This window comes from Methanothrix sp. (assembly GCF_024518575.1).
Lineage (GTDB): Archaea > Halobacteriota > Methanosarcinia > Methanotrichales > Methanotrichaceae > Methanothrix_B.
Genome location: NZ_JANIHG010000001.1, coordinates 1 through 54,953, shown reverse-complemented (window position 1 = coordinate 54,953; position 54,953 = coordinate 1). Strand labels below are relative to the sequence as shown.

General features: G+C 55.7%; 70 protein-coding genes and 2 tRNA genes (1 of these 72 running past the window's edge). 48 read left to right on the top strand and 24 right to left on the bottom strand.

Features of this window, described 5'->3' with window-relative positions; translation table 11 throughout:
- The 5 genes from NQU42_RS00360 to NQU42_RS00340 form a co-directional block, all read left to right on the top strand.
- Positions 1 to 590, top strand: the end of a protein-coding gene (locus tag NQU42_RS00360; RefSeq protein ID WP_296608090.1) for an agmatine deiminase family protein. Its footprint begins 1,285 nt before the window's first position; the window shows 590 of its 1,875 coding nt (coding positions 1,286-1,875); its start codon lies off the left edge, out of view; the stop codon is at positions 588 to 590.
- A 181-nt stretch (positions 591 to 771) separates the two neighbouring features.
- Positions 772 to 2,991, top strand: a complete 2,220-nt coding sequence (locus NQU42_RS00355) for a CDC48 family AAA ATPase (protein WP_296608089.1) — start codon at positions 772 to 774, stop codon at positions 2,989 to 2,991.
- A gap of 53 nt (positions 2,992 to 3,044) precedes the next feature.
- Positions 3,045 to 3,317 (top strand): PRC-barrel domain-containing protein, encoded by a 273-nt coding sequence (locus NQU42_RS00350; protein ID WP_296608087.1) that lies wholly within the window; start codon positions 3,045 to 3,047, stop codon positions 3,315 to 3,317.
- Between the two features lie 31 nt (positions 3,318 to 3,348).
- Positions 3,349 to 3,771: a hypothetical protein gene (locus NQU42_RS00345; protein ID WP_296608085.1), complete on the top strand. Its 423-nt coding sequence runs from the start codon at positions 3,349 to 3,351 to the stop codon at positions 3,769 to 3,771.
- An 11-nt stretch (positions 3,772 to 3,782) separates the two neighbouring features.
- Positions 3,783 to 4,622, top strand: a complete 840-nt coding sequence (locus tag NQU42_RS00340) for a hypothetical protein (RefSeq protein WP_296608083.1) — start codon at positions 3,783 to 3,785, stop codon at positions 4,620 to 4,622.
- A gap of 254 nt (positions 4,623 to 4,876) precedes the next feature.
- Here the strand turns inward: NQU42_RS00340 and NQU42_RS00335 are convergent.
- The 17 genes from NQU42_RS00335 to gvpA (NQU42_RS00255) form a co-directional block, all read right to left on the bottom strand.
- Positions 4,877 to 4,949, bottom strand: a tRNA-Ala gene (locus tag NQU42_RS00335).
- A gap of 343 nt (positions 4,950 to 5,292) precedes the next feature.
- Positions 5,293 to 6,339, bottom strand: coding sequence for a GvpL/GvpF family gas vesicle protein (locus tag NQU42_RS00330; RefSeq protein WP_296608082.1), 1,047 nt, complete (start codon positions 6,337 to 6,339; stop codon positions 5,293 to 5,295).
- Positions 6,329 to 6,649, bottom strand: a complete 321-nt coding sequence (locus NQU42_RS00325) for a gas vesicle protein K (RefSeq protein WP_296608080.1) — start codon at positions 6,647 to 6,649, stop codon at positions 6,329 to 6,331. The genes NQU42_RS00330 and NQU42_RS00325 overlap by 11 nt, the downstream gene beginning before the upstream one ends.
- A gap of 17 nt (positions 6,650 to 6,666) precedes the next feature.
- The gene (locus NQU42_RS00320) at positions 6,667 to 7,326 is read right to left on the bottom strand and encodes a gas vesicle protein (RefSeq protein ID WP_296608079.1); all 660 of its coding nucleotides are present in this window, start codon (positions 7,324 to 7,326) and stop codon (positions 6,667 to 6,669) included.
- Positions 7,316 to 7,696, bottom strand: a complete 381-nt coding sequence (locus NQU42_RS00315; protein WP_296608077.1) for a gas vesicle protein — start codon at positions 7,694 to 7,696, stop codon at positions 7,316 to 7,318. Before NQU42_RS00315 ends, NQU42_RS00320 begins: the two co-directional genes overlap by 11 nt.
- A 62-nt stretch (positions 7,697 to 7,758) precedes the next feature.
- Positions 7,759 to 8,007 (bottom strand): gas vesicle protein GvpG, encoded by a 249-nt coding sequence (locus NQU42_RS00310; RefSeq protein WP_296608076.1) that lies wholly within the window; start codon positions 8,005 to 8,007, stop codon positions 7,759 to 7,761.
- Positions 8,008 to 8,214: 207 nt separating this feature from the next.
- A complete protein-coding gene (locus NQU42_RS00305) occupies positions 8,215 to 8,892 on the bottom strand; it encodes an ATPase domain-containing protein (protein WP_296608074.1) in 678 nt (225 codons plus the stop codon).
- The gene (locus tag NQU42_RS00300) at positions 8,889 to 9,266 is read right to left on the bottom strand and encodes a PadR family transcriptional regulator (RefSeq protein WP_296608072.1); all 378 of its coding nucleotides are present in this window, start codon (positions 9,264 to 9,266) and stop codon (positions 8,889 to 8,891) included. Before NQU42_RS00300 ends, NQU42_RS00305 begins: the two co-directional genes overlap by 4 nt.
- A 359-nt stretch (positions 9,267 to 9,625) precedes the next feature.
- Positions 9,626 to 10,243 (bottom strand): Hsp20/alpha crystallin family protein, encoded by a 618-nt coding sequence (locus tag NQU42_RS00295; protein WP_296608071.1) that lies wholly within the window; start codon positions 10,241 to 10,243, stop codon positions 9,626 to 9,628.
- Between the two features lie 109 nt (positions 10,244 to 10,352).
- A complete protein-coding gene (locus NQU42_RS00290; RefSeq protein WP_296608070.1) occupies positions 10,353 to 10,634 on the bottom strand; it encodes a hypothetical protein in 282 nt (93 codons plus the stop codon).
- 172 nt (positions 10,635 to 10,806) lie between these two features.
- Positions 10,807 to 11,439: a GvpL/GvpF family gas vesicle protein gene (locus tag NQU42_RS00285; protein WP_296608162.1), complete on the bottom strand. Its 633-nt coding sequence runs from the start codon at positions 11,437 to 11,439 to the stop codon at positions 10,807 to 10,809.
- 18 nt (positions 11,440 to 11,457) lie between these two features.
- On the bottom strand, positions 11,458 to 11,736 hold the full coding sequence (locus NQU42_RS00280; protein WP_296608068.1) for a gas vesicle protein: 279 nt from the start codon (positions 11,734 to 11,736) through the stop codon (positions 11,458 to 11,460).
- 10 nt (positions 11,737 to 11,746) lie between these two features.
- The gene (locus NQU42_RS00275; protein ID WP_296608067.1) at positions 11,747 to 12,100 is read right to left on the bottom strand and encodes a hypothetical protein; all 354 of its coding nucleotides are present in this window, start codon (positions 12,098 to 12,100) and stop codon (positions 11,747 to 11,749) included.
- A complete protein-coding gene (gene gvpN, locus NQU42_RS00270; RefSeq protein WP_296608066.1) occupies positions 12,093 to 13,148 on the bottom strand; it encodes a gas vesicle protein GvpN in 1,056 nt (351 codons plus the stop codon). Before gvpN ends, NQU42_RS00275 begins: the two co-directional genes overlap by 8 nt.
- Before the next feature lie 42 nt (positions 13,149 to 13,190).
- Complete coding sequence (locus tag NQU42_RS00265; RefSeq protein ID WP_296608065.1) at positions 13,191 to 14,093, bottom strand: hypothetical protein; 903 nt, start codon at positions 14,091 to 14,093, stop codon at positions 13,191 to 13,193.
- A 38-nt stretch (positions 14,094 to 14,131) separates the two neighbouring features.
- A complete protein-coding gene (gvpA, locus tag NQU42_RS00260) occupies positions 14,132 to 14,362 on the bottom strand; it encodes a gas vesicle protein GvpA (protein ID WP_011695263.1) in 231 nt (76 codons plus the stop codon).
- Between the two features lie 11 nt (positions 14,363 to 14,373).
- Positions 14,374 to 14,598 (bottom strand): gas vesicle protein GvpA, encoded by a 225-nt coding sequence (gene gvpA, locus NQU42_RS00255; protein ID WP_296608059.1) that lies wholly within the window; start codon positions 14,596 to 14,598, stop codon positions 14,374 to 14,376.
- A 361-nt stretch (positions 14,599 to 14,959) separates the two neighbouring features.
- On the opposite strand from gvpA (NQU42_RS00255), the gene NQU42_RS00250 reads away from it, so the two are divergent.
- The 3 genes from NQU42_RS00250 to NQU42_RS00240 are packed head-to-tail and all read left to right on the top strand — an operon-like array spanning position 14,960 to position 17,074.
- The gene (locus NQU42_RS00250) at positions 14,960 to 15,325 is read left to right on the top strand and encodes a response regulator (protein WP_296608058.1); all 366 of its coding nucleotides are present in this window, start codon (positions 14,960 to 14,962) and stop codon (positions 15,323 to 15,325) included.
- Positions 15,322 to 16,455, top strand: a complete 1,134-nt coding sequence (locus tag NQU42_RS00245) for an ATP-binding protein (protein ID WP_296608056.1) — start codon at positions 15,322 to 15,324, stop codon at positions 16,453 to 16,455. The genes NQU42_RS00250 and NQU42_RS00245 overlap by 4 nt, the downstream gene beginning before the upstream one ends.
- Entirely contained in the window at positions 16,430 to 17,074 is a 645-nt protein-coding gene (locus NQU42_RS00240) for a DUF835 domain-containing protein (RefSeq protein WP_296608054.1), read from the top strand. The genes NQU42_RS00245 and NQU42_RS00240 overlap by 26 nt, the downstream gene beginning before the upstream one ends.
- Before the next feature lie 76 nt (positions 17,075 to 17,150).
- Here NQU42_RS00240 and NQU42_RS00235 read toward each other — a convergent pair whose 3' ends face one another.
- Together NQU42_RS00235 and NQU42_RS00230 are read right to left on the bottom strand one after the other, a co-directional pair.
- On the bottom strand, positions 17,151 to 17,741 hold the full coding sequence (locus NQU42_RS00235) for a hypothetical protein (protein WP_296608053.1): 591 nt from the start codon (positions 17,739 to 17,741) through the stop codon (positions 17,151 to 17,153).
- Positions 17,742 to 17,786: 45 nt separating this feature from the next.
- A complete protein-coding gene (locus NQU42_RS00230; RefSeq protein ID WP_296608051.1) occupies positions 17,787 to 18,236 on the bottom strand; it encodes a hypothetical protein in 450 nt (149 codons plus the stop codon).
- A gap of 177 nt (positions 18,237 to 18,413) precedes the next feature.
- Between NQU42_RS00230 and oadA the strand changes: the two genes are divergently transcribed.
- Positions 18,414 to 20,117 (top strand): sodium-extruding oxaloacetate decarboxylase subunit alpha, encoded by a 1,704-nt coding sequence (gene oadA / locus NQU42_RS00225; protein ID WP_296608049.1) that lies wholly within the window; start codon positions 18,414 to 18,416, stop codon positions 20,115 to 20,117.
- 115 nt (positions 20,118 to 20,232) lie between these two features.
- Positions 20,233 to 21,102 carry an acetylglutamate kinase gene (argB, locus tag NQU42_RS00220; protein ID WP_296608048.1) on the top strand — a complete coding sequence of 290 codons (870 nt, stop codon included), beginning with the start codon at positions 20,233 to 20,235 and terminating at the stop codon, positions 21,100 to 21,102.
- 4 nt (positions 21,103 to 21,106) lie between these two features.
- Here the strand turns inward: argB and NQU42_RS00215 are convergent, their stop codons facing one another.
- Both NQU42_RS00215 and NQU42_RS00210 read right to left on the bottom strand, forming a co-directional pair.
- On the bottom strand, positions 21,107 to 22,372 hold the full coding sequence (locus NQU42_RS00215; protein ID WP_296608046.1) for a nodulation protein NfeD: 1,266 nt from the start codon (positions 22,370 to 22,372) through the stop codon (positions 21,107 to 21,109).
- 12 nt (positions 22,373 to 22,384) lie between these two features.
- A complete protein-coding gene (locus NQU42_RS00210; protein ID WP_296608044.1) occupies positions 22,385 to 23,179 on the bottom strand; it encodes a slipin family protein in 795 nt (264 codons plus the stop codon).
- 157 nt (positions 23,180 to 23,336) lie between these two features.
- Between NQU42_RS00210 and NQU42_RS00205 the strand changes: the two genes are divergently transcribed.
- The 31 genes from NQU42_RS00205 to NQU42_RS00055 all read left to right on the top strand — a co-directional run bounded on the left by NQU42_RS00205 (position 23,337) and on the right by NQU42_RS00055 (position 41,717).
- The gene (locus tag NQU42_RS00205) at positions 23,337 to 24,170 is read left to right on the top strand and encodes a putative RNA uridine N3 methyltransferase (protein WP_296608042.1); all 834 of its coding nucleotides are present in this window, start codon (positions 23,337 to 23,339) and stop codon (positions 24,168 to 24,170) included.
- Entirely contained in the window at positions 24,171 to 25,178 is a 1,008-nt protein-coding gene (locus NQU42_RS00200) for a 50S ribosomal protein L3 (protein WP_296608041.1), read from the top strand.
- Positions 25,179 to 25,190: 12 nt separating this feature from the next.
- The gene (gene rpl4p, locus NQU42_RS00195) at positions 25,191 to 25,946 is read left to right on the top strand and encodes a 50S ribosomal protein L4 (RefSeq protein ID WP_296608039.1); all 756 of its coding nucleotides are present in this window, start codon (positions 25,191 to 25,193) and stop codon (positions 25,944 to 25,946) included.
- On the top strand, positions 25,943 to 26,191 hold the full coding sequence (locus tag NQU42_RS00190; protein WP_296608037.1) for a 50S ribosomal protein L23: 249 nt from the start codon (positions 25,943 to 25,945) through the stop codon (positions 26,189 to 26,191). The genes rpl4p and NQU42_RS00190 overlap by 4 nt, the downstream gene beginning before the upstream one ends.
- A 10-nt stretch (positions 26,192 to 26,201) precedes the next feature.
- Positions 26,202 to 26,912, top strand: a complete 711-nt coding sequence (locus NQU42_RS00185) for a 50S ribosomal protein L2 (protein WP_296608036.1) — start codon at positions 26,202 to 26,204, stop codon at positions 26,910 to 26,912.
- A gap of 12 nt (positions 26,913 to 26,924) precedes the next feature.
- On the top strand, positions 26,925 to 27,335 hold the full coding sequence (locus tag NQU42_RS00180; protein WP_296608035.1) for a 30S ribosomal protein S19: 411 nt from the start codon (positions 26,925 to 26,927) through the stop codon (positions 27,333 to 27,335).
- 9 nt (positions 27,336 to 27,344) lie between these two features.
- Complete coding sequence (locus NQU42_RS00175) at positions 27,345 to 27,803, top strand: 50S ribosomal protein L22 (RefSeq protein WP_366069929.1); 459 nt, start codon at positions 27,345 to 27,347, stop codon at positions 27,801 to 27,803.
- A gap of 1 nt (position 27,804) precedes the next feature.
- Positions 27,805 to 28,617 (top strand): 30S ribosomal protein S3, encoded by an 813-nt coding sequence (locus NQU42_RS00170; RefSeq protein WP_366069907.1) that lies wholly within the window; start codon positions 27,805 to 27,807, stop codon positions 28,615 to 28,617.
- Positions 28,598 to 28,801, top strand: coding sequence for a 50S ribosomal protein L29 (gene rpmC, locus NQU42_RS00165; RefSeq protein ID WP_296608032.1), 204 nt, complete (start codon positions 28,598 to 28,600; stop codon positions 28,799 to 28,801). The genes NQU42_RS00170 and rpmC overlap by 20 nt, the downstream gene beginning before the upstream one ends.
- A complete protein-coding gene (rnp1, locus tag NQU42_RS00160; protein ID WP_296608030.1) occupies positions 28,801 to 29,091 on the top strand; it encodes a ribonuclease P protein component 1 in 291 nt (96 codons plus the stop codon). The genes rpmC and rnp1 overlap by 1 nt, the downstream gene beginning before the upstream one ends.
- Positions 29,088 to 29,408 carry a 30S ribosomal protein S17 gene (locus NQU42_RS00155; RefSeq protein WP_296608028.1) on the top strand — a complete coding sequence of 107 codons (321 nt, stop codon included), beginning with the start codon at positions 29,088 to 29,090 and terminating at the stop codon, positions 29,406 to 29,408. Before rnp1 ends, NQU42_RS00155 begins: the two co-directional genes overlap by 4 nt.
- Positions 29,405 to 29,803 (top strand): 50S ribosomal protein L14, encoded by a 399-nt coding sequence (gene rpl14p, locus NQU42_RS00150; protein ID WP_296608026.1) that lies wholly within the window; start codon positions 29,405 to 29,407, stop codon positions 29,801 to 29,803. Before NQU42_RS00155 ends, rpl14p begins: the two co-directional genes overlap by 4 nt.
- Before the next feature lie 5 nt (positions 29,804 to 29,808).
- Complete coding sequence (rplX, locus tag NQU42_RS00145; RefSeq protein WP_296608024.1) at positions 29,809 to 30,159, top strand: 50S ribosomal protein L24; 351 nt, start codon at positions 29,809 to 29,811, stop codon at positions 30,157 to 30,159.
- A 5-nt stretch (positions 30,160 to 30,164) separates the two neighbouring features.
- Complete coding sequence (locus tag NQU42_RS00140; protein ID WP_296608023.1) at positions 30,165 to 30,866, top strand: 30S ribosomal protein S4e; 702 nt, start codon at positions 30,165 to 30,167, stop codon at positions 30,864 to 30,866.
- Positions 30,863 to 31,372: a 50S ribosomal protein L5 gene (locus NQU42_RS00135; RefSeq protein ID WP_296608021.1), complete on the top strand. Its 510-nt coding sequence runs from the start codon at positions 30,863 to 30,865 to the stop codon at positions 31,370 to 31,372. The genes NQU42_RS00140 and NQU42_RS00135 overlap by 4 nt, the downstream gene beginning before the upstream one ends.
- The gene (locus NQU42_RS00130; RefSeq protein ID WP_296608018.1) at positions 31,369 to 31,512 is read left to right on the top strand and encodes a 30S ribosomal protein S14; all 144 of its coding nucleotides are present in this window, start codon (positions 31,369 to 31,371) and stop codon (positions 31,510 to 31,512) included. Before NQU42_RS00135 ends, NQU42_RS00130 begins: the two co-directional genes overlap by 4 nt.
- A 6-nt stretch (positions 31,513 to 31,518) precedes the next feature.
- Positions 31,519 to 31,911, top strand: a complete 393-nt coding sequence (locus NQU42_RS00125) for a 30S ribosomal protein S8 (RefSeq protein WP_342766359.1) — start codon at positions 31,519 to 31,521, stop codon at positions 31,909 to 31,911.
- Between the two features lie 10 nt (positions 31,912 to 31,921).
- Complete coding sequence (gene rpl6p, locus NQU42_RS00120; protein ID WP_296608015.1) at positions 31,922 to 32,452, top strand: 50S ribosomal protein L6; 531 nt, start codon at positions 31,922 to 31,924, stop codon at positions 32,450 to 32,452.
- Between the two features lie 6 nt (positions 32,453 to 32,458).
- On the top strand, positions 32,459 to 32,833 hold the full coding sequence (locus tag NQU42_RS00115; RefSeq protein WP_296608013.1) for a 50S ribosomal protein L32e: 375 nt from the start codon (positions 32,459 to 32,461) through the stop codon (positions 32,831 to 32,833).
- A 1-nt stretch (position 32,834) separates the two neighbouring features.
- Complete coding sequence (locus tag NQU42_RS00110; RefSeq protein WP_296608012.1) at positions 32,835 to 33,293, top strand: 50S ribosomal protein L19e; 459 nt, start codon at positions 32,835 to 32,837, stop codon at positions 33,291 to 33,293.
- 6 nt (positions 33,294 to 33,299) lie between these two features.
- Complete coding sequence (locus NQU42_RS00105; RefSeq protein WP_296608010.1) at positions 33,300 to 33,809, top strand: 50S ribosomal protein L18; 510 nt, start codon at positions 33,300 to 33,302, stop codon at positions 33,807 to 33,809.
- Positions 33,810 to 33,813: 4 nt separating this feature from the next.
- Positions 33,814 to 34,428, top strand: coding sequence for a 30S ribosomal protein S5 (locus NQU42_RS00100; RefSeq protein ID WP_296608009.1), 615 nt, complete (start codon positions 33,814 to 33,816; stop codon positions 34,426 to 34,428).
- 2 nt (positions 34,429 to 34,430) lie between these two features.
- Positions 34,431 to 34,886, top strand: coding sequence for a 50S ribosomal protein L30 (locus tag NQU42_RS00095; protein WP_296608008.1), 456 nt, complete (start codon positions 34,431 to 34,433; stop codon positions 34,884 to 34,886).
- A gap of 4 nt (positions 34,887 to 34,890) precedes the next feature.
- The gene (locus tag NQU42_RS00090; RefSeq protein ID WP_296608006.1) at positions 34,891 to 35,265 is read left to right on the top strand and encodes an uL15m family ribosomal protein; all 375 of its coding nucleotides are present in this window, start codon (positions 34,891 to 34,893) and stop codon (positions 35,263 to 35,265) included.
- Positions 35,262 to 36,875, top strand: a complete 1,614-nt coding sequence (gene secY / locus NQU42_RS00085; protein ID WP_296608005.1) for a preprotein translocase subunit SecY — start codon at positions 35,262 to 35,264, stop codon at positions 36,873 to 36,875. The genes NQU42_RS00090 and secY overlap by 4 nt, the downstream gene beginning before the upstream one ends.
- Entirely contained in the window at positions 36,872 to 37,477 is a 606-nt protein-coding gene (locus tag NQU42_RS00080) for an EMC3/TMCO1 family protein (protein WP_296608003.1), read from the top strand. Before secY ends, NQU42_RS00080 begins: the two co-directional genes overlap by 4 nt.
- A complete protein-coding gene (gene cmk / locus NQU42_RS00075) occupies positions 37,474 to 37,992 on the top strand; it encodes a (d)CMP kinase (protein ID WP_296608002.1) in 519 nt (172 codons plus the stop codon). Before NQU42_RS00080 ends, cmk begins: the two co-directional genes overlap by 4 nt.
- Positions 37,993 to 37,999: 7 nt before the next feature.
- Positions 38,000 to 39,010: an RNA-guided pseudouridylation complex pseudouridine synthase subunit Cbf5 gene (locus tag NQU42_RS00070; protein ID WP_366069927.1), complete on the top strand. Its 1,011-nt coding sequence runs from the start codon at positions 38,000 to 38,002 to the stop codon at positions 39,008 to 39,010.
- 6 nt (positions 39,011 to 39,016) lie between these two features.
- Positions 39,017 to 39,114 (top strand) — tRNA-Ser (locus NQU42_RS00065).
- Between the two features lie 149 nt (positions 39,115 to 39,263).
- On the top strand, positions 39,264 to 40,658 hold the full coding sequence (locus NQU42_RS00060) for a hypothetical protein (protein WP_296607999.1): 1,395 nt from the start codon (positions 39,264 to 39,266) through the stop codon (positions 40,656 to 40,658).
- Between the two features lie 153 nt (positions 40,659 to 40,811).
- Complete coding sequence (locus tag NQU42_RS00055) at positions 40,812 to 41,717, top strand: carboxypeptidase regulatory-like domain-containing protein (protein ID WP_296607997.1); 906 nt, start codon at positions 40,812 to 40,814, stop codon at positions 41,715 to 41,717.
- A 204-nt stretch (positions 41,718 to 41,921) separates the two neighbouring features.
- Here NQU42_RS00055 and NQU42_RS00050 read toward each other — a convergent pair whose 3' ends face one another.
- On the bottom strand, positions 41,922 to 42,554 hold the full coding sequence (locus NQU42_RS00050) for a protein-L-isoaspartate O-methyltransferase (protein ID WP_296607995.1): 633 nt from the start codon (positions 42,552 to 42,554) through the stop codon (positions 41,922 to 41,924).
- A complete protein-coding gene (locus NQU42_RS00045; RefSeq protein WP_296607994.1) occupies positions 42,551 to 43,111 on the bottom strand; it encodes an HVO_0476 family zinc finger protein in 561 nt (186 codons plus the stop codon). Before NQU42_RS00045 ends, NQU42_RS00050 begins: the two co-directional genes overlap by 4 nt.
- A 207-nt stretch (positions 43,112 to 43,318) precedes the next feature.
- Between NQU42_RS00045 and NQU42_RS00040 the strand changes: the two genes are divergently transcribed.
- The 7 genes from NQU42_RS00040 to NQU42_RS00010 all read left to right on the top strand — a co-directional run bounded on the left by NQU42_RS00040 (position 43,319) and on the right by NQU42_RS00010 (position 50,633).
- Positions 43,319 to 45,328, top strand: a complete 2,010-nt coding sequence (locus NQU42_RS00040; protein WP_296607992.1) for a thioredoxin domain-containing protein — start codon at positions 43,319 to 43,321, stop codon at positions 45,326 to 45,328.
- Positions 45,329 to 45,517: 189 nt separating this feature from the next.
- On the top strand, positions 45,518 to 46,126 hold the full coding sequence (locus NQU42_RS00035) for a RimK-like ATPgrasp N-terminal domain-containing protein (RefSeq protein WP_296607990.1): 609 nt from the start codon (positions 45,518 to 45,520) through the stop codon (positions 46,124 to 46,126).
- A complete protein-coding gene (locus tag NQU42_RS00030) occupies positions 46,123 to 47,130 on the top strand; it encodes a RimK family alpha-L-glutamate ligase (RefSeq protein ID WP_296607989.1) in 1,008 nt (335 codons plus the stop codon). Before NQU42_RS00035 ends, NQU42_RS00030 begins: the two co-directional genes overlap by 4 nt.
- Positions 47,131 to 47,140: 10 nt before the next feature.
- Entirely contained in the window at positions 47,141 to 47,629 is a 489-nt protein-coding gene (locus NQU42_RS00025; RefSeq protein ID WP_296607987.1) for a YkgJ family cysteine cluster protein, read from the top strand.
- A complete protein-coding gene (locus NQU42_RS00020; protein WP_296607986.1) occupies positions 47,610 to 48,716 on the top strand; it encodes a glutamate-cysteine ligase family protein in 1,107 nt (368 codons plus the stop codon). Before NQU42_RS00025 ends, NQU42_RS00020 begins: the two co-directional genes overlap by 20 nt.
- Positions 48,717 to 48,882: 166 nt before the next feature.
- Positions 48,883 to 49,941, top strand: a complete 1,059-nt coding sequence (locus NQU42_RS00015) for a lysylphosphatidylglycerol synthase transmembrane domain-containing protein (RefSeq protein ID WP_296607984.1) — start codon at positions 48,883 to 48,885, stop codon at positions 49,939 to 49,941.
- Positions 49,942 to 50,009: 68 nt separating this feature from the next.
- Positions 50,010 to 50,633: a gamma carbonic anhydrase family protein gene (locus NQU42_RS00010; RefSeq protein WP_296607983.1), complete on the top strand. Its 624-nt coding sequence runs from the start codon at positions 50,010 to 50,012 to the stop codon at positions 50,631 to 50,633.
- A 60-nt stretch (positions 50,634 to 50,693) separates the two neighbouring features.
- Here the strand turns inward: NQU42_RS00010 and NQU42_RS00005 are convergent, their stop codons facing one another.
- A complete protein-coding gene (locus tag NQU42_RS00005; RefSeq protein WP_296607981.1) occupies positions 50,694 to 54,926 on the bottom strand; it encodes an SdrD B-like domain-containing protein in 4,233 nt (1,410 codons plus the stop codon).
- Positions 54,927 to 54,953 lie beyond the last annotated feature (27 nt).

Sequence of the window (54,953 nt, the reverse complement as noted above, 5' to 3'; positions counted from 1 at the left end):
CGGGGGTCGTGCTTGAGGGCGGGTCGATAGACGTCAACGGCTCCGGAACGCTCCTTACCACAGAGCAGTGCCTTCTGAATCCGAACAGGAATCCTCACATGAGTAAATGGGACATAGAGTTCTGCCTGAGGGAGTATCTGGGGGTCAGAAAGATAATCTGGCTCAGGAGGGGAATAGCAGGCGATGACACCGATGGGCATATCGATGATGTGGCGAGATTTGTATCCCCCAGAAGGGTGGTCGTCGCATTCGAGGATGATGAAGATGATGAGAACCATGAGCCTTTGCGGGAGAACTGCGAGATTCTCAGACATGAGACAGACCAGGATGGAAACCCGCTTGAGGTGATCCGCCTGCCGATGCCTGGTTATGTTGGAGATGAGCAGAGGCTGCCCGCAAGCTACGCAAACTTCTACATCGGGAACAGAGCGGTGCTCGTCCCGGTATTCGGCCACAGGAACGACGAGAGGGCTCTGGGCATCATTGGTGCAATCTTTCCTGAGAGAGAGGTCGTGGGAATCGACGCGCGGGCAATGGTCTACGGCCTCGGCACAGTTCACTGCGTGACGCAGCAGCAGCCGGCGGTATAGCTCAGCACATCCTGGCTGGCGTGAAAGGCCGGGCGGTTTTTGCAGTCTGGAGGATAGCTGCGGATCGTTTTGCCGACAACCCCCTACACTGCAAAACTGACTGGCCTTAGCATCAGCCGACCTGCTGCTCCTCGCTCCTGCTAGATAAATCTAAATAATGTTAATCATATAATCACGTATCGTGTGGGAAGTCAAAGAACTTCAGCTCAAGGTGGCGAAGGCCTATCCGAACGACTCTGCCAGAGGCATAGCCAGGCTCGATCCGAGCGCGCTTCTTACCCTGCGCCTCTCCCCGGGAGATATCATAGAGATAGAGGGGAAGAAGATCACAGCAGCTAAGGTCTGGCGCGCGGACAGGCAGGACTGGATTCAAGATTATATAAGAATAGATGGCTTCATCAGGCAGAACGCGGGAGTTGGGATAAGCGATCGCGTGAAGGTGAGAAAGGCCAGATACAGCGACGCGACCAGGATAGTCCTGGCACCGCCCGCTGGCTCGCACATGCAGTTCGGCCCGGACGCGGTGGATATGATAAAGAGACAGACCCTCAAGCGTCCTGTGGTCGCGGGCGATATACTGCCGGTGATGAGCACATCCGGCCAGGCATTCCTGGGCAGGATGGAGGCTATCCCCCTCGTTGTGACAGCCACTGATCCCGGCGGGATCGTCGTGATAACAGACCGGACCGAGATACTCCTGATGGACAAGCCTGCGCGCGGCGTCGGCTCGATAAAGGCGACCGGAGTCACATACGAGAGCGTCGGAGGGCTGCGGGCCGAGGTCCAGCGGGTCAGGGAGATGATCGAGCTTCCCATGAAGCACCCGGAGGTCTTCAGAAAGCTGGGGATCGATCCGCCAAAGGGCGTTCTTCTCTACGGGCCGCCGGGCACAGGAAAGACCCTGATAGCGAAGGCAGTTGCCAATGAGAGCGGAGCCAGCTTCTTCAGCATCGCAGGACCAGAGATAATGTCCAAGTACTACGGAGAGAGCGAGCAGAGGCTCCGCGAGATATTCGAGGAGGCGAACAGCAACACGCCCTCCATAATATTCATAGACGAGCTTGATTCGATAGCTCCGAAGCGCAGCGAGGTCACTGGAGAGGTCGAGAGGAGGGTGGTGGCGCAGCTCCTTGCGATGATGGACGGGCTCAAGGAGCGCGGCCAGCTCGTGGTAATAGGTGCCACGAACCGGATAGACGCCATAGATCCAGCGCTGCGGCGGCCCGGCAGATTCGACAGGGAGATCGAGATCGGCGTTCCCGACAGGGACGATCGCGTGGAGATACTCCAGATCCACGTGAGGAACATGCCGCTTGCAGATGACGTGAACCTCGAGGAGCTGGCGAACCGGACTCACGGGTTCGTCGGGGCAGACATCGCCGCTCTCTGCAAGGAGGCCGCGATGAAGGCTCTCCGCAGGTACCTCCCGGACCTCGGAACAGAGGACGATATACCCCCTGAGATCGTGGAGAGCATGAAGGTTACCAGGGATGACTTTGAGATGGCGCTAAAGGAGATCGAGCCGAGCGCGATGAGGGAGGTTCTGGTGGAGCTTCCGAAGGTCACCTGGGAGAGCGTCGGCGGACTGGGGCAGATCAAGCAGGAGCTGATAGAGGCGATAGAGTGGCCTCTAAAGAGACCTGAGAGGTTTGAGCAGATGGGGATAAAGCCCCCGAAGGGCATACTGCTCTACGGCCCGCCGGGAACGGGCAAGACACTCATAGCGCAGGCGGTGGCAAACGAGACGAACGCGAACTTCATCTCCGTCAGAGGACCGCAGCTCCTCTCGAAGTGGGTGGGGGAGTCTGAGAGGGCGATAAGGGAGATATTCAGAAAGGCGAAGCAGGTCTCGCCCGCGATAATATTCTTCGATGAGCTCGATGCGATAGCGCCCATGAGAGGCATGGACGATGGGTCGCGTGTCACCGAGCGTGTCGTCAACCAGCTGCTGGCAGAGATGGACGGCCTGGAGGATCTGAAGAACGTGATCGTGATCGGAGCGACCAACAGGCCTGACATGATAGACCCGGCTCTTCTCCGCTCGGGACGGTTCGACAGGCTGATAATGATCGGCCCGCCGGATCGTGACGGCAGGCTGGAGATCCTCAGGATTCACACCTCCAGAATTCCAAACGCAGAGGATGTCAGCATTGAGGAGCTTGCGGATCTCACAGACGGATACGTCGGCGCAGATCTCGGCGCTCTGTGCAGAGAGGCTGTGCTGCTCGCGCTCAGAGAGAACGAGAACGCAAAGATCGTCGAGATGAGGCACTACCTTGAGGCCCTGAAGAGGGTCAGGCCGAGCGTGGAGGAGAGCATGATAAGCTACTACGAGAGGATAAGCGAGCGGTTCAGGGGCGGCGGCAGGGTCGAGTCGAGCTCGCTCATAGGTTACAGGTGATGGATTCGGATGCTTCTGGAGAGCCCCTGCAATCCCTGCACTCAGGAGGTATTATGAAGAAGATCTTCGCCTCGGATCTCGCCGGCAAGGAGATAGTCACAGTGGATGGCATCGTCCTGGGAGAGCTGGAGAACATAACCTTCAATCTGGATACAGGCGAGCTCGTGGATCTTGTTGTCAAACCTGACCGCAACCTGAGCCGCGTGAAGTACAGGGCGGACGGCAGATTTGTTCGAATCCCCTTCAGCGCGGTCTGTGCGATAAAGGATTACATAGTGGTCGATGAGGGGAAGTCGATCCTGTCCGGAGAGCAGGGGCGCGATTAGTATTTAATCGACGAATGTGTACCGTTAAAGCATGAAAGCATCGGCTCTGATTGCTCTGTGTGTGGTGTTCGTGGGCATCTCTTGCGCATTCCCTGTGCCGGTGAACTATGCGGCGGGCCAGGATCCGAGGTTCTCGGAGAGCCTGTTCATTGTGAGCGGCGGCTCGGCGCTCTCCGAGAGCTACACGAGTGTGGAGCGGCTGGAGAGGTTCACGGAGGTGAGAACCATCTCTGGCGGCACTGCCCAGCCTTCACAGAACGGCGTCCTCGAGGCGAACATCAGATCGAATGTGATCGGGAGCGCGCACATCGGATGGCTATCAGCCGATTCGAGAGGGGTGTACGGCCGCAGCATCGAGGATCTGACAGGGGTGTTCTCCATAGAGAAGTTCATCCAGCTCTGGAACAACAGCACAGCAGGGGAGATCAGCGTCGACTGGATGCCGTGCATCTGAGGATCGCAGCAATGCCACAGAGATCTGAGATCGTCACATATGAGTTTCTGCTGGATCTGAAGAGGCTCAGCGATGCCTGCAGGGGATTCGAGAGGAAGATATCCGCACTGGAGGCGCTGGCGATCGCCATCGCTCTTTACATCATCTTCATACCGATAGGCGTTGTGGCTTACTTCAGGTTCTACTGGAGCGGCACGCCGCTAGAGCATTCACCAGTCGTCGTATCGCTCGTAATTGGAACGATAATCTCGCACTTCATAAGAAGAAGGCGCAGGATCAGAGTCTTCGATCTCTTTGAGGAGGGACTCTCCGAGAAGCTGAAGGCAGCTTACGATAATAGATTTCATGACAGCATAGTGATGAGGAGCCTAGCGCAGGAGCTCAGGCACATACTTTCCGGGATATCAGATAGGGATATTCTCGACACCAGCAGGCTCCACAAGAGGTTGCTGCTGGTATTCGCCATGCTGACACTTGCGGTTGTGGTATCCAGCAGCATCTCGGAGGAGATCACGCCTGCGAATCTCGGAGTGGTTGGCGGGATAAGAGAGATCGCGGAAGACCTTCTCGGCTCAAAGCAGCCTGTGTCTGAGATAAGGGATAACGTCAGCATATACGGCAAACCCTCTCTTGCTGTGCTCTCTGAGACCAAACTGGAGCTTGAGCTCTATCCGGGATCAGGCGTTGGATCCAGGGCAAGGCCCACCGAGGCGACGGAGCGGCTTTTCAGAGCGGGCCCGCCGGGCCAGGGGGTCGCGGTCCCATCTGAGGTTTATATCGAGAGCCTGCCACCGAAGCACAGGGAGATAATCAGAAGATACTTCACGCTTCTGAGCGAGGCTCAGAGCTGATGGTTCTGAGGATCATCACCGGACTTGTGTCAAAGAGCCAGAAGCTATCGATGAAGCACATCAAAGCGCTCATCCTTTCGGCCTCTCCTGTCACATGGGTTGAGCACCCCCATCAGCCAGGAGAGGGCATAACGTTGAGCTGCCAGAAGCGCTCGACCAAATCACGTTGCTGATAAGACGCCGGCGAGCAAGTTGGGTTAACGGATGAGGAGAGACAATCCTCGCTTTGATTTTTCAAACAGAACTCGATGTAATGGACAGGTCGGGATTCGGACCCGAGGCCTCTACCATGCCAAGGTAGCGATCTTCCAGCTGATCTACCTGCCCTCAATGGGTAGAGAACAGAAGGGTCAGATAAACGTATCGGTCCTCGAAGATGATCGGGCCGTGGGCTCATCGGATCGCCTCCCGGGAATCGCTGCCAAAATGCACAATTCCTCATGAATTCTGTGAGGCTGCTGTGTTGAATAATGTTTGAGAACCCGATAGTAGAGGCGGGATTCATACGAATTGCAATTCTAGTAAAAATCGATAGCTCTCGACCTTAGAGCTCTTAATTATTCAACACAGCATGTGAGGCCAAATGCTGTTGATTTCAATAATACAAATACACAGCCGAATTCTCGAACACCTTCCCCCTGGAGCGCTTTCGGCAAAACAGAGTCGCCAGTCAGACGAAAGAATATGGCTGCCACGGCCCTGTGAAGCGAACCGAGATCCCCGGCTCTCCATCTATCTCATCAAGGACCTGGCCAAGGGCCTTCTCGTCGCTGGCGAGCACAGAGAGGTTCATCATCATGACCATCTCCCCATCGGTCTTCTTCACCTTCTCTACCTTGATATCATCGACCTTCCCGCTGATCATGTCGTAAAAATCCTTGAAGTACGCGCCCATCAGCTCATCCATCTTCCTTCTAACAGCGGTCTCGAGCTTCTGCCTGTACATGTATGCGATCCCGGGTGGTTTGGACGCTATCTCCTCCTTTATTCTCCGCACCTCCTCGCTCTCCTTCTCGATCCTCTCGCTGAAGACGGCTGGATCGTAGAATATCTGAATTCCGTACTCCCTCTTGCCCCGTATCCCATCCATCTTCCTCCTTATATCATCGAGCTCATCCGAGATCCATCTCTTCAGGACCTCCTCAGCTGTGAGGGTGTCCTTCGGCGCTATTATCGTGTCGAAGCCGAATGGCAGCACAGTTCCGAACCTATCGGCTGCGAGGTCTAAGACCTGCTGGTGCGTTTTAACCCATCTCTTTACAGTCTCATCATCATCGCTCTTGTATGGCTCTAATGGGCAGATATGAACTATCGCCGATATGCCCTCATGCGGGATTGTGTATACCTCACACCCCTCGATTCCTATTCTGCCAAGGCTCGTAGCTGTGCTCGCATCTGCAAGCCCGTAGAGGTAAAGCCCTGTCCCATCCGCAGGCCTCGCGATCTCAGCTGCCTCCGGCTCTGATCCTGTGGCTGATCGCCCTACGCCATTTGGAAGTGACAGATCGCTGCCCTTAGAGATATCACCCGATTCGACGCTAGATGCGGATGCATAGAGTTTCAGCTCTCTCGCTATCGCCTCTCTTATCGCAGCCCTGAGTGCAGGCATGAGCTCGGATCGAACGACCTCTGATATCACAGAAGCCATCTCCTCCCCTACCGACCTGATCTCCTCCCTGACAATACCAGCGATCGCCTCTCTGAGCTCATCGTTCATGCTCCACCTCCTCCCTCCACCTCTCCGGATTGATCATTCTGTCCAGGAGATCGTCCACGATCTCATCCAGGCCGTCACGGACCGCCTTTACGGATTCCGTTATCCCCTGCTCTCTTTTTATCTCCTCTATCGCGATGTCCAGCTCCATCAGAGCCTCCCCAAGCCTGTTCATCTCATCCTCGGTTAGAAGTCCCGACTCCATCCGCCTGATTGCCTGTATTCGAAGGGCATCTCTTATAACCTCGACGAGCGCTATGACGAGCCCGAGGAGGCCCTGCTTCAGGTTGTTCTCATCGATGGTTAGGGACATGTTATGCTCCAGGGATTTCAGAGCCTCAACAGAACTCTTTCCCTCTCGCAAACCGCATCGCTCATGTTCGGGATCTGGCTCCTCCCACCATACCCTTCCCGGAGCAATCCAAGGGCGCACATCTCACTTTCGGCAGCATCTTTGAGCGAATGAACGTCTTCTGAATGGAGCTTTGTCATCGTGCCATCCTTCAGGTGGATATGCAGGCACTCTGTCTCTCCATTTGCCATGATCTCTTCCCGTTCTACGGCAAACCCCTCTATATCCTCGTAGCATGCTGCGAAAAGTATCTCGAAGGGCTCCTTTCTGAACGCAAAAATTCGTCTGTTCGTGACACAGATCTCTCCGGGCCTCCAGGCCTGGTATATTCCAGTGGAGTGCCAGCACGTGCCGAAGGCCCTCAGGCGTATCTCCTCGCCTCCACTCAGAAGGTTCCTGGTGGGATCTCTCAGCTTTCGCCTCTCCGTCTCCCATGCTCTCTGGGCCGCATCCCAGTCCTCCCATATGCCGTACCTGAGCATGGTGTCCATACCTGCAAGCGCAGCCCTGAGGTTGAGGCCGATCAGTGGCACACCGGCGACTGATATGATCACATCCGCATTCAGCACGACCCCCTTGTCCAGTATCCTGTCGAGGAGATCGACAAGGCCTGCGTTTGTGCACCTCTCAGGTTCCATAGTCATCTTTTAAAACGAATGGCATCTTCAGCATCCTATCCCTGGCCAGCGCGCTCGTCCATCCACACCACGGGCAGCCCTCGTGCAGAAGCTCCTCGCGCTGCACCTTCTTTCCGCACTGCGGGCACTCCTCCTTGTCGAGCATCGCATCCCGCCACGCAGCGGTCGTGCAGCTGATCCCGGATGGAAACTCCAGGCCGTATTTTGCAGCCGTCTCGAATGATGCAAGCGCAGCCCTAACCTTTATTCCGAGCAGCTCGACTCCGGCCACGGAGACGGTGATGTCCGCATTTATCACCAGCCCCTTGTCGAGTATCCGGTCGATCGCGCCGGCCAGCCCGCGGTCCGAATCCTTCTCAGGAAGTACCATTACATTCTCCTCCAGAACGCTCTGATTGTGCACTCAGAGCATTGATCAGGCATCACTGCGGATCACCTCTGCAACTCCTCCGCTATCCTGAGCCTCTGCATCAGCTGCTCAGTCCTCTCCAAGTACTCCTCGTGGCTCAGCTCTCCGAACTCGTACAGCAGCCTTATCTCCTTTATCTGATTCCTGATCCGCTCAGGGTTGTACAGCTCGCGCTGGGCGTATCCTCTGATCTGCTCCAGCGTCCAGATCAGATCGAGGCCCGGGACGGAGATGCCGACGCTTCTCAGAAGAAGATCATCTATGACGAACAACCATCAGGACCTCCTGATGATATCTTTTAGCCTGAGAAAAAATACCTTGTCATCTGTCTGAAATAATTTCGTGTTATGTCTCATGAAATGTATCAAGATGATTCTCAAATCCTGAAAGAACTTGAGGTCGAATAGAGACCTGTAATCCACCTTGAGATGTTACGAATATCAGCTCTCAGAGATGCCCGATCGGAAACGTCTGCGCACTCATCCGTATATCGGGCCGAGAACCTCGAGGCCGCCTGGCTTCACCACGAGGTGGTGCTTCTCCATCTGATGTCTCGCTCCGCGCATCTTTCTGATCTGAAGATACCTCTTGACGCCCTCTGTGCTCTCGATCACGCCCACCTCTATTATGCCATCCGAGAGAAACTTCTCCCCACTGTTCCCCGCGCCCCCGTCCGTCTCTAGTATCAGAATGGATGTCAGGCCTCTGTCCTTGAGCTCTGTCAGGAAGTCATAGATATTTCTGCGAAGATCCGCCTTTGGAGATAATGTGTAAAGAGCATTGAGAGAGTCTATGGCGAAGATCATGAGATCACGATACTTCTCCAGGTATGTATCGAGGATATCCCTCGTCACCCTGAACATGTCAAGGCTTTGCTCCCTCCACTCCACCCGCATATCCCTGTAGTCGAATATGTGCAGATGCTCATGGCATCTTATTCCGATGCTCTCCATGTTCCTGACATGGCTCTCCCTAGTCTGCTCGAGGCTCGTATAGAGACCATGCCCCCCGCTGAACTCGAGGTATCGAGACATCATCGCCAGCACCAGGCTGGACTTCAACGTGCCCTCCCCTCCGGTCACCAGCAAGACAGAGGCAGGAGGGGGATCTGTCTCCAGCACGCGATCCAGACCTTCAACACACGTTCTCAGCATCATTCCTTCAAAAACGAGAGTAGGTACTCCAGAGCGTTGACCATACTACCCATCTTTAGCCTCATCACCTCTTGCCCCTTTGGAGTAAGCGAGTAAAACTTGGTTCTCATATTGCCTCTGCTATATTCCGCTCTCAGAATGCCCTCAGCCTCCATCGAGTAGAGTATGGGATACACAGTACCCTGACTCAGAAGAACATTGTACCTCTTGTAGATCTCCTTGATGAGGTCGTAGCCGCACATCGGACGCTCTCTGAGTATTGAGAGGATCAGAATATCCTTGTTCGGCTTCACGAACCTGCTCAGGATCTCCTCCTGCTCCTCATGCCCGAGGTTTGTTTCTTCTATCAGAGCCCCTCCCAAAGATGCTAGAGACATAGTAATCTAATTACTTATAACTGTTACGTATTTATGATATCTTCGATCTTTCAGGGACTGAGACATTTTTGATTTAATTTATCAGAACATCACGCAAAATCGATTGCATTTGAGCCATCAGATCTGAATAAAGGTGGTTAACATCTAGATATAGATGCACGGGTCCATGCGCACCATCGATGCCTCTATCCTCAGCGAGATTGTGTGCTCTTTGAGTCCACGTCATTTAAGGAAGTACCGCTCCGCTAGATGTCCTTTCGGGGCAGTTCATTCGATGATTCGAGCCACAATCCATCTTCAGCGTGAGGAATTGCGTTGGCTCGGTGCGCGAGCTGAATGGTGTGAACAATGCAGGCCTGTCAGCCTCTGATACGTTCTATCCTGAGCTGCAGTATGTTGTTCTTGAAACTCTTGCTGCTTATCTTACCGGCATCAGGGGGGAGCCTCACCTCTCTCGAGAACTCTCCTGCCCTGATCTCCAGAACCCCATCTCTAACAGAGACAGAGAGATCATCTTCATCGACCCCTGGAAGCTCCGCGACGATTGTTATCCAGTCCCCCTCATCCATTACATCGATTATCGGCTCCTTCCTCGGAGCTCCAGGTATTCTGACCTCAGGCGGTTTTGCTGGCGGTCTTCGCGCACCCGGTCTGCTGCTCAGAGGTCTCACCGAGATGTTGTAATCGACCACTGGCTTGCTGCTCCAGCCGACCTCTATTCGGTGGCGTACCTCGGCGTCCGTCTCAGCTATCCTCTTCTTGAACTCCGGAGATGATGCCTCAAGCGCCTTTATTATCCCGCCAAGCCCAGGTATAAACTGGCTCACAATGCCACTGACTATCGAGGGCTCCTCCACCGCTTTCTCCTTCCCAGCGCCCTCCTTGGCAGGGCCTTCTTTCAGCGCTCTAAGGGCCTTCTCGATCTCATCAAGCCTGCGCTCTATCCTGTCTAAACGCTCATCATAGCCATCCGACATAATGTTCACCAAAATGCAAACCAATATCCCACATAGCCACGGATCGACGGTGCTCGTTGAGTGTCTCAAAGCCACACAATGTTTTGGCTGCAGCTGTTTTCATGCGCGATCATCTGGATCGCAGCTCGGCGATCCTCCTTTTGTGCTGGGCGATTGTGGATCTGTGTTTCATCTTGACCTCGAGCAGATGTCTCCTAGCATGCGTCATCCTCTCATTCCAGGAACCCTGTATCCTGAGCCTGTGAGCTGCAGCCTCTCTCTTCAGCTCCCTCCTCCTGGATCTGAGGTACGGTATGATATCATCCCGGAGTCTCACACGGTGCGCTACGACCTTTGAGTGCTGGATCCCTCTGTTCTCCATCACTTTGGACTTTCTAGTCATTTCCATCATCTTTTGGCAAATGCATCCAGCGAGCAGATTGAGATCTTATATTTTAAGGCAGAGAAGAACGGGCCGCGAGTACCGCCCGAAATCTGGCCTGTTGGGAGAAACTTCTCATCCATCTCTCTTATCAGATTAATGAGATCGTCGCAGATACCGCGATCCTCTTTCGATTTGTCCGCTATCTGAAGCCCCTCCTATTCTTCCCGAGGATGTGTATATCGACGAAGTTGTATGGAGGCCACGGCCCGGAATAACTAGTCTTCAGGTCATGCTCTGCTATCGCGCTTCCGACACGCTCTGAGAACTCATCGATCCTGGAGCGTTCCACGAGAAATGCTGTGTTGAGAAGAAGACGATCGCTGAAGAGCTTGAGATCTTTGAAGTCCACAGAGACCGCTGTGAGCCGCTGGATGATATCTCTTCTGATCTCCTCCGCCCTTCCGTTCAGCTCGACGCCCTTCGGCCTGAAGACCTTGACGCCCAGCTCGACCTTTCCCGTAACCACAGGCCAGGCCTTCTTCATCGCTGTATATCCAGCGCTCATGGCCACAGTGAGATTCTTTTTGCTTTTGAAGATCATGCCGTATGCGACTGGGAGGACATCATGCTCCTCCATGACCCGTTTCACGACCCTTCTGTGGACCTCGACATCCCTCTCGTCGACCGCATAATCCCTCAGATCCGCCTCGCTCACAACCGGCCGCAGATCTCTGTACTCGAGCGTGTGGACGTTGCTCCCGCCAAATCCGATCGGCCCGAACTCGGCCTGGGGCGATCTGATAACGCAGTAGACGTAAAGCCCTCTCTGGATCTTCTTTGACGGCAGAGCTCACACCTCCTCATCGATCCTCTCCAGGCTTCCACGATGGCGCAGCTCCATTCTCCTGTAGCCTGTGATCTCGCCTGCATCATCGAAGCACATCTCATACCTTCCGATGATGTCCTGCGTATCAGGTATCGCCCGCCGCTCGAGAACCTCCACATTCACGATCCAGCCATCATCAGTCCTGGATATGCTGCTGATGGATTCGAACCTCTTGTCCAAGAGCTCCTCAGCGGCTGTTCTGGCGATTCTGAGCATATCCCTCAGACCCGGCTTATCTGCCATAATACAACACCTATGGAACGAAGATCATATCGCAATCCTTCAGAGCCTCAACATGCCTGCCGCGCCAGCTCTTAATTGCCTCTTTGAGGTTGTACCGCCGTTTTTTGTCAAGCAGGCCGTAGTACTTGAGGAAAGTGGCAAACCGCCTGCGCCTCGTTCTGCTGGCTCCTGATGCTATCGTCTCCAGGTCGAGCGTTCCATCCGGCTTCAGGCAGAGATAGAATGTCCTGGCCGCGACCCTGCCATCGTCGGTCTTCGCTCTCACGACCAGAGCCTCGGTCTCGTTGATCTTAAGCCCTTTCGGCCTCCTCGCACCGAGCCCGGATATATAGACGTCCTGTATGATGGCACCAACTCTATCCACCGGAAACCCCCTGGACAGCAGATATCGCCTCGTAGACCAGCTCCCTCTTCTCCTCCATCTCCTTCCTCGAGCTGGTCTTGCTGGCGATCACATCTATGCATATCTGATCAAGACCGATGCCCTGCTTGCCATTCAGCAGCATCAGGCCCTTGCCTATCATTATGCATGCCCTCGTCCCCGGCTTCTGAGCCTCGGGGAGCCTCTCGCGCAGGTACCTTACGATCTCCACGACTTTACGTGCCATGCCCTGAGGAAGACCGGTGTGCTCGACGACTATCTTGACCTCTGTCTCGTATCCGTAGTAGTCTGTGTATATTCCAACCATTCTATCAAGAAGAGCGTCCTGCGGCCTGTGAATGCCAGCGTACTCTATCGAGTTCGAGGTGAGAATTGCCCTGAAATCCGGATGCACTCTTATGTAGCGGTCCTCGCCGAACTTCGTCGGCAGTTCCAGCACGCCCTCCTCGAAGACCGAGAGGAAAACGTTATTTGCAGCAGGCTTCGTCCTGGAGAACTCATTGTATATCAGAGTGTAGCCGTACTTGCATGCGAGGGTTAACGGATTATCGACCCACTCAACCTTTATCACATCTTTGCTCTTGAACACATTGTGGATGTATTTGTCCCGGACGCTCTCGTTCTCTATCTGGGCGTAACCACCAATGAGATCAGCTGTCGTTATCGACTCATCCCCATTTATCCAGACGACTGGCCGGCCGAACTGGCGAGCCACGTGGATCGCAAGGCTGGTCTTGCCGCAGCCTGTTGGACCTATCAGATGCACAGGATACCCGGCCTCCAGCCAGAGCTCCATTCTGGTCTCGATCTCCTTGACCTCAGGAGTCTCCACAAAGTGTTCGACCTCAGGCATCAGATACGCTTCCTCGATCTCCTTGCGCAGTGCCTCTGGATCACGCGCTTTTTCCCTGGTGCGCACCCTAACCTCAACATCTTCATTCTCTTTAGATTCTAGCAGCTTCTTCTCCCGTGATGTCTGATGAACAGGCTCCCCCCTCACGCGCCTCGGATGGGTGACAACATATCTCATAAGAAACCCCCCTGCGGATCACAATAAAAATTCTACTAGGGTTTACCCGTAGTAGAACTCTCTAATGTATTTACCAACATCCTGTTCAGCGTACCTGCAGACCTCGTCCCTGAAGCTGATAGCTCTGGCATGCAGCTCTCTGGCTCCGGCGCTCATCTTGGAGGCTGCCTCTCTGTTCTCCTTGATCTGTTTATCCAGATCAGCTCTGAAGATCTTCAGCCCCTCATTGAGCTCCTTCGCCCCTTCCTCTCTGATGCGCGCTCCGGAATTCCTGAACTCGATTGACATTCTGTCCATCGCCTGCCTGATGTCTGCTGCCCCAGATCCCATCCTTGAGATTGCTTCTCTGTTCTCCTTGATCTGTTTGTCCAGATCAGCTCTGAAGATCTTCAGCCCCTCATTGAGCTCCTTCGTCCCTTCCTCCCTGATGCGCTCCCCTGACTTTCTGAACTCGTCCGTGCTCTTGTTTATGGAGAGCTTCATCTGGCGCACTCCGGTGCGGATCTTCGCCACTCCTTTCTTGTTCTCAGAGACCTGCTCATCTATCGCCTTTTTCAGGGCGCTAACGCTTTTGCTCATCCTGCCCACACCCTCCTCCCGGATGGCAGCTCCGGCTCTCTTCAGCTCCCCGGATTTTCTGCGAATTTCTTCCTCCTTCGCCAGAACACCCCTGCCCAGAGGCTTCTCAGGTGCCTCTGGTTTGACCTCTGACGGCTTTGAGGGCATCTCCTTCTTCGCCTCAGATGGCATCGTCTCAGCTGGTTCAGCTCTCTCCTCTGGTTTGCCGACTGGAGCCTTCTCCTGTGCCCTCTTTCTCGCCTCGATTATGCTCTCGGCGAGCTGGGCCTTCGTTCCGCCTAGGCTCTGAATTCCGAGCGCAACTGCCATCTCCTCAAGCTCTCGCCGGGTGTGCTTCGTCACCAGTTCTTCCACAGTCTCTTCCATACGCACCCCAAAAATAACCCAAAATCAGGAGTTCCTGTTCAGGCAGGAACTCCCGGAGCCGCAGCGATTGCAGCCTGCTCTATCTTCGCCATCTCCTCAGAGTAGTGGAGGAACGTATCGACAGATGCAACCACCACTCTGGCCTCAACCGTCAGTATCTCGATGCCAACCAAGGATACCCTGGCCCAGACATCGACGACTATTCCCTTGTCCAGGATCCTGTCGAGAACCTCGGCAAGACTGGACGAATCCGGTGTTGATGTTACCATCCTCTCTCACCTCATGCGGGTGGGGCCGCAGCGATTGCAGCCTGCTCTATCTTCGCCATCTCCTCAGAGTAGTGGAGGAACGTATCGACAGATGCAACCACCACTCTGGCCTCAACCGTCAGTATCTCGATGCCAACCAGGGATACCCTGGCCCAGACATCGACGACTATTCCCTTGTCCAGGATCCTGTCGAGAACCTCGGCAAGACTGGACGAATCCGGTGTTGATGTTACCATCCTCTCTCACCTCCAACGAATGCTTTCTCCAGAGATCTCTTGGAGCGTGATATGTTTGCCCTCGATGAGGAAGACAAAAGGGGGATGAACAATGCCATCCCCCTGGGAGGCTCTGGCCGTATCTGACACCCGAGGGCGGAGACGTTATCATTGTTAGTTGTGATCATCCACATCAGAGTATACACTGATAGGTAAAATAGGTTACCATCTGTCTAAAATAGTTTTTACTTTTGTCTCTGAAATTGTCTCATTGCGTTTATCTTAGCAATTCTCATACTATGAAAATTAGTAAACTATAGGATATCCGGCCGATATACTGTATATCAAATCCGCATCTGATGAACAGCTGAGAAGGTGCAGCATGAAGATACTGGTGGTCGACGATGCCCCATTCATCGTCAGGGCCCTGAGGGACACACTTGCAGCAAGGGGTTTCGAGGTCCACGAGGCACAAAGCGGAGAGGAGGCGATCTCAGCATACCGCGATCTGAAGCCGGATGTGGTGCTGATGGATATACTCATGCCGGGCATGGACGGGCTCTCAGCTACGCGGGAGATCCTGAATATCGATCCAGCTGCTAATATCATCGTGATAACCGCGATAGGAAAGCCAGGCCTTGAGAAGGAGTGCATGGATGCAGGAGCAAAGGGGTTTCTCATGAAGCCCTTCCGGGCCCGAGCGCTGATGGAGCTGATAGACTCGTTCTCAGGAAGGGGTGGGCGTTGAGGGGAATAGAGATAGTTCACGGCTATCAGGAGGATATAATCGAGACGATACCCAGCACTATCCTGATAGTCGATAGGGGGCGGGAGGTGCTCTATGCCAACAGGAACTTTTACCTGAAGTCTGGCAAGAAAGAGAAGGATGTAATAGGCATACGCCTCTCAAAGATATTCTCACCTGTTCTCATGCAGAAGCTCGATAAGAAGATACAAGAGGTCTTCTCAACAGCAGAACCTTTTGAAGGGGAGCAGATCAGGTATCCAGGTGGCAGGTTCTACTTTTACAGGATATATCCGCTGAGGGAGGCTGGGGGAGCAGTCAGCAAGGCTGTGATCTTCATGGAAGATATCACAGAGATGACCAGGCTGGAGGAAGAGCTGCGCGACTCGTATATAAAACTCGAGAATGCATATGCTGAGCTGAAAGAGCTTGACGGCATCAAGTCAGAGTTCGTGTCCATGGTCTCTCATGAGCTGAGGACTCCCCTCACAGTCATCAACAGCTACCTGGAGATGTTCGAGGATGGCCTTCTCGGGGATCTCTCGGATCTGCAGAAGGAGAAGATTCAGCTGATCAGATCGCAGACGGACACAATGATCCAGCTTGTGGACGATATGCTAGATTCGCTGAGGATCGGGGCCAGGAGGCTCCGGCTGAAAAAGGAGCTTACAGACATTGAGGATATGATCTGCTCGGTAATCGCCAGCCTCTCCAGGCTCGCCGATCTCAGGGAGCATGTGATATCATTCAGATGCGAGATGGCCGATGCCAGAATAGAGTGCGATCCCAAGAGGATAATACAGGTTCTGAGCAATCTGCTCACGAATGCGATAAAATACACCCCGGAGAGGGGGCGGATAGATGTTGTTCTCAAGGAGGAGAATGGATATGCTCTGGTCTCGGTCAGAGATAACGGCATAGGTATCCGGGAGGAGGACAGGGATCGAGTGTTTGATAAGTTCTTTGTGGGGATGGAGGAGAGCCGCGCAGATATGGGCATGGGACTGGGCCTCTCCATAGCAAAGGATATTGTGGAGGCGCATGGCGGACGGATATGGTTCGAGAGCAGGGTCGGGGAGGGAAGCACGTTCTACTTCACTCTTCCCCGTGGTGGGCATCCTGAACATACTTAATATATTCAGGAGAAGGCCGCGTGTTGTGCCGCTCACCGAGCCTGTAGGTGTGAGGAGCTCGAAAGAGCTCTCGCGGGGCTCCGCATATCTGATCAAGGAGAAAAAGCCTGAGCTCAGCTTTCAGATCTTCTCCTCTCTCGTAAGGGGTCCGTGTGCGAGCTGCGAGCACCCTGATGCGTTCAACTGCGAGAGCATAGGGTGTGAGGAGTGCACGCTATCATGCCCGTGCAAGAGCTGCAGCCAGAAGAGGGCGCAGGGCCTCTGCTTCACAACCCTCCCCCCTGAGCAAATCAGAAGCAAATACGTGCTTCAGACCACGCCGATCTTCTGGATAAGCAACCGCGGCGAGAGCCATGTGAGCATAAACAACCTCGAGATCATGGCGGACATAGTTGCGAGGTTCCTTGATAAGAGCCAGAATCCTGTCGTACTTCTGGACGGTCTGGAGCTTCTGATGGTCATGAACAGCTTCGTTCATGTCATGAGGTTCCTGCGCGATATCATGGAGATGATCTTCATAAGCAGAGGCATACTGATCGTTCCCGTGAGCCCGTCTGCCCTCTCCGAGAGGGAGATGGCGCTGATAGAGAGGGATATGCGGGAGATACCAACTGAGTAGAGTGAAAACTATCTTCCGGTGGATGCGCTTCAGGTTCAGCTGTTCGGGCCCGCGGCCTGGAGCCAGCTCTTGTAACTCAGCCGGCGTCTCCCAGATACGATACCTCCACATCCGGCGGCAGCTTGGGAATGACGTTGTGTTGGGCGCCAATGAATAGAAGGCCTGTCTCCCCATCGAGCAGGGTCTCGGATATTCTTTTGGCGATATACGCGTCCCGTTCCTCCAGGAGGCGATCCTTCTCCTGGTTGTAGGCCTCCACTGCTCTTCTCTGCTCCTCTCCGCTCTTTGATACCATCGCAACTATGTGCTGGTACTCCCTTAACAGCAGCTCGGGGCTCTCTGTGGCCTCGATCCTGGCGCCCCTCTCCAGGAGCTTCATGATGATCTGGTAGTTTCTGCTCCCCTTCGAGGCCGTCTCTCTGACTATCTTTTCCCCCAGCTCTCCGCCTGCAGGCAGCCCGTCCTGGTATATCCGCAGGCTCTTAGGATCGAGATCTAAGCGGTTGATTTCTCTCTCGAGCTCATCCCAGAATCGCTCGATCCTTCTGCGGTTCTCCTCCCAACGCTCTCTCCCGACCCGGGAGACGCTTATCCTCTCAAGCCCCTCCCTCATCGAGCCCATGTCCTCTGGGGAATGAACGATTCTCGCAACTATCAGCCTTCTCAAAGACGATCATCTCACAAACTCTGGTTCTTTTCGTTTCACGTTTTCTCATCTCAGAAACGCCGCCAGCCCTGTGCCCTCGCCGGTGTACGGCTCTCCGCTCGGCGGTGATGGGCGCCAGCTCTCGCTCATGAACTCCGCTATTTCTGGCGTGTGCTCTGTGTAGTTGATCCTGGGCGGCTGCCAGCCCTCCTGGATGAAATCGTATATCGGCTTTATGTGCGTGTTCACGCCGAAACCCGGAGATGTCCATGTGGGAAGGAGGAACTCGTAGATCTCCGGCGTGTGACTGTAATCCGAGAGCGGAGGGAGCCACTCAGCTTGGATCGATCGATACTCGCCCAGAGCCCCGTATCCGGTCCAGGATATGTGGGTCGTGTTCTTAACAGGCATGCCGATGACGGCGATCTCCTTTGGAGAGAGACCTATTCTCACAGCATCCGATGCAGACGCTGTCGCTATGACGGCGAGTGAGAGAAGCACGAACAGAGCTTTCATGGTGGTTACCAGGCTTTGAAAGAATATAGATTTTGTGAGCATGCAACAGCGCTTTTCAGATGGATGCACAGTGTGAAAATCATCGGTCCTGTCGTTCCAGAGAGGTTTCATACCAGCTACCTGAAAGCGCGATCGAAGGTATTTTAAGGGAAGAGCGATGATGCTTGGGGGATCTATATGGGCAGGGTAAAGCTTACCGAGACCGTCTTCAGAGACGCACACCAGTCGCTACTCGCGACCAGGATGAGGACCCGGGATATGTTACCCATCGCTGAGATTCTTGACCAGGTCGGCTACTTCTCGATGGAGGTCTGGGGCGGTGCTACGTTTGACACATGCATACGTTACCTGAATGAGGATCCCTGGGAGCGTTTGAGGGCTCTGAAGTTGGCGATGCCCAACACGCAGATGCAGATGCTTCTCAGAGGGCAGAACCTTGTGGGATACAGGCACTACGCCGATGATGTCGTGGAGAAGTTCGTCGAGAAGGCGGCCGAGAACGGGGTCGATGTCTTCCGCATATTCGATGCGGTCAACGATATAAGAAACATGGAGAAGTCCATCAGGGTTGCAAAGCGGATGGGCGCGCACGTGCAGGGCGCTGTCTGCTACACCATAAGCCCGGTTCACACCATTGAGCAGTTCACAGAGTTCACGGTGCGCCTGGCTGAGATGGACTGCGACTCGATATGCATAAAGGATATGGCCGGTCTGATATCACCGCACTACGCCAGCGAGCTTGTCAGATCCATAAAGCGCGAGGTGAACCTGCCCGTCTGCCTGCACACCCACTGCACCGCGGGCCTCGCCCAGATGAGCTACCTTGCAGCCGTTGAGGCAGGCGCTGATATCCTTGATACGGCAATATCCCCGCTCTCGGGAGGCAGCTCGCAGCCGTCCACAGAGAGCGTTGTGGCCGCGTTCAAGGAGACCCCCTACGATACAGGCCTGGATCTGGAGCTGCTCACTGAGATAAAAAGATACTTCGACAAGCTGATGGAAGTATACGCGCCGGTCTTCAATTCGATATCCGCGAAGATAGACACAAATGTCCTGGTGTACCAGGTTCCAGGAGGCATGCTCTCGAACCTCGTGGCGCAGCTGATCGAGCAGAAGGCGATCGACAGGTACGATGAGGTCCTGGCTGAGATTCCGAGGGTGAGAGCAGACCTCGGCTATCCGCCGCTGGTCACGCCCACGAGCCAGATAGTCGGGACCCAGGCGGTTCTGAACGTCCTCACAGGGGAGAGATACAAGGTCGTACCGAAGGAGGTCCGCGATTATGTGAAGGGGCTCTACGGGAGACCGCCTGCGGAGATAGATCCAAAGATACGCATGAAGATCCTTGAGGATGAGGAGCCGATAACCGTCAGGCCGGCAGACCTACTGCCGCCGGAGTATGAGGCCGCGGTCCGCGAGGTCGATGCGCTGGGTCTTGCGAAGAAAGAGGAGGACTATCTCACATACGCTCTTTACCCGCAGATAGCCATAAAGTTCCTGAAGGGACAGGCGACCGAGGAGCCGCTCGTCAAGAAGGAGGCGAAGGCATCGGTATCTGTTAAGGGCAGCGCGCCCGTTGCATTTAACGTTGAGGTTGATGGAGAGGCTTACATCGTCAAGGTCGCCCCTGTCGGCATAAGCATACAGGAGGCCCAGCCGAAGGCTCCAAGAGATGGAGTGACAGTCCCGATGCAGGGCATCCTGATAAGGTACAAGGTGAAGAAGGGAGACAGGGTCAACAAGGGCGACGTCGTTGCGGTGCTTGAGGCGATGAAGATGGAGAACCCGATATACGCGGACAAGAGCGGTATCGTGAAGGAGATATACATAGACACGGGCAAGACGGTCTCTCCGGGCGATGTGCTTATGTCCATAGAGTGATGTCTCTGACGTATGAAATGCAGCATCCTGAATGTGCCCCGATCGCTCTGGTTCGGTGCTGATCTGAAGCACATTCGGAGCTGCTTTAAACCACATTTTCGATAGGAGCTGCGATATGAGGAAGGAACAGGTGCTTATAGAGGCTCTGCCGTACATAAGGGAGTTCTACGACTCGATAATGGTGATAAAGATCGGCGGCTCGATAATGACGAACCGCGAGATTCTGGAGAACTTCATACAGGACGTAATACTGCTAAGATACATCGGCATCCATCCTGTGGTAGTCCACGGCGGCGGACCGGAGATCTCGGAGACCATGAAGAGGCTCGGAAAGAAGGCCGAGTTCGTCGCTGGACTCAGGGTCACGGACAGGGAGACGCTTGAGATAGCGAGAATGGTGCTCCTGGGCAACATAAATGCAGAGCTCGTCTCTCTCATAGGCAAGCATGGCGGTAAGGGCATCGGGCTCTCCGGAAAAGATGGCATGCTCATAGTGGCGAGGAAGAAGCCGCCGATGAATGTAAACGGCGAGAACATCGATCTGGGCTATGTGGGAGAGGTCGAGGAGATAAATCCGGAGATACTGATGATCACCGCAGGCAAGGGCTACATCCCTGTGATATCGCCAATTGCCATCGACCGGGACGGGAACAGCCTGAACGTCAACGCTGATACAGTGGCCGGCGCTGTGGCAGTCGCCCTGCGTGCGAAGAAGCTTATATCAATAACAGATGTCGAGGGAGTGAGAGAGGATCCGAACGATCCGGGCAAGGTCATCTCGCAGTTCTCGCCATCCGAGTTTCAGAGGCTTGTTGAGAGGGGTATCATAAAGGGCGGCATGATCCCGAAGGTCGAGGCGTGTGTCCAGGCTGTTGAGCGCGGCGTCGAGAAAGCACATATAATCGACGGCAGGATTCCTCATGCGATCATACTCGAGCTCCTGACGGATGCAGGCATAGGCACGATGATAAGCAGCATCATCTGACCTATCATCTGACCTTCCTGACCCTGAGGGTGCGGCCTGAGATCCCCACAACCTCGACCGTTTCCCCCTTTTCGATTTTTTCATCGGCCTCCGCCTTCCAGTACTCACCGCGGTATATGACATAGCCGCTGGGATCCAGCGTCTCGATCGCCTCTGCGTACTGTGCTGCGGTCTCCTCGAAAGTCGGCCTGCGTCTCGCCTCTGCGATCTTGTAAACCGCGAACGCGAAGAATCCCGCCATGGTCAGGGAGGGGAGCAGGAAGAGCCTGATCACAGACCGCTGGTACTCCCCGGGAAGATACCACTCCGGGAATCCTATGGGCGCGAAGAGGAGCGTGCCCAGCACGATGCATATCAGTCCGGCAACCCCGAGAACGCCCATGGCATGCGTGTGGAGTTCTGCCAGGATCAGGCCCATGCCGAGGATTATGAGAAACAGAGCGCCGATGTTGACGTCGAATCCCTGGCCTATGAGCCCTAGCGCGATCGCTATGACCCCGAAGACCTCTGCCCCGAGGCCCGGATTTGAGATACCGAAGATCAGAGCGTAGAGGCCGATGAGCAGCAGCAACCCGGCGATTGTCGGATCGGAGAGAAGCATCAGCACCCTGAGCCTGAGATCTGGCTCAAAGATCACCACTGCAGCCCCCTCTGTCGCAAGGGTTCTGTTCTTAGCAGAGCTGCCGTTGATCGATCTGAGGAGGCTGCTGATATCAGGGGAGACGTGCTCGATCACCCCATAATCAAGCGCCTCCTCGGCGTTGAGATTGAGGTTGCTAAGGACGAACTCCTTCGCCGCGGTCCTGTTCCGCCCGTGGACCTTGGCCTTCTCCTCGATCAGGGCCACTATCGCATTCGTCGTCTTTGTGTCATTCACCGGCTCAGTAGCCCCTGTGGGAAGGAGCCTGACCGGCTGGGCCGAGCCTATGATCGTGTTCGGGGCCATGGCTGCTATGTCCGTGCTGAGCAGTATCATTGTGCCCGCAGACCACGCCTTCGCTCCCGGCGGTGATACGTACCCCACCACAGGTATCTCTGTTCTCTCCACAGCGGCAATTATCTCCAGGGTCTCGCTCAGGCCGCCCCCTGGGGTATCGAGCACCAGAACCAGTGCATCCGCGTTCGAGCTCTCAGCGTAGTTTATTGCCGCTTTCACAAGATCATCACTCGCCGGAGTTATGGCTCCGTCTATCTGGAGAGATATGACATCCCCCAGGCAGGGGGACGATAACAGCAGCAGAAATAGCAGTGCCTTCAGGTGCGACCCCATCTCAGATCACTTTCACGCCCGTCTCTCTCCGCCCGTCTCCTCAACCGCTTTCTGCAATGCAGCCACCAGACCTGCTGTGCTCCCAACATCAGCTCCTGATGTCACCACTATCAGGTTCCGCTCCCTGGCGATCTCCGCGAGGGTCTGGAGCTCTCTGAGCTTTATGGCAACGGGCGCGTGCTGATAGAGCGCAGCGGCCTCGGCCATCGTCTTGGATGCCTGGAGCTCGCCGTCCGCCAGAATGATCCTGGACCGCTTCTCCCTCTCGGCCTCTGCCTGCTTAGCAATCGCGCGCATCATTGACTCTGGCAGACTCACATCTCTCAGCGTGACGGCAGTCACCTTTATGCCCCATGGATCCGTGTGTCTGTCGAGGATGGTCTGGAGCTTGAGGTTCAGCTCCTCTCTCTTCGAGAGGAGATCGTCCAGATCTATCTGCCCCAGGACGTCCCTCAGAGTTGTCTGCGAGAGAAGCGCTGTCGCAACCCTGTAGTTCTCCACCTGGATCACGGCCTTTGCCGGGTCCATGACGCGGTAGTATATCACAGCATCAACATCCACGGTCACGTTATCCCTCGTTATCACGACCTGCTTCTGCACATCTATTGTGACAACCCGGAGATCGATGAGCTGCACCCTGTCTACGATCGGTATTATGAAGAACAGACCCGGCCCCTTGACGCCGCTGTACCTGCCGAGCCTGAAGACGACGACACGCTCATACTCTCTTACGATCTTCATCGACTGGCTCAGAAGTATGAGCAGAATGACGATCACTATCGGAAGCTGTGAATCAAACAAAGCCACACGAACACCTCATAATGCTTTTAGCCGTTCTTGTATATTAAAAGCTGTGCTGTCTGCAATTCGTGGGAGCAGATACTTCTCCCGCAGCGAAATCCAGCAGCATCCGATCATGCAAACCTTTTTATATACGATACCTCCCCTGAGAGAAGGACATCTGATGAGTGGTCCTTGCGAGCGGTCCATACTGATACCGTCCTCGTACACGATGGAGACGGCGGATCTGCGCCTTCGCACCGCGAAGGTCGGGCTTATCGCAAGGGCTGCGGCGGTCTTCCGCATAGACAGAATCGTCGTGTATCGCGATGACGAGTTCGACGATTCTAGGTTCATAAGCACGGTGCTGCGGTACGCAGAGACCCCGCAGTACCTGCGGAAGCTCCTCTTCCCCAGGATGAGAGAGCTCAGGCACGCGGGAGTTCTGCCGCCTCTGAGAACCGCTCATCATCCAGTGGGCTCCAGAAGCTCAACGCTCAAGGTAGGCGAGATAAGAGTCGGAGTGGTAGTAGAAAGCGTCGGATCTGATGGTGGCGCATGGGTTGAGGTCGGTCTCGACCGCCCAATAGCCCTTAAATCTGAGAGGAGATTCCAGAAGGGGCAACGCCTGAACGTCAGGATCTTTTCGCTGAGTCCACTCGCCGCTGAGCCTGTAGATCGGAGCGAGATACCGGGATACTGGGGATACGAGACGATAGTCGTGGATGGTCTGGAGGATTACCTCCACTCCAGGGACGAGTTTATCGTGGCCACATCCAGAAGGGGAGCTCCGGTGAGCTTTGATCTGCTCAACCACATAGAGAGATCAAGCTCAAAAGGGCTTGCGGTGGTGTTCGGCTCCCCCGCACGGGGCGTTGATGCGTTTCTGAGCCGCGAGATGCTGGAGAGATGCTGCGTGATCAACACAATTCCGCATCAGGGAACTGAGACGGTTCGCGTCGAGGAGGCCGTCTTCGCGACGCTTGCCCTGCTGAACCTGGTGCGTCTGGAGGAGTAAATGGCAAAGATACACCGACCGAGGCGGGGTTCGCTGGCCTTCAGCCCCAGGAAGAGGGCCAAGAGCGAGGTTCCGAGGATACGATCCTGGGTCCCCGATGAGAGGGCCGGAGTGGCCGGCTTTGCCGGATACAAAGCTGGCATGACGCACGTAATAATGATAGACGACAGGCCCAGAAGCCTGACAGAGGGCATGGAGATAAGCGTGCCTGTTACTGTTGTAGAGGTCCCACCGATGACAATAGCAGCGCTCAGAGTGTATGAGATGTACAACGGCGGCATCCGGCCTGCAGGAGAGCTCTGGGCGGAGAACCTGAGCCAGGATCTGGCCAGAGCGATAACAATGCCGAAGGCGACGAGGGGCATATCCCTGGAGGATATCGAGTCCAGGGTGGATGAGCTCTGCGAGATCAGGGTTCTGGCCCATACCAATCCGCGTCTTGTGACTGGCATTCCCAAGAAGGTGCCGGAGATCATGGAGATACCTGTCACAGGGCGATCTTTGGAGGAGCAGCTCAAAGCCGCAGAGGGGCTTCTCGGCAGCCAGGTGGCTGTGGGCAGCATCTTCAGCGTTGGCGACTGGATTGATGTAACTGCAGTCACAAAGGGAAAGGGGACGCAGGGGCCGGTGAAGCGCTGGGGAATAATGCTCCAGAAGAGAAAGCATTCACGCACAGGAAAGCTCAGACATGTCGGCAACCTGGGGCCGTGGCATCCGGCCAGGATAAGCTGGAGGGTTCCACAGCTCGGCCAAACCGGCTACCATCAGAGGACCGAGTTCAACAAGAGGATAATGGCCATAGGCACGAACGGCATGGACATAACCCCCGATGGCGGCTTTGTCGGCTATGGAGTTGTGAGAAACGAGTACATGCTGATAAAGGGAAGCATCCCGGGACCTGTTAAGAGGCTGGTCAGGATGCGCAGGGCGATCAGGCCAGGCGCAGCATTCGCGCCGAAGGCGCCTCAGATACTGTACGTCAGCAAGGAGTCCAAGCAGGGAGTCTGATCGGGGATCACGATGAACGCTAAGATTATCGATATTTCAGGAAATCCGGTCGGCGAGGTTGTGCTCCCGGGGATCTTTGAGGAGGAGTACAGGCCGGATCTCATAAAGAAGGCGGTGCTTTCAGCCCAGGCCAACAGGCTGCAGCCATACGGGCCACACTTCTATGCTGGCATGAACACATCAGCCAGGTCGTGGGGTCCCGGTCACGGAGTATCCAGGGTTCCGAGGATCATCACCGGAAGAAGAGCAGCTGCAGTGCCCATGGCACGAGGCGGGCGCGCGTCCCATCCACCGGTGCCATCTAAGGTCCTGAGCGAGAAGATCAACGAGAAGGAGAGGATAAAGGCGATAAGGTCTGCTGTGGCAGCGACAGCAAGATCTGATCTTGTTGCCGCGAGGGGTCATCTCTTCAGCGGAGAGCTTCCGATCGTTGTCAGGGCCGAGATCGAGAGCGTATCAAAGACCTCAGAGCTGCGGAAGTTTCTGATGGCTGCAGGCCTCTGGGATGACGTTCTGAGGGCGAAGAACGGACGGAAGGTGCGGGCCGGAAAGGGCAAGCTCAGGGGAAGGAGGTTCAGGCAGCCCAGGAGCATTCTGATCGTGACAGCATCAGATAATGGTATAGGCAGGGCAGCGCGAAACCTTCCAGGCGTCGATTTTGTGACAGCTGATAAGCTCAATGCTGAGCTTCTGGCACCGGGGACCCACGCTGGCAGGCTCACAGTATGGAGCGAGCCGTCTCTCAAGGTTCTGGAGGAGAGGCTATGATAATCAAATGCCCTTACGTCCCTGAGAAGGTCACCGGCATGATCGATAGGTACAACACCATAGAGTTCATTGTGGATCTGAAGGCGACAAAGCCGCAGATCAAGAAGGAGCTTGAGGAGCTCTATGATGTTGAGGTTATCGATATCAGAACCATGATAACACCCCGGGGCGAGAAGAAGGCTGTTGTAAGGCTCGCTGGTGATAAGACCGCAAATGAGCTTGCCACCAGGCTGGGCCTGCTGTAAGGTGGTTGCGATGGGCAAGAGAATAATATCACAGAACAGGGGCAAGGGAACACCCACATACCGTGCGCCATCACACAGATACAGGGCTGATATAAAGCACATCAAGTTCAGCGGCGATCTTGTTCGCGGTGTTGTGGAGGACATAATGCACGACCCTGCCAGGACGGCTCCTGTAGCGCTCGTGAGGCTCGAGAATGGTGAGAAGCAGTATGTTCTCGCCACAGAGGGCACATATGTCGGTCAGGAGATCTCCTGCGGGCCTGCTGCGGAGATACAGCCCGGCAACACCCTGCCGCTGGCGAGCATACCTGAAGGCATGCCTATATGCAATATAGAGTCGAAGCCAGGCCATGGCGGACAGTTTGCCAGGGCAAGCGGCGTCTACGGGATACTTGTGGCGCATGACGTGGGTGCGACCGTGGTCCAGCTGCCGAGCGGAGAGATGAAGTGGCTGAACCCGAACTGCATGGCGACCATAGGCGTTGTCGCAGGCGGCGGAAGGACTGAGAAGCCCCTGGTGAAGGCCGGAAAAAGCTTTTACAAGTACAGATCGAAGGCCGCCAAATGGCCGAAGGTCAGGGGTGTGGCCATGAACGCAGTGGACCATCCCTTTGGAGGCGGCGGGCGCCAGCATCCGGGCAGGCCCAAGACCGTGAGCAGGGGCACACCTCCTGGGCGTAAGGTCGGATCGATAGCAGCCCGCAGGACGGGCAAACGCTAGGAGGAGGTTGTTGTGGCGAAGAGAGCAGGATCCAAGCTTCCCAAGAGGAAGGAGGAGTTCACCTACAGGGGCTACAAGGTGTCAGAGCTCGCAAAGATGCGCCTGGAGGAGATCGCAGAGCTTCTGCCGTCAAGGCAGCGGAGATCGCTCAGGCGGGGTCTCTCGAAGGAGCACAGGAAGTTCATGGCGAAGCTCAAGTCCAGAGGAACTGCAAAGACGCATCTGAGGGATGCGATAGTGCTCCCTGAGATGGTCGGGAAGGTCGTGGAGATACATAACGGGAAGACCTTCCAGCGCGTCGAGATCATTCCTGAGATGATAGGCCATTACCTTGGAGAGTACGCTCTCACGAGGGCCAGGGTGATTCACGGCGCCGCAGGCGTCGGAGCAACGCGGTCGAGCAAGTTCGTGCCGCTGAAGTGAGGTGTGCTCGTGGGAAGACTGAACTACTCAATTACCCCTGAAGGGCGGTTTGCAAGGGCGATGGGCGTGGAGCTGCCCATCTCTCCGAAGCATGCCAGGGAGATCTGCAGGGCGATAAGGGGGATGAAGGTCGAGGCCGCGGAGAGGTACCTCCAGGACGTCATAGCCATGAGGCGGGCGGTGCCGTTCCGGCGGTACAACAGGAACGTGCCACACAGGCACGGCCTGGCAGGCTGGCCATCCGGAAGGTTCCCGCAGAAGGCCGCCAGGGCAGTGCTCAAGGTGCTGCAGAATGCGGTTGGAAATGCGGAGTACAAGGGTCTAGACAAGGATAAGCTGATGATCGGCTATGCCAACACGAAGAAGGGCAGGACGTTCCGGGGATGGATGCCGAGGGCCATGGGCAGGGCCACTCCGAAGAACCAGGAGACCGTGTCCATAGAGATGATACTGACAGAGGTGAGCTAGATTGGCAGTGGAGAAGAAGTTCGTCCAGGAGGGGTTCACAAAGGCGCTCGTGGACGAGTATCTTGCGAAGGAATTGGACCGGGCAGGATACGGCGGCATGATCATGAACCGCACCCCGATGGGCACCCAGATCACGGTTTATGCTGAGAAACCAGGCATGGTCATCGGAAAGGGCGGGAAGCTGATACGCAAGATAACCAGGGATCTGGAGCGGAAGTTCCGTCTGGACAACCCCCAGATAGACGTCCAGGACGTCGGAAAGGGCGACCTGAACGCCAGGGTTGTGGCGAACAGGCTCGCAAGCTCGCTGGAGCACGGATGGTACTTCCGGAAGGCGGGCCAGTCGATGCTGCGCAGGGTGATGGACTCCGGAGCGCTCGGGTGCGAGATAGTGATAAGCGGCAAGCTGACCGGCCCGAGGGCGCGTGTCGAGAAGTTCCTCGCTGGCTACATAAAACACTCAGGAAAGCCGGCCGAGGAGATAGTCGATACGGGCTATGCTGTTGCTGTGAAGAAGCTCGGCGCGATCGGATGCCAGGTCAGGATCGTCCCGCCAGGCGCTGTCCTGCCGGACGAGTTCCAGATAAAGGCGCCTCCGAAGGAGCCTGAGGTGAAGGAGGCTGAGGCTGCGCCCTCTCCAGCTCCTGAGACGCAGGAGAAGGTCGAGGAGAAGAAGAGCGAGCTGGATAAGCTTCTCGATGAGCCGGTCGATACGCCTCCGGCGGATGTGACGGAAGAGGTCCAAGAGCAGGTTCCACAGGAGCCACAGGGCGAGATGAGCGAGGCTGAGGCCCATGGCGATATTCAGGATTGATGAGATCAGGAACATGAGCTCAGAGGAGCTCGATGAGGAGCTCCGCAAACTTGAGGTGGAGCTGATACGCGAGCGTGGTGCTGTGAGGGCAGGTGGCGCTCCTGAGAAGCCCGGAAGGATCAGAGAGATCCGCCGGACGATCGCCAGGATGAAGACTGTGAAGAGGGAGCGCGTCAGGAAGTGATGATCAGTCCCGAGAACATAGCCAGGCATGAGCTGATAGGTTTGACGGTCGAGGTTATCGATACCCCAAACCGCACCATGGCTGGCATGAGAGGCTTGGTGGTGGATGAGACGAGGAACACCTTCGTTATCGAGACGCAGCGCGGCCTGAGGCGCGTCCCAAAGGCCCACACAAGCTTCATCTTTACGCTGCCTGATGGGCAGAAGGTGAGGATCGCGGGCTCTGTTTTGATCTCACAACCCGAGAACAGAATAAATAAAAGGATGCAAATATCGAGGTGGAAGATATGAGAGATATAGGACTGGACGTGAGCGCGCCCCAGCAGGCCTGCAACGATCCAAAGTGTCCATTCCACGGCAGGCTACCGGTTCGCGGCCAGGTCCTAGAGGGGGTCGTGGTCAGCGATAAGATGGCCAGAACCGTGGTTGTCATGAGAGAGTTCAAAAAGAGGATAGCAAAGTACGAGCGGTACGAGAAACGCAGATCCAAGATCCATGCGCACAACCCGCCGTGCCTGGCTGCGAAGGTCGGGGATAGGGTCAGGATAGCTGAGTGCAGACCTCTAAGCAAGACCAAGTCGTTTGTCGTTGTGGAGGTCGTGCGATGAGGGGAAACAAGGCCAAGATCCCGAGGTCGATAAACACCGGCACGTATCTTGAGTGCGCGGACAACACAGGCGCCAGGACGCTCTTTGTCGTCTCCGTGAAGAAGTACCGCGGGGTCAAGAACAGACAGCCCTGCGCCGGCATAGGCGACATGGTCGTGGTCTCCGTGAAGAAGGGGACTCCTGAGATGAGGAAGCAGATCTTCAACGCTGTAATAATAAGACAGAAGAAGGAGTTCAGGAGGCCCGATGGTCTCAGGGTCAAGTTCGAGGATAACGCTGCGGTCATAACAGATGACGAGGGCGTTCCGAAGGGATCCGAGATCAAGGGACCTGTGGCCAGGGAAGTGGCAGAGCGGTTCGGGAAGATAGCATCATCAGCAGCGATGATAGTGTGATGGTTATGATCAGCAAGCAACCACGCAAGCAGCGGAAGGCCAGGTTCAACGCCCCGCTCCACATGAGGCAGAAGTTGATGCACGCCCTGCTGAGCCCAGAGCTCAGGAAGGAGCACGGGAAGAGAAGCGCTCAGGTCAAGAAAGGCGATACAGTGAAGGTGATGCGCGGCGATAACGCGGGCGTCGAGGGCGAGGTTCTGAGTGTGGATCTGAAGAGGTGCATGATAACAGTCACCGGCGTCAGCGCCTTCCGTGCTGACGGGACAGAGGTCCCAAGGCCCATACATCCATCAAACGTCATGATCACAAAGCTTGAGCTCGACGACGCCGAGCGCGAGAAGATCTTCTCCAGGTGATTCAGGTGCACAAGAAGAGAGTCACGATACCCAGAAGCTGGCCCATACCGAGGAAGACAAGCAAGTGGATAGCAACGCCCAGACCTGGGCCGCACTCAGCTGAGGAAAGCCTGCCTCTGATGGTGGTTGTCAGGGATATGTTGAAGTTAGCTGACAACGCACGCGAGGTCAAGAGGATACTTCACGAGGGCGGCGTGCTGGTGGACGGGACTGTGAGAAGGGACACGAGGTTTCCTGTTGGAATCTTCGACGTCATAACAGTGCCAGCGCTGAACAAGCAGTACAGGATGATAAAGAGCACAAAAGGGTACTTCGATCTGATAGAGATCCCGCCTGATAAGCCGAGGAAGCTGGTAAGGATAGAGGACAAAAAGACCATCAAGGGCGGAAGGATACAGCTGAACCTCAGCGATGGATCCAATATACTCGGAGAGGGAGACTTCAGGACAGGCGATTCGCTGCTGATCTCATTACCGGAGCGCAGCATCGAGGACGTCATAAAGTTCGAGGTCGGGAACCTGGCTGTGGTGATAGGCGGATCTCATACAGGAAAGATTGGGCGGATCAAGGCTGTTCAGATAGTGAGAAGCTCGATGCCGAACAGGGTCACGATATCCGCAGATGATGGCGATATAGACACGATCGTCGACTACGTGTTCATGATAGGAAGGGACGCGCCAGTTATTGAGCTGGAGGCCGGAAGATGAACCTGGAGCCGAGGATAGACAAGGTCGTTGTTCACATAGGCGTGGGCGAGAGCGGCCAGAGGCTTGTCAATGCGGAGACGATACTCTCCGGGATAACAGGCCAGACCCCGATCAGGTCCAGGGCGAAGAAGACGCTGCCGGCATTCGGGATAAAGAAGAGAGAGCCGATAGGCACGCGTGTGACGCTCAGAGGCAAAGCTGCTGAGGAGTTCCTGGAGACCGCGTTCAAGGTCGTTGGAGGAGTGATAAAGAGGAGCCAGTTCGATGAGAACGGCAACTTCGCCTTCGGAATCGAGGAGCACACAGACTTCCCGGGAATGAAGTACGATCCAGAGATAGGAATCTTCGGCATGGACGTGGCGGTATCGCTGAGGAGAGCAGGATACCGTATAGCAGAGAGACGCGTGGCCCGCAGAAAGCTTCCAAACTCGCATAAGGTCAAGAGGGACGAGGCTGTGGAGTTCGTCCAGAAGAGGTTTGGAGTACGGGTCGTGGAGGCTGCATGAAGAAAAGATTCGGTAGAGGCGCTAACGAATGCAGGCGCTGCGGGAGAAAGCCCGGTCTGGTCAGGAAGTACGGCATATATCTCTGCAGGCAGTGCTTCCGCGAGATAGCCAGGGAGATGGGCTTCGAGAAATACTCATAGGTGAAGATTATGTTGCTAGATCCGCTCGCTGATGCGATGTCCACGATAAAGAACGCTGAGAACGTCGGCAAGCCCGAGTGTATAATCAAGCCGGCATCCAAGCTCATAGCCATGACTCTTAAGGTGATGGCAGACCTGGGGTATATCGGCGAGTTCGAGTTCATCGATGACGGAAAGTCCGGCATGTTCAAGGTAAAGCTGCTGGGAAGAATTAACCGGTGTGGAGTCATAAAGCCCAGGTTCGCCACCAAGGTCGCAGAGCTGGAGAAGTGGGAGAGGCGATTCCTCCCGGCCAGGAACTTCGGGGTGCTGATACTGAGCACCAGCCAGGGCGTGATGCCACACACCGACGCCAGGGCGCGTGGCATAGGCGGCCATCTGCTGGCCTATGTGTACTAGGTGATGATCTATGGTCGAAGAGGTGGTTCGTCGTTTGAATATCCCGGATGGCGTTGATGTCCAGATAGCAGGCCGTTGTGTTAGGGTGAAGGGACCGAAGGGTGAGCTGTCCAGGGAGCTCTGGTATCCAGGTATAGAGATAAAGAGAGAGGACTCAGAGATACTGATCAGATCAGGGGTGACAAAAAAGCAGCACCTGGCCATGGTCGGGACGATAACTGCTCACATCAAGAACATGATAAAGGGTGTTACTGACGGCTTCGAGTACAGGATGAAGGTGGTGTATTCGCACTTCCCGATTCAGGTGAAGGTAGCCGATGGAAAGGTCGTCATCAGCAACTTCCTCGGCGAGAGGAAGCCACGCTTCGCGACAATAGTCGGAGATGCCAGGGTCGAGGTCGGGAAGGACGAGATACTTATCAGAGGCGCAGACAGGGAGGCAGTGGGCCAGACGATGGCAAACATAGAGCAGGCCACCAGGGTCAGAGGATTTGATGTTAGGATATTCCAGGACGGGATATACCTGGTGGAGAAGAGGTGAGCAGAGATGGACAGGTTGCTCAGGGTTAGAGCCAGACAGAAGGCTAAGAAGCCGGAGTTCAGACGCCATGACTCCCACAAGAAGGCCAGGCTCAGCGACAGCTGGCGCAGGCCCAGGGGTCTGCACAACAAGCTCAGGCAGCAGGTCAGGGCGAAGGGCCGTCTTGTGAGGCCTGGATTTGGGAGCCCGAGGGCGGTTCGAGGCCTGCACCCCTCCGGATTCAAGGAGGTCCTGGTCAGATGCATAGACGATCTCAAGAAGGCTGAGGGCTGTGCTATCAGGATCGCCAGGACCGTGGGAATGCGCAAGAGGGAGAAGATCGAGGCCATGGCCAGGGAGATGAACCTGAAGATACTGAACCCAAAGACCGGAGGCGAGTGAGGTGCCCAACTTCAGCGTTCAGCGAAGGCTTGCAGCAAGCGAGCTCGGTGTCGGAGAGAGCCGGGTTTGGATCAACCCGGACCCGGCGGTGGCCGGTGAGCTGGCCGATGCGATCACAAGAGAGGATATACGCGCTCAGATCAAGGCTGGCAATATAAAGGCAAAGCCCAAGAAAGGGAACAGCCGCGCCAGGTTCAGGTTGAGGGCTGTGAAGAGGGCATACGGCCACAGAAAAGGACCCGGCCGGAGAAGGGGTGCTAAGGGCGCCAGAGCTTCTCCAAAGGAGATCTGGATCAGCAGGATCAGAGCGCTCCGGAGGCATCTCCGGGAGATGAGGGATAGCGAGAAGATCGACAGACGCGCGTACAGGCTGCTGTACAGAAAGGCGAAAGGCGGGGAGTACAGGAGCATTGCGCATATCGATGCTTACATCAAGGCGAAAGGCCTTATGAGAGAGTGATGCTATTTGGCTACAGGACCGCGATACAGGGTGCCCTTCAGGAGGCGGAGAGAGGGCAGGACCAACTATCATGTTAGATACAGGCTCATCCTCTCCAGAAAGCCCAGGGTGGTTGTCAGGAAGGGCAATGCGAATATCATGATACAGCTGGTCGTCGCTGAGCTCAAAGGTGATAGGACGCTGCTCACAGTCAGCTCGAAGGAGCTCATAAACTACGGGTTCCAGCACAGCACAGGCAACGTGCCTGCTGCTTACCTAACAGGGCTTTTATTCGGAAAGAAGATGCTAGCCCTTGGGTATGAGGAAGGCATACTCGATATAGGTCTGCACTCAAACTCCAGAGGGAGCAGGGTGTATGCCGCCCTTAAAGGAGTTGTTGATGCTGGAGTGAACGTGCCCCACAGCCCGGAGGTCTTCCCTGACGACTCAAGAATCCGTGGAGAGGTCATCAGGGACTACACCGGAGTGGACGTGGTCTCACAGTTCGAGGCCGCGAGGGAGAGGATACTGGGGTGAGATCATGATCAAGGGTTACGAGACAGAAGAGGAATGGATACCGAAGACCAGGCTCGGAAGGCTCGTCTATGAGGGACAGGTCACTACGTTCGAGGAGGCGGTCAGGTCTGGTCTTCCGATCAAAGAGCATCAGATTGTAGATCTTCTGCTCCCCGGCCTCGAGGATGAGGTTCTGGACATAACCATGGTGCAGAGGATGACCGACTCCGGAAGGAGGGTCAAGTTCAGGACCACGGTCATAGTTGGCAACAGAGACGGTTACATCGGCATAGGCCACGGCAAGGACGTCCAGGTCGGCGGGGCGATAAAGAAGGGCATAGAGAACGCGAAGCTCAACGTCGTCAGGATCAACAGGGGCTGCGGGAGCTGGGAGTGCGGCTGCGGCCAGGCGCATACTGTGCCTTACAAGGTATCGGGCAGCTCTGGCAGTGTCAGGATATACCTCATGCCAGCGCCCAGGGGCCTCGGACTGGCTGCCGGAGATGTGGCCAAGAAGGTCATGGAGATGGCAGGCATAAAGGATGTCTGGACCAGGACAGAGGGCTCGACGAGGACAACCCTGAACTTCGCAAAAGCGACATACAATGCGCTCCTTAACACCATAACTGTGAGGTCTTGAGGATGTACGCGATAATCAGGCTCAGGGGTGAGGTCAACACGAAGCCCGCGATCAGGGATACCCTGAGCATGCTCCGTCTCCACAGGGTGAACCACTGCGTCTTTGTCAGGGAGGACGAGCATTACCGCGGGATGATCCAGGTGGTCAAGGACTACATCGCCTGGGGGAGAGCGGATGCGGATCTGCTCGCAATGCTGCTCGAAAGGCGCGGGAGGCTCAGCGGAAACAGGCGCCTTACAGATGAAGTAGTACGTGAGATATCTCCCTACAAGAGCATACGCGAGCTCGCGGAGGCTGTATGTGCAGGAGCTGCCAGCCTGAAGGACTTCGGCATAAAACCGGTGTTCAGGCTACATCCTCCGCGCAAGGGCCACCGCGGAATAAAGAAGACCGTTAAGGAAGGCGGAGAGCTGGGCTATCACGAATCGATAGCGGATCTCTTGAATAAGATGAGGTGATATCATGGTCAGGGAGCATACGAAGGAGAAGCGGGGTCACAGGACCTACCACGGAAAGCACAAGAACCAGAGAGGTGGCGGCTCGAGGGGTGGGCGCGGTAACGCTGGCACATGCAAGCACCACTGGGTTCGCTCGATAATACGAGGCGAGGCCATGGGCAAGCACGGGTTCGTGCGGCCAAACTCCTTCGACATCGATACTATCAATGTGGGCGTTCTGAACGAGATGGTTGGGCCGGAGGGCAGGATAGAGCTGCACGGCGTGAAGGTCCTTGGAAAGGGAAAGGTCACAAGAAGGCTCACGGTCGCAGCAGCTGCCTTCTCCAGCTCAGCCAGGAGCAAGATCGAGGCTGCCGGCGGTGAAGCCGTGGTACTATGAACCAGCAAAGTTTCTTCTACGCGATAGAGCCGTTCGTCAAGAGGCTCCCTGCCGTGGAGAGGCCTGCTGGCCACGTCCACTTCAAGAGAAAGCTGGGGTGGACGGTCGGCATACTCCTCCTGTACTTCGTGCTCTCCAACATCCCGTTATTCGGGCTTTCCAAGCACTCCATCGATCTTTTCGGCTACTACAGGGCGTTCTTCGCTGGCTCCTTCGGTTCGCTGATGCTCCTGGGAATAGGCCCGATAGTCACAGCATCTATCGTGCTGCAGCTCCTCGTCGGCGCGGAGCTAATAAAGCTGAATCTCAGGGATCCCCGGGATCAGGCGATATTTCAGGGAACCCAGAAGGCCCTTGTGTTTGTGATGATCGTCGTCGAGGCGCTCCCGCAGATCACCGGAGGGTACCTGCTCCCAGACCAGACGCTCGCCACGACGCTTGGAGTCTCATTATCCATAATCTCGCTGATCATACTCCTCCAGGTATGCCTGGGCGGTGTCCTGATACTCTACATGGATGAGGTCGTGTCCAAGTGGGGGATCGGCTCAGGCGTCGGTCTCTTCATAGTTGCGGGCGTGAGCCAGCAGCTCGTCACAGGTTTGTTCAACTGGGCAACTGGAGACGGCGGTCTCCCCATAGGGATAATCCCGAAGTGGGTATCTATAATCCGGCTCGGGCTGATAGGTCTGGATGAGATCTTCACATCAGAAGGGCTTAAGTTCATATTCGTCACCGGCGGGCTCCTGGCGCTCATATCCACGGTGGGAATAATACTTCTGGTCGTCTTCGTCGAGAGCACCAGGATCGAGATCCCTCTGGCGCACAGCAGGGTGAGGGGCGCCAGGGGTCGCTTCCCCGTGAAACTGGTATATGCCAGTGTTCTGCCGATGATCCTTGTGAGGGCTCTGCAGGCCAACATCGAGATGGTCGGTGCGCTGCTCACCGCAAAGCTCGGCACGGTGATAACAGCTGAAACGACTGCAGAGGGCGTCAGGATCGTCTACACCGGGTACCAGAGCTGGCTCGGTACGTTCCTCTCGTCGGCGAAGTTCGATGCTGCCACAGGGGCTCCCATAAGCGCGACATCGCCACAGCCTGTATCAGGGCTGATGTACTACCTCTCTCCCATCCACGGGCCGAGCGACTGGATCCCGAGCATGGTATCCCAGTCCACGCCTGGCCTGGTGGAGCTCGGGATAAACCCGATAGCCGGATGGCAGATCTGGCTGCACCTGCTCACCGATACCGCCTTCCTGATCATAGGCGGCATAATATTCGCCATATTCTGGATCGAGACGACCGGAATGGGCGCTAAGAGCATAGCTGCAAAGATTCACGCGTCAGGCCTTCAGATACCGGGCTACAGGAGAAGCCCGGCCAGCATAGAGCGTCTCATGGAGCGGTACATCCCAAAGGTGACGGTCATAGGCGGAGCGATAATCGGGCTGCTCACCGTGATAGCGAGCCTCCTGGGAACGCTCGGAGGCGCCGGAGGTACCGGTTTGCTGCTCGCGGTCTCGATAATGTACAGGCTCTATGAGCAGATCGCCAGCGAGCAGATCCAGGAGATGTACCCGATGATGCAGAGGATATTCGGAGAGAGCGCATGAGGTCCAGGATCTTAGAGTCCATAGATACCCTTGCACTGAGCGTTGGCGCGGCGCTCACCATCGGGATAATGGTGAGCCATGAGTTCAGGGTTGCCATAGGCATGGCCATGGAGCTGGTCATAGGATGGCTTCCAGAGATACTGCCGTTCCATATGGTGCTCTTCGTGCTCGCTGCAATAACAGGCCTGTATGCCAGCCTGATACAGAAATACACGATGGACTGGGATTTCCTGAGGGAGCAGCAGATGAGGATGCGGGAGTTCCAGGCTGAGCTCAGGGCCGCCCAGCTCGCAGGGGATCAGGCCCGGGTCCAGCAGCTCCAGAACAAACAGCTCGAGATGATGGGCGACCAGGGGAAGATGATGAAGATGCAGCTCAAGCCGATGGCCTACATCGGAATCGTCTCTGTGCCGCTCTTCATGTGGGCATATCTGTACATAGATCAGCACAGCATCACCATGGTCTTCCCGTTCTGGGGGGAGCAGAACATCAACCACATCGTCTGGGGGCCTGTGCTCTACTGGTTCTACTGGTACTTCATCTGCTCGATCCCGATATCGCAGGTAATAAGAAAGGCGCTCGACATCGGCGGTATGGAATGATCATAACAATCAGCGGACCACCAGGATCCGGGACAAGCACGCTTGCAAGAGGCCTCTCAGAGGCGCTCGGCCTTAGGTGGGTCAACTCAGGGGATCTATTCAGGAAGATTGCGGCAGAGCGTGGTCTGTCTCTCAAAGAGCTCGGGAGGCTTGCAGAGCAGGGGCCTGAGATCGATTACATGATCGATGACGCGCAGCGGAGCCTGGCGAAGAACGGCAGCGGTATCTTCGAGGGCAGGCTTGCGGGGCACATGCTCGATGCAGATCTGAAGATCATGCTCAAGACCTCGCTGAGCGTGAGGGCCAGCAGGATAGCAAAGAGGGAGAACAAGTCTCTTGATGAGGCCCTCTCGGAGGCCAGGGCGCGGGAGGAGTGCGAGGCGAGAAGGTACAAGATGTACTACAACATAGACGTCAACGATCTGAGCATATACGATCTCATAATCGACACGGGCAGATGGGACGAGAAGGGCACTCTATCGATTGCACTTGCAGCTGTCAGGGCGCTTAGATGAGATCATGATGCCACGATCAGATATCCCCAGAGCCCAGCTCCCTGCTGAGCGCGTCAGGGAGAAGATGGTGAGGCGTGAGGGTTCAACAGACCCATCCTACGGCTGTTTTCCTGAGAAGAGACCGCTGCAGCAGCATCTCAGACTCGGCGCGATAAATCTCGACAAGCCATCTGGGCCGACAAGCCACGAGGTCGTCGCCTGGGTCAAGAGGATATTGGGGATAGAGAAGGCGGGGCACAGCGGCACTCTGGATCCCAGGGTGACGGGGATACTTCCGGTGCTCACCGGCGATGCGACGCGTGTTGTGGAGTTTCTGCTCACTGCCGGCAAGGAGTACGTCTGTCTGATGAGGACACATGAGCAGGTCCCCCGTAAGAGGATATTGCAGGTGTGTGAGGAGTTCGCGGGTGAGATATACCAGAGGCCTCCGCTGAAGTCGAGCGTCGCCAGAAATCTGCGAACCAGGAAGATATACTACATCGAGGTCCTGGAGATAGAGGGCCAGAGGGTGCTGATGAGGGTCGGGTGCGAGGCCGGGACGTACATCAGAAAGCTATGCTACGACATGGGGCTCGCTCTCGGATGCGGCGCGAACATGGAGGAGCTGCGAAGGACAAAGGCAGGGCCGTTCGCGGAGGATGAGACGCTCGTCACGCTGCACAAGCTCAAGGATGCATACGAGACCTGGCGCGAGAGCGGGGATGAGAGCGCGCTCAGGAGGGTGATCATGCCGGTCGAGAGGGCCCTGCGCCACCTCCCCTGGCTTGTCATATCTGATAATGCTGTTGATGCGATCTGCCACGGAGCACCCCTGGCAGCTCCGGGTCTGTTGAGCCTGGAAACAGATATAAACAGGGGCGATTTCGTTGTTATCTGCACCCTCAAGGGAGAGGCTGTTGCGATCGGCAGGGCAAAGCTCTCGAGCGATGAGATGATGCACGCAAAGACCGGCATAATCGCATCGACCGAAAGGGTGATAATGGATCCCGGTGTTTACCCAAGACGCTGGAAGCAGTAAGGATGTGCCGAGGTCGTCTAGTGGTAGGGCGCCAGCCTGGAGTGAACCTCCTGGAGAGCTGGTGACTCGAAAGAGTCTCGTGAGTTCGAATCTCACCCTCGGCGCTTTTATAAAACCATCAATGCTGCCGGATCTTCTCCTGAGCAGTGCTCTTTCAGCTTCTGCACTCTTTTGGTTTCTATTCGTGGAAGAGGTGAGCGGATGCGTCAGAGATTCAGGAAAACAGAGCTGATCCCTCCCAAAATATATATAGATGAAGTGCTCATACTTTTTCGGAGTAGCATGTAAGGTCGGGGTCATGTTGAAGCTCTATGCCTTTATCCTTATCGTGTTTGCCTTCATCAATGCCGCATTCGGTGCGATAGGCGATGGTGGTGTTCAGGGCTATTCAGATTTTACGCCTCTCGACAGCCCACCAGCGATGGGCGGGCAGGGATACCCGCAGAGCACGCAGTATCCTGGATCTCAACCACAATCAACAAACTCGCAGCTGCCAGACCAGCAGCCGTGGAGCAGCCTTGAGAACATCCTGGGCGGATTTTCAGCTGCCCCTGAGGTGCAGGGGCCCTACGCAGAGCAGATGACCCCGACAGATCTGAAGCTGCAGGAGCCGAGCGCAGAGAGCTTCCAGCCTGACGGCAGCCTCGACTTCAGCTCAGCCACACCTCCTGCAGGTCTTTCATTCGACCCGAGTGGTGTCTGGCGCTGGCCAGGCTCATTGACATCCAGAAACAGGCTTTACGTGCAGACGTCCTCTGGGCTCAAAACCGTGGGCGGCTGCCAGCTTGGCGGATACCTGCCACTCTGGGCGCAGATAGCCTCCGCGGGGAACCTGTACACGTATGAATGGTACCCGTCAAGCTCAAAACCAAAGGTCCGCTGGTGGGGCTGGTCGTGGCCCGGGTTCAAGCGCGGCTGGTTCTACGGAGACTCTCCCGGCTGGCACATCCTCAGCTACTACTGCAACGGCTGGTCGAACTACGTCTACATCTACGTCTGGCCGTCCTCTGTGATACAGTCGAACACAAACATAGTACAGTCGGTCTCCAACGTCCAGAACTCAAATGTAATCCAGTCATTCCACCAGGGCTCTGAATCCAGCATTCAGGGCGCACCGACGCCTCCTGATGTGAACACAGAGCAGCTGATCCTCCCGGACTCGAGCAAGATCTATCCAGGATGCTCAGGAGATGGATGTTATGCGGACCTCAATCCCGTCTTCCCCAGAGTGGCATCCTGCAGATGCCCGGAGGAGAGGTGCGGTTGCAACGCATATTACATACAGATATGGCCGAACAAGCTAGTCACAGCGGCAGGTGTTGTCCAGGGCGAGTGGCTCCCGCTGTGGTCGCACATCAGGCGTCCCGGAAAATACTGGTCGTATGAATGGGCACCATGTGGCAGCTTCCCCAGGGGATACTACTGCTCGCCAAGTGTGAAGTGCTTCGGCTACAAGAGTGCCGGCTGGTTCCCGACATGGTTCTATGGCGAGGAGATCGGATGGCACATACTGGCCTACTGCACAACCGACTGGTCTAACTACATATACATCTACGTCTGGCCCGGGAGAGGCACATCCAAATGCCATGAATTCGACTGCAGATCAGAGCCGCCCATAACATGCGGCCCCCATGATTTCGATTGCTGAGCGAAAGCAGATCTGCAGGGTGATCCCTGTGCCAATATGCCACCAGGCATCTGTGGCAGTTCGCTGAATGCAGTGCTGCATGCTCTCTTTAACGATCCATGGCATCACGCAATATTTATCTCCCAGCATTCCATACTCTGCGGGGGACTCAGTATGGATCATGCAAAGCACATCTTTATGTTTGCGGTTCTGCTCAATCTCATCGCGGGCTCCTGCCATGCTTTCGGGGCTGCCGGAACGAGGCAGCCAGACTGGCTGACGCCATGGAGCACGCAGCAGCAGGCCGTCACGACTGTTGAGCCCGATTACCTGAACCCATTTGCTGTGGAGCGACCTGAATGGGACCCGTATGCTCCCTTTGATTCAAAGCAGATGGTTATCGAGAGGATGGATCCCCTTGCAGAGGGGCTGACCATAAAGGACGAGCTGAGGCTGCCGAACATACTGTACGTACAGCAGGGCAGCATTCTCACAACCCGAGCTTCTGTGATTCTCGGAGACCCGATCATACTGTGGGTTTACACATCAGTTCCAGGCAACCTCCTGCTTTACGATAACGGCAGGATGGTTTACTCAACCGGTCTCATGATGCCGGGATGGTACAGGATGACAGGAGCTCATGCCGATCTTCTCGTATCCCATCTCTACGTCATGAGGGTGGGCGGGCTTCTCACAAACAACGTCTCGGTGCTCGTCGACCCTGGGAGGTACCCGACAACCTACAGCCTGGTCGGGCGTGTGGTCGACCAGAACGGGGCCGGCATCCCCTGGGCGAGGGTCATAATCTCAGGTGGTGAGGGCGGGAGCTTCGCCATAAACACTGATATGCTCGGCTACTACGGTATGGATCTGCCATCAGGGTACTATGTGATAACCGCAGTTGCTCCCGGGTACACATTCAGCCAGGTATCAGCCAAGGTCTGGCTCGGGACGGTATCCGCAGCACCGACGATCGTGGGTATTCCGACAGGGCAGCCGGTCCCTGTCTCGTATTCGCCTCCCTCTACATCAGCAGAGACGAATACGATTCCGGCTGCGATCCAAGGATACTCCGGGTAGTATGAATGGTGTTCTGAACCTGATAAATCAGGATCACCTCAAGACTGCATCAGCCGTCGACCGCACCAGCTTCGGCCCTCTGGGATCGGGGAAGGCCATGAGAGATATGGCTTGCATACTGCCATTTTTAGACTCTGGGAGGTCAGCATGTGATGAGAAGCCCAGGAAAAGATGCTCTTCAGAGCTCAGAACGGGATGTGCATCCTACCAGAAAGCGTCCTTGAAGCCGTACTCCCCTATGAGAGGTACGAATATGACGCCCATGGCCCGCTCTACCCTGATCTCATGATTCTTTGTCACGACCAGAAGGTCCTGCGAGTATGAGCCGACGGGGATGACCATTCTCCCGCCTGGCCTGAGCTGCTCCTTCAGCGGCTCAGGTATATCAGGCGCTGATGCTGCGACGCTTATCCTGTCGTATGGCGCCTGCTCCTTGTATCCCAGAGTTCCATCTCCGAGGATCATGCTCACGTTTCTGTAACCCGCACTCTCCAGATTCCGTCGCGCCATCTCGACCAGCTCTGGTATGCGCTCCACCGAGTAGACCTGGCCCGAGGGTCCGACCAGCTCCGCCATCACAGCCGCATGGTACCCGCAGCCGCCTCCGACCTCGAGGACCTTCATGCCCTCATGCAGATCCAGCAGATCACACATTATCGCCACCATGTGCGGCGCGGATATAGTCTGGCCGTAGCCTATGGGGAGAGGGCGGTCCTCATACGCCATGGCTCTGAGCTCCTCAGGAACGAAGAGCTCCCTGGGCACCCTCGACACCGCCTCCACAACCCTCTCGCTCACGTAGTTCCTGAGGCTCTCGATGAGCCTATCCTTCCTCAAAGCTGCCGCCCCCATACCCGCACGATATCTCTGGCCTCGGAACTCTCCGGAAATCCCCCGTCACGCACCTTGATCTTCACTATTTTGTACCTGATGCCCTCGACGTCTCTCACATCGCCGACTGAGAAAACCTCGTCGCCCTTCGTCATGATCCTGAAGGACCTCGTCCTGCCCGCTCTGTACACAGCGATCTTGACCACAACATCATCCACGGCTCTCGCCCATACACATTTCACATCTTTTGCAAGGGCGTGGCTCACCCTCCTCTCCGTCTCGATCGCAGTTATCTCAGCAACGACAACATCGCTCCGCCCATCATCGACCACTATCTCAGAGCCAACAGAGAGCATATCATTATAAGGAACACTCACACGGTACACCCTCGAGTTCGGCCCGGAGCTCACGATAACCTTCAGAGGTGTCATCCTAAAATGAGGAGATCTCACCGAGTGCACAGTGCCACACACCTCGCACCTCACCACGATATCCCTGCCCGCATGCAAAACAGTGTGCTCGGTGGCGGAGTCGCAGGCAGGGCATATTATATCACCTTCCATGTTTTTATGTCTAATTGCACAATGATACAAAAACATGACTATCGGAAACTTTTGGCGGATGCGTTTTGACGGCGTAGATTATCCTCAGCCCCAGCGCTGGTGAAGATCTTCTGAAAAAGAGCCTCAGAGCATGGCAATGGCGAGCACGATTGATCGGACGGATACAACAGAGAAAACAATTTACCTGGAGGCCACCTTAAACCTCATATGGACCGCAAACCCAACCGTCTCGCTGGAGAGTCGAGCCCGTATCTCCGGCAGCATGCATACAACCCAGTCGACTGGTACCCCTGGTCGCCTGAGGCGTTCGAGCGTGCGAGGGCGGAGGACAGGCCGATATTTCTATCGATAGGATACTCCACCTGCCACTGGTGCCACGTGATGGCGAGGGAGTCCTTTGAGGACAAAGAGATCGCTGAGATGCTGAACAGGGCTTTTGTGTGCGTGAAGGTGGACAGGGAGGAGAGGCCGGACATCGACGCGATCTACATGGAGGCCTGCCAGATCATGACCGGCAGGGGCGGATGGCCTCTGACGATCATAATGTCTCCTGATGGCGTCCCTTTCTTCGCAGCCACATACATCCCGAAAGAGGGGCGGCTCGGGATGATGGGGCTGAGGGAGCTCATACCGCTGGTGGAAGATCTCTGGAAGAACCGGAGATCCGAACTCACAGCCCTCGGATCGAAAGTGCTGAACGCCATGCGGAAGGCTGATGCGCATCCTCAGGAGTCGAACGCAGATGAGAGCACTCTCAGCAGGGCGTACCTCGAGCTTTCAGGGATCTTCGACTGGGCCAGCGGAGGGTTTGGGAGAGCCCCGAAGTTCCCACTCGCACAGAATCTGCTGTTCCTGCTCAGGTACTGGCACAGAACAGGGGAGGTTAAAGCGCTGGAGATGGTGGAGCTGACGCTCAGGGAGATGCGATGTGGCGGCATATACGACCAGCTCGGATATGGTTTCCACAGGTACTCAACGGATTCGAGCTGGGGCGTGCCGCACTTCGAGAAGATGCTCTATGACCAGGCGCTGATGTCGTTGGCATACCTGGAGGCGCTCCAGGCCACGGGAAATAGGGATTACGCGATTGTGGCAGATGAGATACTCGGATTTGTAGCTGAGGAGCTGATATCTCCGGAGGGCGCGTTCTGCTCAGCGCTTGACGCGGAGAGCGATGGAATCGAAGGCGGATACTATCTCTGGACGATGGATCAGCTTCGGGATGCACTTGGCGACGATCTGAAGAAGGCGCTCGACGCGTACATACTTGAGCCCGCGGGCGGGAGCAACGGGAGGAGCGTGCTCAGGATCTCGCTGGAGGGCGAATTGGGCGAGTTCAAGCGCTCAGTCGAGCCGATAAGAAGAAGACTTCTGGAGGCCAGATCGCTGAGAGCAAGACCGTTCAGGGATGAGAAGGTGCTCGCGGACTGGAACGGACTGATGATCGCGGCATTCTCCAGAGGAGCTCAGGTTCTGGGGGAGGAGAGATGGATGCGCATCGCATCCAGGGCAGCGGATTTTGTGCTTTCGAGCATGCACAGAGACGGCATGCTCTTGCACTCCCATAAGGGCAGCAGGGTATCGATACTGGATGATTACGCCTTCCTCATATTCGGACTGATGGAGCTTTACCAGGCCGGGTTCGACGGAAGGTATCTTGAGAGAGCCGAGATTCTGGGCGAGGAGATGATCTCCCACTTCCTCGATCCGGATGGAGGGTTCTATTACACGATGGAAGAGCAGGGTGATCACATCCTGCGGCGGAAGGAAGTTCGCGATGGCGCGATCCCCTCAGGCAATGCCATGGCCACCATCGACCTTCTCATGCTCGGGAAGATACTCGGCAGGCCGGATCTGGAGGAGATCGCCTCTAAAAGCTTCAGGAACATCAGCATGGACTCCCTGCCCGCGCAGGTCGGGCTCCTGATCGCTCTCGACCTCGCGCTCGGCCCGTCGTATGAGATCGCAATCGTGGGCGATGCGGATGGGACAAAAGCCATGCTGCGCGCCCTCTGGGCCGTCTACGTGCCAAGAAAGGTTGTTGTCGCCGGGGATCGATCTCCAGAATGGGCCTCTGGCCTCCAACCTCTTGATGGAAAGGCCACGGCATATGTCTGCAGGGGATACACATGCAGCCTTCCGACAACAGATATCAGAAGTATGATAGAGCTGCTCGGCGTGAGGAGGGTTCTGAGAGCGGATCAGGGTAAGCTCTAAATACTCCAAGACATCTACAGTAAATCCGTTCGGCACCTGTGGTGCCGAGGATCTCCTTATGGAGCGCAGATACTATAAAAAACACCGTAGTGGAGTGGTGATAAGGCCACCTGAGTGCACCCAGACTGTTTTCCAGAGCTGGTGGCCGCTCGTATGAACAAACGTCACACTATTCCGAAGAAAAATATTATGTATACGTTGAATAAAAATGGGACCGTATACATCATCAACGAGAACTACTTCTACAAAACAGAGCCATACTACACGATAGTGCAGAACGAGTTCGAGGGAATCAGGACAGTTCCCAGCAGCAGTGCTGTTCTCGACGCGTACATTGTTCCGATATGCCTGGAGAAGGCGAGGATGGCAGGGATACCCGTATGCGAGTGGGTCGTCTCCTACGCATACATAACACTTCCAGCGATAGTCTACGGCCTGAACTACTTCTCCACGCCCTCCGAACATTTCGTTGTGAAGGACTTCACAAGCGCGAAGAAGGCGATAAAGCACGTGACAAACTACGGCAAGTACCCATTCTGCTACCAGAAGATAAGCGATGAGGCAGAGGTCGCTGTGTACAACTCCATCTTCGGAAGAACGGTCGACTGCTCTGAGGAGGTAGAGACGCTGGCGGAGAAGATCTACGCTGTCTTCAACATACCACTGGTGAGCCTCGTGCTCGTCAGAGATCTTGGAGGATACCGTTTGTCATCACTTGCACCTGTGATGTACTCTCAGCTGTCAGAGAAAGAGAGGGAACTTATGAAGAGCATCCTTGAGAAGAGGGTGAGCAGTTGAGCAGGTTGGGGATATTCGTCAACAGGCAGACCCTGAGCAGCTCAGAGCAGCTCACAGCACTCATAAAGTGCAGGGATGCTGCCGAGAGCATGGGCCATACTGCGGAGTTCATATTCCCGGTGGACATAAACAGGATTCCTAAGCTCGACGCTCTGTTCATCAGAGCCAATACGGATCCGATGAACGCGACGTATGTCGCATCGAGGATCGCGAGCCTCTACGGGATCCCTGTCATAGACGATCCTGCCTCGATCCAGATATGCTCAGATAAGATCAACATGTACCTGCACCTCGTGAAGAAGAACCTGCCCATACCAAGGACGGTCTTCCCGAGCAAGAGAGAGATAGCTCCGGAGTACGCCAGGGCGCTCTTCGAGAGGCTAGGCACGCCGCTGGTGCTGAAAGAGCCATCGACATCGTTCTCAGCAAGGGTCGAGAAGGCATCGAACGTCCAGGAGTTCATGAAGATATCGAAGCGTTTCCTCAGGCTCTCAGACTGGATAGTGGTGCAGGAGTATGTGCCGAGCAGCTTCGACTGGAGGATCGGGGTGCTCAACGGTGAGTTCCTCTACGCATGCAGGTACGTCATCCCATCCCAGACATTCAAGATACAAGCATCTGTGAACGGACATCTCGTCTACTGCGGCGTGGAGAGCGTGCCTCCTGAAGATGTCCCGGCCGAGATAATAGACCTCGGGATCGAGGCTGGCAAAGCGATAGGCAAGGGTCTTTACGGGGTGGATATCAAGGAGAGCAAAGGTCGTCTGTATGTCATAGAGGTCAATGACAACCCATCGCTAGATGGCGGCGAGGATGTCTGCTACCCTGACGTCTACAGAAGGATAATCTCGTATCTCATTAACGGAGACCAGTACGCAGAGACGCTCAGCTACATGCCATCCAGGATGGACAGCTACATGGGAGAGGCGAGGTTCGATCCATCCACCCAGAACGTGCTCGGATCTGAAGAGCCTCTGGCATACAGGATCGACTTCGAGAGATGAGGGGGTCGAAGTGGATCCAGATCTGTTCAGCGATATCTGCAGCTCATGCGGCGGCATCTGCTGCATCGATGCGAGACCGCCTCTGACGAAGAGACGGGCTGAGATCCTCATCTCCGCGGGTCTGAGCCCGGATGATATAGAGGACGTGGGCTACAGGAGGATAAGGGCGAGGGATGACGGATCCTGCGTGCTGTTCGAGAATGGTAGATGCAGGCTGCATCATCTCAAGCCCGAGACGTGCTCAGCAGGCCCCTTCACGTTTGATGTTGTGGACGGGCGGCTGGAGATCTACCTGAAGAGGGAGAGCATATGCCCCCTCGCCGGCTATCTTCTCAGGGACAGTGAGGCATACGAGAAACAGATGAAGCTGGCGGTTGAGAAGATACTCGATCTGATAAGGGATATGAGCAGGGATGAGCTTGCAGCCGTGCTCAAAATAGAGGAGCCGGAGACCTTCAAGGTCATGGAGATCGACCTGGATGATAGGCACAGAGCATGAGTACTCCATAAACGATCAGAGCTTCAATCCCCTCCCGATCTCAGATCTGCTGATAAAAAAACTGAACGGCAGAATCGAGCACGAGGTAGATTTCGGAGACGTCCGCCTCTCCAAGGAGCTTCAGAAGCACGTCCTGGAGCTGGTCCCGCCGCCGAGTGAGAGCATAGCTGCGCTTGAGAGTCTGCTTTATGAAGGCGTAAGGAGGCTTTACAGCTCCTTCGGAGATTACAGATTCCTCGGGCTGGGGATGCATCCTCTTCTAACGCTGAACCAGACTAGCTTCTGGGATCATGACGAGGCTGAGTATTACCACCTCTACGACAGGCTGTTCAACATAAAACAGCACGGCTGGCTCAACATCCAGGCTCTGCAGATCAATTTCTCATACAGCGGAAGCGATATGCTGGTCGAGATGTTCAACAGGCTCAGAGCCCTCCTGCCCTATCTGATAGCGGTCTCTGCCGCCTCCCCGTTCGTTGAGGGCAGATACACCGGATACATGGACAACAGGCTTCTCTTCTACATGGAGAACCAGCGTGAGATCCCGGAGATATGCAACGATGTGATCCCGGAGAGGATCAGGAGCGTCAGGGATTACGTGATGATAAACAGAGGGATTTACAGGAAACTCCAGCAAAGGAACGCGGATCTTCTCTGCAGGGAGTGGGTGAACTCCAGGGGTATAATAGTCCGGTTTAAGAGAAGATGTCTCGAGATCAAAGCGATAGACGAGCAGGAATGCATAAGATCTGATATGGGCATAGCAGCTTTCACAGGCGCACTTCTGCGGAGCGATGTCCCGCTGGAGGAGGATGAGGAGGGTCTGAGGGAGCTTATGTACCTCGCCATCAGGACCGGCACATCTGGGATGATGCCTGAGCTCCAGAGGCTTTACAGAGTCGCGGAGAGGTGTGCGTCTCCCGACGAGAGGGCATATCTACCGCTGATCAGAGAGCGCATCGATAACGGTAGCCTCGCAGAGGTTCTTGTTAGAATCTACAGGCAGACTGGAGGCATGAGAGAGCCCCTGGAGGATGCAGAGAGGGCGCTGAGGACAAACACGCCCATGCTCTCCACCGAGGGATAACTGGCCCAGAGAGATCTGCAGATCAATCGTCGTGCAGCCCCGGTGGTCTCCATAGGATTCACGCGGGCTGGATGTGCCATGCAGGCGCAGTGTCGCACGTCAACCTGGCCACCCGCCGGAGCCCCTGACGATAAGCTATTTTTATCTTCAGATCACCCTTTGTGGTGTGCATCGAGAGAGGATAGAGCTTCCCACGCCGAACGCGAGAAAGTCGATCACACTGGTGGCGGTAGGCACATCGCTTTATCTCATGTATCTGTATCACGTAGGCTTCTCAGAGATAGCGGAGAGCATGAGATCCGTGGATATCCGCATTTTCTCGCTGGGCTTTGTTCTGGCTCTTCTCGGCGTGCTCTTCGACGGGCTCGCCTGGAGACGTGTGGCCCAGAAGTTCGACTGCAGTATATCGATAGCAGATGCATTCCTGATCTACCTCTCCTGCATATTCCTGAACAATCTCATACCGTCGGGCAGCTTCTCGGGCGAGACCGCGAGGATATACTTCCTGGAGAAGATCGCTTCTCCCGGCATAGACCGAGCCTCAGCTACGGTAGCCGCCAGCCGGATAATCACCTCGATACCATTCTTCCTCGGGGTTGCTGTGGGAATGGGCTATCTGGTGATGGAGACGAACGCTCCCGGCTGGGCGATCGCGACCTGCTCAGGCATAGCCGTCGTTCTCCTCGGGATCAATGCGATATTCGTGGGAATATGCTTCTCAAGCGGCTGGCTTGAGGGGATCGTCTCTGGACTGATAGAGTTTGTCGAGAAGGTATTCCATCGGAACGTCAACAGGAACCTCTGCATCGGCATAGTCCGCAGATTCCATTCAGCTATGAGCGGGTTCACCGAGCACCGGAGAACGATCCTGGTTAGCACCATCTGGTCGCTAGCAGCCTGGCTCTGCATGAACCTCGTAGCGTTCGTGACGTTCAGATCCATGGGAATCGAGGTCCCGATGTGGGCCATATTCGCGGTCTACGCTGTGATGATCTTCATCCAGATGCTACCTCTGGTGCTCCCCGGCGGCATCGGGCTCGTCGACATAGTGATGATAACGCTCTTCAGCGCGATCGGAGTCCCCACGAGCTACGCTGTCGCCGCAACGATACTCTCCAGGCTGATACAGCTCTGGTTCCTCACCATCGCCGGAGGCGCTGCAACCGGCTACCTGCTTAAGAGAATAGATGAGAACCGGAAGAGCTCAATGTGCCATCCGGCATGAGCTCACATGTGGAGCACACGGATCATAGCGACGCAAACGATATCTTGGAGCCATCATAATCTTTTATCATGAGCGAGAAAATCAGATGGCCAGCTGCTTCGGTGCCAGAGCCTCCGGATCTGCCGTATCCTTCTGAGAGATCGGACTGGGAGGCGCTCTGGTGTCAGCCGATCGTTGATCCTGAAGCCTGGGTGAGCCCGGGCGCTGTGCTCATAGGGCGCGTTATTTTGAAGCGGGGTAGCTCGGTCTGGTATGGATGCGTTCTGAGAGGAGATGAGTCGTTCATCGAGGTCGGGGAGGAGAGCAACATCCAGGACTGCTCGGTGCTGCACGTCGAGCCAGACACCCCATGCATAATAGGGGATCGGGTCACGCTCGGGCACAGGGCCACGGTCCACGCAGCCCGGATCGAGGAGGAGGCGATGGTGGGCATAGGCGCCACGGTTCTTAGCAGATCTGTTGTGGGGAGGGGCGCGATAGTCGCTGCGGGCGCTCTAGTGCTTGAGGGCACTGAGGTGCCGCCGGAGACGCTCTGGGCAGGCGTGCCTGCGAGGGAGATCAAGAAGGTGACGCCGGAGCTCAGGGAGAGGGTGATCTCGACGAACAGACAGTACGCGAACAGAGCTGCGATGTACATCCACAGAGAGAAACTGCTCGCGAAAGGTGGCGGAGTGCAGAGCAGTCAGGCGTAACAGAGTGCTCTGAGATCCGGAAGAGATGTGATGGCGGGATATTCTCCCGCCGTCTCATGGCTACTCAGGGGCGCATGTGCTGCAGGACATCCAGTCGTCCCTGTACGACTCGGTGCAGCTGAGACCCATGCACTTCGGCACGGTCCAGCCCTCCCTCTCAGGCTCTTTTATCTCGACCCCGACGTATGCTCTGGCTGCGAGATCCGCCTCCACAGATCCTGGCCCGTCGATCGGGTAGGCCTCTATCCTGGCCCTGTTCGTGAACGTGCCGCTCCTCAGCGCTCTCATGTTGTAATCGATATCGATCCTCTTTCCGGGCCTGAGATCGAGTATCGCCCACTCGATCCTGTTCTCTCTCACCTGAGAGGGCGTGAGGGAGTAGTTGATCAGCTGCATATCAGATGGCACGTAATCTATCACGAACGCGACCATCGTGTAGTTCGCTCTGTTGCTCAGCGAGATCCTGTAGCTGACCGTGTCGTTGTATACCGTTGCGGTCTTCGTCGCTATGATCTCAGATGGACAGCACTCGAGCCAGTCGATCTTCATCGAGGAGAAGTTTCTCGCAGAGATCCACTCATCACCATGCTTTCCTGAGACGATCACCCTGTTGACCAGGTTCGAGACCTCCTCCGTGATGTTGAGTGTGAGCGAGATCGTCGCGCTCTCACCTATCCCAAGGTTGAGGAGCGTCCAGTTCGCGTACTCTGATGTCAGCTCACCAGGCCTCGCCGAAGATCCCACGTACTCGGTGCCTGGCGGGAAGAGGTCGAGGATGTACACAGGTCCTAGATTGACGTTGCCGTCGTTCTCCACGATTATCTTGTAATCAGCGTATGTGCTGTTCGCCAGATCCACGGTGCCCTCCTTTCTCACCGATATATGCGGGTAACCGTACCTGGAGACCCCTGTTATCCCGACCTTGCGGTCTATCTTGTACCTTCCGATGTACTGATCCACCAGATCAACAGTCCTGCCTTCCTTGCCGCTGAGATCCTGGTAGAGTACCCTGAGATCGGCCTTGCCGGAGAACTCCGCCTCGGTCTCCATCTCGTTCAGGCCCCTCGCGTAAGTCTCCTTCTTCATGTAATCCAGCGAGGAGAAGCTCTCGCTTATCAGGCTCTTCTCCGTCTTCGACCACATTCCCTCGTACCACTTGCCGGTGTAGTTCACAGCCATGCCCTGCGAGTAGGTGTAGTTCGCTGGAGTATGCGTGATACTGATATCCTTGTGCATGTAGCTGCTCAGGGTGTCCATCAGCTGGGAGCTCTCGTAGCTGCCTGCACCAGACTCGTACGAGCGCTGCGTGGATCCGAGGCGTTTATCTACAGATGTGAAGCCGGTGCCGCTCGCCTCGCTCTCGGAGCGGAGGTGCTCGCCGTACTCGTCGATCTTCTGATACAACTTGAAGCTGCCGACGTAGTCCTCCCTGCTCTCGTAGACCGCGTTAGCCAAGGCGTTATTCGTCCCATTGCTCTCCCTCGCCTTGAGTATTCCGACATGGCCCATGCCCGTGAACTCTGTATCGATCATGAGCCTTGAGCCGTTCTCGTCCATCTGGAGTGAGCTATCGCGCTTTATGTTCCTGGCGTAGGTGTACTCCTCGCTGAACGATGCTTCTGTCGCGTAGTTCTTCGCCTTCTGCTTCTCAACCCAGAGCGTTGAGTAGTTCACGTTTCTGTTTCTCGGGAGGGAGAACGATGTGGGGTAATGCGTCGCAGAGAGGCTCTTGTTCCAGGTTATCGTGCGGTTGCCGCGCTCGAATCTCACCAGATCCTCGGTCTCGTATGAGCCGCTGCCGTGCTCCTTGATCTTGGCACATGTCGCCGGCGGGCCGAGCTGGACCTCAGCTGCTGCATAGGCCCTCGTGCTCTCTCCTTCCGCCGTGAGCTTGTATACCATCTCAGCCCTGTTCACTATCTTTGGCGGATTGGTGCACATATTGTTGTAGACATTGACGTAACCTGAGCCGCTCACGCTCTGGTCCATCCTGAAGCTCATGTTGCCCAGCTCCTGGGCAATGCCGACCACTATCACGATCTCGCCGTAATCGCCAGGCGCGAGATCTCCTATGTGCCAGACGTTGTTGCCGCTGGTCGGGCCGGGACTCGCGCTGATGAAGTAGACCTCATTCGGGTACTGATCCACGATGTAGACGTCGTAGAGCGTAACTCCAGCAGTGTTCTGGTATCTTATCGTGTACGTTATCGTGTCTCCTGGCTCAACGACCTTCGGCTCCGCTGTCTTGTTGAAGAGCACCTCCGCAGCGATGGTGACCTCGGCCTCTGCTGGATCAGATACCACCTCACCATTCGGATCCACGCCTTTCGCTATGGCCACATTCTTTATCGGGGACGTGTCTGTGGGTTTCACAACATAGGTCTTGCTGACCTCAGTGGTATCTCCTGGCCCCAGGGTTATGGGATCGGTGTTTATCCTGCCGAGCCGGTCGTCATCTATGTAGATGTCTCTGATCGTCGTCTCTCCGCCGTTGGTTAGCGTGTATGTGTAGGTTATCGTCTGACCTACTGATGCGACCTCGACGGAAGGCCTTTTAGCGAGGGTGAGCTTGCCCTGTGGGGGCACCGGACACTGCACAACGACAACGACGCATGCAGTATCGCTCACCTCTGTTCCATCGACGGTGCCTGTGACTGTGGCGCAGTTCTCGAGCTTCAGGGGCACGGGCGGCACTCCTGGGAGCTTCTTGTACTCCCTGCTGATAACATTCCCGTAGAGATCCCTGACGACTACCAGCGTGTCGCCTGTCGGATAGTATGTGACCGTGAGGGTTGTGTACCCTGGATACGGCTTATCATACTCGACGATCAGCCCCTCCCATGGCTCTCTTGTGACGTAGTTCTCGGAGGCCACCCTGCCGTTGACGTACTCCGTGCGCAGGGAGTCGTATTTCTGAGGTCTCACCAGGAGAGACCATGCGAGAGCACCAGAGAAATTGTAAGCCTCTGTGAGAACGTCTCCTGTGGAGATGTTGGTGTAGTTCATGAGGGTGTAAACAGAACCGTTCAGTGTGACGTTGCTCACGATCAGAGAGGCGTTCGCCTTATCGAACGTGTCCCTGTACTTTCTGACGTAGCTGAGCTTTGCCTCAAGCCTTGTCATGTTTCTGTAGAGCGAATCGATCAGCTCCTGGTCGACGGGAGAGGCTGCCATTATGGTGAGCCGCTCCCCCTGGGTGTCAGATGGAGCAAGGCCGCGTTTCCCGTTCTGCTCATCCGAAGGTGTGAAGCTCTGGCGCGTGCAGACATCGCTCTCGACTTTGGCTTTCAGTGTTATGACCACATATGCGCCCGGCTCAAGATCTCCCAGGCTCCACGTGATAACACTGCCGCTCACACCTGAGGGTGCTGGATCCGCGGAGCTGTACAGAGTGCCAGGCGGGAGCGTGTCGACCACTGTGATACCATTTATCTTCGCTTTGCCGGTGTTTCTCACTGTAAGGGTGTAAGTCACCGTCTCTCCCGGCTCTACGGTCTGTTTATCAGCTGTCTTCTCAATATCGATGGCGCAGTTTATCCAGGTTATCTCGGCGGTCGCAGTGGTTCCGATCGATTCTATGAAGTTGCCCTGGGAGTCCTTCGGCACAGCGTAAGCGCTCAGAGTGGTGCCTGCAGGCTGGCCTGGCACCGTCGCCGTCCATTTACCATCTGTGCCCTTCGTCATCTCAACCGAGGAGGAATCGTAATACAGGGTCATGCCGGCGATGCTGCTGCAGAGATCTCCCTGCAGGTTCTCACAGCTCACAGTGACAACCACAGGCGTATCACTGCACGGATCCTGGGGAGTGGCCTCTATCGAGAGCTTTGCCTGTGGCTGTACTGTCCGGGTGTTCCCGAAGTTCTGGTCCGTTACACTCTCGTCCTCCTCTCCGTCAAACGTTATCGTGTAGCCATCTTTAGGTAATGTTCTCGTCCATCCACTCCTCGTCTCCTCGGTGATCGTGTAAGTCCCCGCGGGCAGGTTGGTGAAGGTGTACTTGCCATCGCTACCGGTCGTGGTCGAGATCGTTTTGGTCCCGTCCGAGAGATATATCGTCCAGCCCTCTATTCCGGGCTCTCCTGAATCCCAGACACCGTTCGCGTTCTCATCGTTGAACTTGTAGCCGCTGACGTCGAGCTTGCCCTGGCCGCCTGTCTGGAGTGTGTTGGTGAAAGTGACTTTTATCGTCTCGCCAGCGTCAAGATCGATTGTAGCAGTGGAGCCAGAGGTAGAGGATCCGCCATCTGTATCGCCCTCAATGGTTATGCTGCTCAGAACCCATCCTTCAGGCACACTCTCGGTCACCGTGTACTCGCCTGG

Coding starts and splice junctions, on each gene's coding strand:
- NQU42_RS00350 (WP_296608087.1), top strand. CDS start 3,045: ATGAAGAAGATCTTCGCCTCGGATCTCGCCGGCAAGGAGATAGTCACA.
- NQU42_RS00345 (WP_296608085.1), top strand. CDS start 3,349: ATGAAAGCATCGGCTCTGATTGCTCTGTGTGTGGTGTTCGTGGGCATC.
- NQU42_RS00340 (WP_296608083.1), top strand. CDS start 3,783: ATGCCACAGAGATCTGAGATCGTCACATATGAGTTTCTGCTGGATCTG.
- NQU42_RS00330 (WP_296608082.1), bottom strand. CDS start 6,339: ATGAACGATGAGCTCAGAGAGGCGATCGCTGGTATTGTCAGGGAGGAG.
- NQU42_RS00325 (WP_296608080.1), bottom strand. CDS start 6,649: ATGTCCCTAACCATCGATGAGAACAACCTGAAGCAGGGCCTCCTCGGG.
- NQU42_RS00320 (WP_296608079.1), bottom strand. CDS start 7,326: ATGGAACCTGAGAGGTGCACAAACGCAGGCCTTGTCGATCTCCTCGAC.
- NQU42_RS00315 (WP_296608077.1), bottom strand. CDS start 7,696: ATGGTACTTCCTGAGAAGGATTCGGACCGCGGGCTGGCCGGCGCGATC.
- NQU42_RS00305 (WP_296608074.1), bottom strand. CDS start 8,892: ATGATGCTGAGAACGTGTGTTGAAGGTCTGGATCGCGTGCTGGAGACA.
- NQU42_RS00300 (WP_296608072.1), bottom strand. CDS start 9,266: ATGTCTCTAGCATCTTTGGGAGGGGCTCTGATAGAAGAAACAAACCTC.
- NQU42_RS00295 (WP_296608071.1), bottom strand. CDS start 10,243: ATGTCGGATGGCTATGATGAGCGTTTAGACAGGATAGAGCGCAGGCTT.
- NQU42_RS00290 (WP_296608070.1), bottom strand. CDS start 10,634: ATGATGGAAATGACTAGAAAGTCCAAAGTGATGGAGAACAGAGGGATC.
- NQU42_RS00280 (WP_296608068.1), bottom strand. CDS start 11,736: ATGGCAGATAAGCCGGGTCTGAGGGATATGCTCAGAATCGCCAGAACA.
- gvpN (WP_296608066.1), bottom strand. CDS start 13,148: ATGAGATATGTTGTCACCCATCCGAGGCGCGTGAGGGGGGAGCCTGTT.
- NQU42_RS00265 (WP_296608065.1), bottom strand. CDS start 14,093: ATGGAAGAGACTGTGGAAGAACTGGTGACGAAGCACACCCGGCGAGAG.
- gvpA (WP_011695263.1), bottom strand. CDS start 14,362: ATGGTAACATCAACACCGGATTCGTCCAGTCTTGCCGAGGTTCTCGAC.
- gvpA (WP_296608059.1), bottom strand. CDS start 14,598: ATGGTAACATCAACACCGGATTCGTCCAGTCTTGCCGAGGTTCTCGAC.
- NQU42_RS00250 (WP_296608058.1), top strand. CDS start 14,960: ATGAAGATACTGGTGGTCGACGATGCCCCATTCATCGTCAGGGCCCTG.
- NQU42_RS00230 (WP_296608051.1), bottom strand. CDS start 18,236: ATGAAAGCTCTGTTCGTGCTTCTCTCACTCGCCGTCATAGCGACAGCG.
- oadA (WP_296608049.1), top strand. CDS start 18,414: ATGGGCAGGGTAAAGCTTACCGAGACCGTCTTCAGAGACGCACACCAG.
- argB (WP_296608048.1), top strand. CDS start 20,233: ATGAGGAAGGAACAGGTGCTTATAGAGGCTCTGCCGTACATAAGGGAG.
- NQU42_RS00215 (WP_296608046.1), bottom strand. CDS start 22,372: ATGGGGTCGCACCTGAAGGCACTGCTATTTCTGCTGCTGTTATCGTCC.
- NQU42_RS00205 (WP_296608042.1), top strand. CDS start 23,337: ATGAGTGGTCCTTGCGAGCGGTCCATACTGATACCGTCCTCGTACACG.
- NQU42_RS00200 (WP_296608041.1), top strand. CDS start 24,171: ATGGCAAAGATACACCGACCGAGGCGGGGTTCGCTGGCCTTCAGCCCC.
- rpl4p (WP_296608039.1), top strand. CDS start 25,191: ATGAACGCTAAGATTATCGATATTTCAGGAAATCCGGTCGGCGAGGTT.
- NQU42_RS00190 (WP_296608037.1), top strand. CDS start 25,943: ATGATAATCAAATGCCCTTACGTCCCTGAGAAGGTCACCGGCATGATC.
- NQU42_RS00185 (WP_296608036.1), top strand. CDS start 26,202: ATGGGCAAGAGAATAATATCACAGAACAGGGGCAAGGGAACACCCACA.
- rpmC (WP_296608032.1), top strand. CDS start 28,598: ATGGCGATATTCAGGATTGATGAGATCAGGAACATGAGCTCAGAGGAG.
- rnp1 (WP_296608030.1), top strand. CDS start 28,801: ATGATCAGTCCCGAGAACATAGCCAGGCATGAGCTGATAGGTTTGACG.
- NQU42_RS00155 (WP_296608028.1), top strand. CDS start 29,088: ATGAGAGATATAGGACTGGACGTGAGCGCGCCCCAGCAGGCCTGCAAC.
- rpl14p (WP_296608026.1), top strand. CDS start 29,405: ATGAGGGGAAACAAGGCCAAGATCCCGAGGTCGATAAACACCGGCACG.
- rplX (WP_296608024.1), top strand. CDS start 29,809: ATGATCAGCAAGCAACCACGCAAGCAGCGGAAGGCCAGGTTCAACGCC.
- NQU42_RS00135 (WP_296608021.1), top strand. CDS start 30,863: ATGAACCTGGAGCCGAGGATAGACAAGGTCGTTGTTCACATAGGCGTG.
- NQU42_RS00130 (WP_296608018.1), top strand. CDS start 31,369: ATGAAGAAAAGATTCGGTAGAGGCGCTAACGAATGCAGGCGCTGCGGG.
- rpl6p (WP_296608015.1), top strand. CDS start 31,922: ATGGTCGAAGAGGTGGTTCGTCGTTTGAATATCCCGGATGGCGTTGAT.
- NQU42_RS00115 (WP_296608013.1), top strand. CDS start 32,459: ATGGACAGGTTGCTCAGGGTTAGAGCCAGACAGAAGGCTAAGAAGCCG.
- NQU42_RS00100 (WP_296608009.1), top strand. CDS start 33,814: ATGATCAAGGGTTACGAGACAGAAGAGGAATGGATACCGAAGACCAGG.
- NQU42_RS00095 (WP_296608008.1), top strand. CDS start 34,431: ATGTACGCGATAATCAGGCTCAGGGGTGAGGTCAACACGAAGCCCGCG.
- NQU42_RS00090 (WP_296608006.1), top strand. CDS start 34,891: ATGGTCAGGGAGCATACGAAGGAGAAGCGGGGTCACAGGACCTACCAC.
- secY (WP_296608005.1), top strand. CDS start 35,262: ATGAACCAGCAAAGTTTCTTCTACGCGATAGAGCCGTTCGTCAAGAGG.
- NQU42_RS00080 (WP_296608003.1), top strand. CDS start 36,872: ATGAGGTCCAGGATCTTAGAGTCCATAGATACCCTTGCACTGAGCGTT.
- cmk (WP_296608002.1), top strand. CDS start 37,474: ATGATCATAACAATCAGCGGACCACCAGGATCCGGGACAAGCACGCTT.
- NQU42_RS00070 (WP_366069927.1), top strand. CDS start 38,000: ATGCCACGATCAGATATCCCCAGAGCCCAGCTCCCTGCTGAGCGCGTC.
- NQU42_RS00060 (WP_296607999.1), top strand. CDS start 39,264: ATGAAGTGCTCATACTTTTTCGGAGTAGCATGTAAGGTCGGGGTCATG.
- NQU42_RS00055 (WP_296607997.1), top strand. CDS start 40,812: ATGGATCATGCAAAGCACATCTTTATGTTTGCGGTTCTGCTCAATCTC.
- NQU42_RS00045 (WP_296607994.1), bottom strand. CDS start 43,111: ATGGAAGGTGATATAATATGCCCTGCCTGCGACTCCGCCACCGAGCAC.
- NQU42_RS00040 (WP_296607992.1), top strand. CDS start 43,319: ATGGACCGCAAACCCAACCGTCTCGCTGGAGAGTCGAGCCCGTATCTC.
- NQU42_RS00035 (WP_296607990.1), top strand. CDS start 45,518: ATGTATACGTTGAATAAAAATGGGACCGTATACATCATCAACGAGAAC.
- NQU42_RS00020 (WP_296607986.1), top strand. CDS start 47,610: ATGATAGGCACAGAGCATGAGTACTCCATAAACGATCAGAGCTTCAAT.
- NQU42_RS00010 (WP_296607983.1), top strand. CDS start 50,010: ATGAGCGAGAAAATCAGATGGCCAGCTGCTTCGGTGCCAGAGCCTCCG.